Below are 57,671 nucleotides of genomic sequence, written 5' to 3'. Positions count from 1 at the left end.
TTAGTAAATGCCATGTCTTGATAAAAAACGTTGGAGATAACCCCTGCCACAATATCGGAGATACGATAAAGACCAATCAGTGCCAATAACAACAACGCCTTTTTACCGTAACGGCGGAAAAAGTCAGCAATAGGCTCAATCCATGTAGTCTTAGCAAACTCTTGCTCTACAAGGTTGGCTTTTACTAGACCGTAACCGATAATCAAAGCCGCTGCCAAGCTCGATAGCATACGCACTACTTCGATCAAGAAACCTGCGAACACACTTTCTGTCTCAGGTAAGACCAAGCCGGCATTAGCAAATACCACTACAAAACCTATGACTGATATGGCAAATACTAGCACCAGACGAGTATAGTCTGACGTTTTACGTTCAACGACCACTTGTTGTCTAATCGGCTCATGAATCACCAAGGTGGTAATAACCCCAATGCCCATCACTGCTGCCATAATCCAGTAAGTATTGCGCCACGCCTCATAGCTATAAAAGCTCTCGGTAGAACCAAAATAATCAGCTAAGTATAACGCCCCAGCACCAGCGACGATCATCCCGATACGGTAACCGGTCACATACATAGCAGACAAGACCGCCTGTAGGCTTGGTGGTGCCAGCTCAATACGATAGGCATCAATAACAATGTCTTGTGTCGCTGATGAAAAGCCAAGTAGTACTGCACCTACTGCCATCAGGACTAGACTGCCTTCATTCGCTGGATTGACACTCGCCATAATACAAATAGCTGCAATAATCATTATCTGCGAGACCAATATCCAGCTGCGCCTGCGACCTAAGAGCTTGGTTAATATCGGCAATGGCACCGCATCAATTAGCGGCGCCCAAATAAACTTAAAGGCATAACCAAGCGCCGCCCAGCTAAACATCGTTACTACGCTGCGATCAATCCCTGCTTCACGCAGCCATAATGATAAGCTAGAGAAAATTAGTAAGATAGGAATGCCAGCGACAAAGCCCAAGAACAGCATGATAAGCGAACGCCGATCAAGATAAGCCTGCAAAGATTCACCAAATGACTTCTTGGCAATAGGAGAATTGGGCGGAATAGGTTGGACAGCAGACATAACGACTCACCAAAAATTTAGACAAAAAATACGACAGTGCGCCATCTTTTATCCAAAAATCTTATCTACTGGCAGTATGACATTGAGACTATCAGGATAAAAAGGGACAAAAAATCGCCTAGCTCTGTACAAAGAAAATGACATTTGCTGCAAAATTGAATAATGGTACTTGAGAACGCTTAAATTGACTAGATGTTTTTGCATTAACTACTTGTTTTCCGGTAGGTACTGTATCCCATATTCCAACTTGGTAATCTCATGTGTCTTAACCTTTCTCAACTATAAACCATATTCTACTTTTTTTGCTTTATGCCTATTATATTTCTATTTGACGTATTATCTAAACGATTTATCTATATTCCATATATTTATAAACCGATACCTATTTATTATATACAAGAATAATAGCTTTGATTTACACTACAGCCTTGTTATGTTTTTTGAGCGTTTTAACTTTTATAAAGACGACTGACTCTTTATATGATGGGATTAACTTATGGCAATCGACGTAGTGGTCAATCAGCGGCATCTGCAAATTCAGCTTAAGCAGTTGGAGACAGTGTGGCATACAGTCATCAATGGCTATAATTTAAGTCAGGCGGCAACGGTACTGCACACCAGCCAATCAAGTCTATCAAAGCATATCGCGGCACTTGAGAATCAGCTTAAAACTGAAGTGTTTGTGCGCCAAGGCAAACGATTAACAGGGCTTACGACGATGGGCACCGCGCTCATGCCGCATATTGAGTCTATCTTTGCCGAAATTCGTACGATTGAAAACCTCAGCCTCGACTTTAACAATCCAAATGTGGGTACCTTGACGATTGCCACGACTCATACTCAGGCACGTTATGTCTTACCAGAAGTCGTGAAAGCCTTTAAAGAGCGTTTTCCCAAGGTCAATCTGATTTTGCAACAGGCAGATCCTGAAACCATCGCACAGATGGTGATACGTGGGCAGGCCGATATTGGCATTGCAACCGAGTCCTTACTACACAATAACTATCTGCGCTGCTACCGCTATTACGACTGGACGCATCGCGTCATCGTACCAAGTGATCACGAGCTTGCAGGATTAGAGTCTATCGACTTACCGACCCTTGCCAGTTATCCAATAGTGACTTACCATGGCGGCTTTACGGGGCGCGGCGCCATTGACAAAACCTTTAGCGACGCAGGTCTTGAGCCAGATATCGTACTGGCTGCCCTTGACGCCGATGTCATTAGTACTTATGTTGGCTTGGGTTTAGGTATTGGTATTATCGCAGAGATGGCATTCGAGCCAAGTCATTATCAAAATCTGACCGCCATTCCTGTTGACCATTTTGGACGTTTTACCAGTTGGATGGCAGTACGTGATGATGCAGAAATTCGTCAATACGGTCGGGCATTTATGGAGCTGTGTCAAAAGCAGTTTAGTCAATAACGACTTTTGTCTAATTAGCACATATAGTCAAATTTTTAATTACTGAGTCAATTTTATAAATCAAATATCAAAAGCACTCACAATTAAAAATACTCATTATTTAAAATACTAATAAAAGCATCGTTATCCATAGATAATGATGCTTTTTTCTTTTGGGCTATTCTGTCTTAGGCTGCGTAGGCACAGCAAGCAAGCAAAATTAACCCCTATCGTGATTGATAACATTTGTATTTCTTTTATTTAGGACTGACTATATTCTCTATACTTCATATGATTAAGATTTGTTATCAACATGAGTACTGACCTTTATATCTCGTTTAACCGCCCCATTATATAGAATGTAAAGCATTTAGGACTTGTATTATGATACTTATATCACTAGTTTAATAATGATTGGGCAAGCCAATGCTTTCATAAATTCATAATAAATAATACTGCCATTAATCGTATGGCATCTACAAACAGGTGATTTATGAGTAACCTTATTCCCTTATCTTTCTTAGATTTAGCCCCCGTCCCTGAGGGTAAGAGCATCGCTGAAGGTGTCGCCCAAACCGTTGAGACAGCGCAGCAAGCTGAAAAATCTGGCTTAAACCGTTACTGGATGGCAGAGCATCACAATATGCCCGGTATCGCTAGTGCAGCAACGTCGGTGCTACTGTCGCATATTGGTGCTCAGACCAAGCGTATACGCATTGGCGCAGGTGGCGTGATGTTGCCCAATCATGCGCCAATCGTTATTGCTGAGCAATTCGGTACCTTACAAGCATTATATGGCGACCGCGTAGATTTGGGATTGGGTCGAGCGCCCGGTACAGATGGTGCGACTTTTCAGGCATTACGTCGCCAAATGCAAGATGCCGATCGCTTTCCGCAAGATGTCCAAGAACTGATGTACTTTTTGGGCAATGGTACAGATGATAGCCCAGTACAGGCATTTCCGGGTGCAAAATCTAATGTCCCTATTTGGATATTAGGTTCTTCCCTTTTTGGTGCGACCTTAGCGGCGCATTTGGGATTACCGTATGTGTTTGCCTCGCACTTTGCCCCGCAAATGCTTGGACAAGCCATCACAGCTTATCGCGAACAATTTAGACCATCAGCTTATTTAGAGAAGCCTTATGTCATGCTAGCGGCAAATTTATTGCTTGCGGACGATGACGCGACGGCGCAGTATCACTTTACTTCAGCACAGCAGAGCTTTGTGCGCTTGCGCCGTGGTGAAACCGGTCAGATGCCAAAACCTACTCATGATATGGATAGTATCTGGAGTCCTGCTGAGAAAATGATGGTAGATAGTGCTTTGTCGGTGTCGTTTATCGGCTCTGTTGAAACGGTCAAGCCAAAGCTTACGGCGTTTCTTGCTACCTATCAGCCAGATGAGCTGATTGTCACTGCTAACGTCTATGATCAGGCAGCACGTTTGCGTTCGCTTGAACTTACAGCTCAGCTAAATTTGTTTACTTTACAATAAATCGTTACGCTCGCATAATTATAGATAAACTTTAATGAGATTACGGTCATGGAACCCTCTGCTGCTATTGGTTCATCAATATTTTTATATATCTTGGCTTTTATTGCAGTTATGATTGTTGCCGGCTATTTTACTTATAGTGTCAGTCCTCGCGGAAAAAAACGCCGTGAAGAGAAGCGTGATAATCGTCGTTAGTCAATATATTATCGTCCATTTAGTTTTTCATATAACCTTAAAAGCCTCCTATTCTTCAAGGATAGGAGGCTTTTTTAGTGCTGACTTTTGATAATTGTCCAACAAAAGCACCATTTATTACTAGGGGCTGTTAAACATTTAGGAGAGCCAAATCTTTAAGAGAGCATAACACCAAACCGACCGATTTAAATAAGGTAATTGCTTTATCAGACTTCATTACTTGTCCTTTACATTAGCCCCATGGCGCGTAATATCGCAGCACCTATCGCCATACCAAACATACCAACCACTGTGGTAAATGCCAAAATATTGGCCGCTAAAATATCATTACCGCCCATCGCTTTTGCCATCACATAGCTTGCGGCTGCCGTTGGTGAGGCAACCATCAAAAACAGTACACCCATATGTACGCCCGTTAAACCAAAAGCAAAACCAACCGCTATTGCTACTAGCGGTGCGATAACAATGCGCCCAATGCTTGCCTGCATAGAAAGCCCAGAAGGGTGCAGCATCGACTTTAAATCAATACTGGCACCCGCACAAATCAATGCAAGCGGTAAGGCAACGGCTGCCAATAATCCACCGGTAGTATGAATGACACCAGCAAGCGGCGGCAGTGGCAACGCTTTATAAGTAAATGCTGCCACAAGGGCAATAATCAAAGGATTGCTCAATAGCTTTTTGACAATCATAGTACTACGACTAAGCCAAGTATCATCCATACTTTTAGACACACGGCTAAGCGTAATCACCGCCAAGATATTAAACAATATCGTCACCACACCCATATAGACGGCACCAATACCCAAACCGCTGCTACCATAAGCATTGGCAACGGTTGCCAGTCCAATAATCGCCATATTACTGCGAAAAATGCCTTGTACAAAAACCCCTTGATTGGCAGGGTCACTGATAAAACGCTTGGCATACAGCTCAGAGCCGATAAACAATATAAAGGTCACCAAAATGCCTGCAACTATCAATACCATTTGCTTAGCATAATCCACATCACTATCGACCACGCTAAAAAACAACAAGCACGGCAAACAATAATTAAAAACGAAATTGGATGCCTGATCGATAAATACCTGATCCGCCTCGCCACGTCTTTTCATAAAAAACCCCAACCCCATTAAAGCAAGGTTGGGCAAGACGATGGTTATAGCAAAAATAATGGCATCAATCATAAACAGGCTCAATTTAGTGCCAAGCCCATCATAATATGGACAATAGCGAGGTGAATTAGTAAAAAATATGTAGAAAATAACAGATATAGGTAATAACAGGTGTAGGTAATAAAAACAGGGTTGATAATTCGTAGCGCTATAGTCAGAGAAAAGTAATATCGATACATTATGTACTGCGGGTATCAATTTTTCTTGCTTGCTGTGTCTGCGCAGACAGAGGCGGCAAAAAATTTATACCCGCAGCACCGTAGCGTTTTTAGAGTATTTTGACTATATGTGAAAAAGCCCATAACGACTTCTCGTTATGGACTTTTTGCTTTTGGCTTTTAAACCATGACTATATTGCTATGACGCGTTTAACGCTGCTTGTACTTTTTTCTGCTTTTTAACTGTCATTGCCAGTAGCTGAATAGCAGCCGGTGTGACACCGCTGATACGTCCAGCTTGTGCCAACGTTGACGGACGGACTTGCGTCAGTTTTTGTACAATCTCATTGGACAACCCAGATACCACACTATAATCAAAATCCATTGGTAGCGCTGTATTCTCCAAACGCTTCATTTGATCAATGTCTTCTTGCTGACGATCAATGTAACCTGCGTATTTGACAGAGATTTCAATCTGTTCGCCCACTTGACTATCCACCTCTGAGCCTGTGATTGCTGCAATATCCTTAAAATGTATTTGCGGACGCTTAAGCAGATCATAAGCCGTCGACTCTTTGGACAGTACCTCTCCTGTTTGCGCAGTGACTTGTGCGCCTAACGCATTGATAGGCGTTGCCCAAATATCTTTGAGGCGCGAAGTTTCTGAAGCAATGGCTTCCATTTTTTCTTCATACGCTTGCCAGCGTGCGTCTCCGATTAAGCCTAATTTTCGACCCGTTTCAGTCAAGCGTTGATCAGCATTATCTTCACGCAAGAGCAAGCGATACTCGGCGCGACTGGTAAACATTCGGTACGGTTCGGTGGTGCCATGCGTAATTAAATCATCGACAAGCACGCCAAGATAGGCTTCATCACGGCGCGGCGTCCAAACATCAAACTCACTGTTTTCACAAGTGACTAGAGCGGCGTTGGTGCCAGCAAGCAAACCTTGCACACCCGCTTCTTCATAACCGGTCGTACCATTTATTTGTCCGGCAAAGTACAAGCGATCAATCGATTTGGTTTCAAGCGTTGGTTTTAGGTTTTGCGGATCAAAATAATCATATTCAATCGCATAGCCTGGACGGGTGATATGCGCGTTCTCAAGACCCTTCATACTATGAATAAACTCTAACTGCACATCAAACGGCAAGCTGGTTGAAATACCATTCGGATACAGCTCATGGGTGGTCAAACCTTCAGGCTCGATAAAAATCTGATGACTGTCTTTATCCGCAAAGCGGTGAATTTTATCTTCAATAGACGGACAATAACGTGGACCTACGCCTTCGATTTTCCCTGAGAACATCGGTGAGCGGTCGAGATTTTCACGGATGATATCATGAGTGCGCGCATTGGTATGAGTGATATAGCAATTCACCTGTTCAGGATGCATGGACACATCACCCATATAACTCATGACCGGTAGCGGAGTGTCACCCGGCTGTACCGCCATCACACTAAAGTCAACACTACGCGCATCAATACGCGCGGGCGTACCCGTCTTTAGGCGACCGACAGGGAGTTTTAGCTCACGTAAACGATCAGCAAGCTTGATAGAAGGCTGATCTCCTGCGCGTCCACCTTTTGAGCTTTCAAGACCAATATGAATAACGCCGCCTAAAAACGTACCTGAGGTCAATACTACTGTTTGGGTCTTAAAAATAATACCAGTCGCAGTCACAACCGCCGTCGCACGACCGTTTTCAACTAAGATGTCATCGGCTGCCTGTTGGAAGATATCAAGATTCGGCTGATTCTCTAACGTATGACGAATAGCCGCTTTATAAAGAATGCGATCTGCTTGCGCACGCGTGGCTCGAACCGCAGCGCCTTTACGGCTGTTAAGTACTCGAAATTGAATACCAGATTTGTCAGTCGCCAAGGCCATCGCGCCGCCTAGTGCATCGATTTCACGCACCAAATGCGATTTACCAATACCACCAATCGCAGGGTTACAGCTCATCTGCCCCAGTGTTTCAATATTATGCGTCAACAGTAAGGTCTGTGCACCCATACGTGCGGCCGCCAAAGCAGCTTCTGTGCCAGCATGACCACCACCGATCACTACCACGTCGTAATTTTTTGGGTATTGCATGTAATGCCTCACTTGACTGATCACGCTATGCTTAGCGACAGGCTATTATTCAATAGCAGGAACTGGGTAGATAAGTGTCAGTCGAATTTAAAAAGAGATAGCGACTAGCATATATAGTCAGTTCAAAATAAAAGCGATACGATGGTAATAACGTGCTGTTGGCTATAATTTTTCTTGCTTGCTGTTCGCAGGCGTGACAGAGGCTGCAAAAAATCATAGCCAATAGCGCTGTATCGTTTTTAAAATGAATCAACTATAGAACGAGCCGCTATTAGCTGAATATTGTCAGTCCTAAATAAAAGAAATAAAAATATTATCAATCATTGCTGAAGTTAATTTTTCTTTCTTGCTGTGCCTACTGCCTACGCAGACAGAGGCTGCCAATAATCAGCCCCAGCAGTTCTGTACTTTTTTAAAAGTAGATTAACTATAGATAACCGCTAATTATAACAATTTTTTGTCATTTAAAAAACGTTATAAGAAAAACTATTAAAATTAACGATTAAGAAGTTTTGATTAACGTTGATGCCTTAACAAACGCAACCTCAATATAAATGGATTGCCAGCGCCTATTACCAACGTTTACTTATTAGGGCTAAGCGGCACAATACGATCCGCCTGCCCACTCGCCAGCATATGTTGGCTGCCATAGCCTTCTGGATTAATCTGTAAATACGCATTCATCTGCCCGATAGCATCACCATCGTCACTGGCCAATATATACGTTTTAATCGTCTCAACAGGCGGCAGCGGCAAGTTTTTTAGCAATGCCAAACGCTGAGCATTGTCGCCTTTATTAACGACCAGTTCAATAAGTTGACGCGCATCAATGGGTAAATCTGGCGTATTTTGAGCCAATAACGCCAAATGATAAGCACCGGCAGCATCTTGATCAGCGACAATACGCTGCTCAATCGCCACATATGTCGCTTCGGTGGCACCGCCCGCCACACTCAACTGATGAATACATTTCAGCGCTGAATAGGGCTCGCTGGCTGCAATATCGATAATACGTAGTGATTCGCTTTTTAGATACTCGCGACGTTTTTCAATCGCAGCTTGTTCGGCATCTTGTATTTGAATGGCTTGGCTATTTAATTCGTTAGTCATAGAACTCTCTTGTTATTGATTCAATGTTTCTCAATGTTTCGAGGTCTTGAACATCGATATTAAGAGTTATATGGGGATAAAGTTGGCAAAAACAATTGAACTTGTTGACCGTCAATATTAAAAAATAAAAAATCCGAGCAGCCTTTAATAAAGCCACTCGGATTCAGATACCAAGACTTGAACATTACTCGTATTTTCAAACATCAAAGAAGCAGAAATTCAGATATTAAAAAACCAATGTCAATATCAAGTGCAGTTGATATCAAGTACAGCCGATATTAAGCGGCAGGGCTATTTGCTTCAACCAAAGGCTTAAGCTCCCCTGATTGGTACATTTGCAAAATGATATCAGAACCACCCATCAATTCGCCATCAATCCACAATTGCGGGAAAGTTGGCCAATTGGCGATTTGCGGTAACGTTGCACGGATTTCTGGATTTTCTAGGATATTCACAAAGGCAAATGGACGACCGATTTGGGTAAGTACCTCAATCGATTTAGCAGAAAAACCACACTGTGGAAACTGCGGCGTGCCTTTCATATAAAGAATGACTTTATTGTCTTTAATTTGGTTACGAATCAATTGTTCAATATCGTTAGCAGCGGTATTTGGGGTTTGCTCAGTCATAAAAACTCCTATTTGTTAAAACTATTTATAAAAAAACATTTCACATTAAATTTGGCATGTTGCTCCTAGATGGAGCAATCTTAACCATATTACAAGTATTGTTGATAGCTGGCAGTAATCATAATATATACTGAGATGCTATTGAGAATTAAACGCCAAACGTATTCGCTACCAATAATACCACGGCATTGGCCATAATACCCTCTTGCCGACCGGTAAAACCGAGTTTTTCACTGGTGGTCGCCTTAACGCTGATACTGCTCACGTCTGTCTGCAAATCACTGGCAATATTGACGCGCATGGCTAAATTATGTGGTGCCAGTTTTGGACGCTCACACATGACGGTGATATCAGCATTTCCCAACGTATAACCTGCGGCCAACACTTTGCCATATACGTAACGAAGTAGTACGCGTGAATCTAAACCAGCATTTGCCGCATCCGTATCGGGAAAATGCTGCCCGATATCACCGAGCGCCAATGCGCCAAGCAAAGCGTCAGCAAGTGCATGCAGTACCACATCGCCATCAGAGTGCGCAAGTAAGCTATGGGTATGCTCAATAGGCACACCCGCTAGCACGACATATTGCTGCTGCTGACCATTATTATGAAACGCATGGACATCAACACCTTGACCAATTTTTATCATTAACATTCCAAGTAAATTAATGGTGATTAGAATAATTGAAAACCACTATCTAAATTTTTAAAGCGGTTTTGCTCATAGTAAGATGCCATAGCTCGCCACCAGTTTCAATTAACTGGTATAATATGACGCTTATTTTATCATAATACCCAATCCAAAAGACAAACCGACACTGTTAACTTGCTCAGCTTACTATTGTAACTATTGCATCAGTTATTAGTGCCATTATAATTCTTGGACAAAGTATAAATAGTTGAGCCGCTTTATGTCAGCCATGCCAAACACCCCAAGCATATCCGTTTCTGCTTCTTTTGACGCCCATCGCCCTCTCACGCTTACTGATGTCGACAGTCCTAGTACCAAGCATGTGATCGTCGGGATGTCAGGCGGTGTCGACTCCTCTGTCTCTGCTGTTTTGCTTCAGCAAGCAGGCTTTATGGTCGAGGGTCTGTTTATGAAGAATTGGGAAGAAGATGACGGCACGGAATACTGTACGGCAATGGACGATTTAGCCGATGCGCAAGCGGTTTGCGATAAAATTGGCATAAAATTGCATACCGCAAACTTTGCCATGGAATACTGGGATCGCGTGTTTGAGCATTTTCTAGCAGAATACAAAGCCGGACGCACGCCCAATCCAGACATCCTATGCAATAAAGAGATTAAGTTCAAAGCATTTTTGGATTACGCCTTAACGCTTGGCGCTGATTATATCGCGACTGGTCACTATACCCGCCGCAGTAACAATTACAAAAACGACGATGGCGTAGAAGTCGCTCAGCTATTGCGCGGACTGGATAATAATAAAGACCAAAGCTATTTCTTACATGCAGTCGGTGGCGACAAACTTGCCAAGACTCTGTTCCCTGTTGGTGAGCTTGCAAAACCTATCGTACGTCAAATCGCTGAAGAGCATGACCTGATTACCGCCAATAAAAAAGACTCAACCGGTATTTGCTTTATTGGCGAGCGACGTTTTAAAGACTTTCTACAACAGTACTTGCCTGCCCAAAAAGGCGATATCGTCACTGATGATGGCATCACTATTGGCACTCATGATGGCCTCATGTATTACACCTTAGGTCAGCGCGGCGGCATCGGTATCGGCGGTGTGAAAGACCGTGTTGAGGCGCCGTGGTTTGTGCTTGCAAAAGACTTAGATAACAATCGTCTAATCGTCGGTCAAGGTCACGAGCATCCGATGATGCTGAGTAATGAGCTGCAAGCTTATAAGCTCGATTGGGTCGATGGTCTGCCACCTGCGGATATTTTTAGCTCAGATGGCTTGCGCTGTATGGCAAAATCGCGCTATCGTCAGCCTGACCAAGCCTGTCGCGTGTTTGCTAGCAATGATGACGGCTCTGAGGTACAAGTGGTTTTTGATGAGCCACAACGTGCGGTGACTCCCGGTCAGTCAGCAGTATTTTATATTGATGAGGTTTGTCTAGGCGGCGGCGTGATTGCGTCTATTGATGCGCCTTGTGGGTTTTAGTACTATTTCTTATTTTTAAAAATTGTTTTATTTTTTTTCACTTCTGAATGTCTTTTCGTTTTTATTATTTAAGGTCTTACTATGAATCTACTTACCGCCCTATCCCCAATCGATGGTCGTTATGCGTCCAAAGCCGATAGTTTGCGCCCTTATTTATCTGAGTTTGGTCTGATTAAAGCGCGCGTGACCGTTGAGATTCGCTGGTTACAGTCATTGGCTGATAATGGGGCTATTAGTGAATTAACAGAATTTGATACTGGTACCAATGCTTTTTTGAATGCTATCGTTGACAACTTTAGCGAAGCCGACGCGCAAGCGATTAAAGATATCGAAGCGACGACCAACCACGATGTGAAAGCAGTTGAGTATTTTATCAAAGACAAGTTCCGTGGACAGGCGGCGCTTGAAGATTCATTAGAATTCATCCATTTTGCTTGTACCAGTGAAGATATTAACAATCTATCATATGCATTAATGCTAAAAGACAGCCGCGAGATTGTGGTTGCTAAAATGCAGCAAGTGACTGATAGCATTGTTGATTTAGCGATTACTCATGCTGACCAGCCTATGCTGTCACGCACGCATGGTCAAACGGCTAGCCCAACCACTCTTGGTAAAGAGATGGCAAACGTCGCTTACCGCCTAGCCCGTCAAATCAAGCAAGTCGGTCAAGTTGAGCTATTAGGTAAAATAAATGGCGCGGTTGGTAACTATAACGCTCACTATGCCTCATATCCTGATGTTGATTGGCAGGCTCATGCAGAGAAATTTATTGACCAGCGTTTAGAGCTAACTTTTAACCCTTACACTACGCAAATTGAGCCGCATGATTACATCGCTGAGTTGTTTGATGTGGTCAAACGTTTCAATACTATCTTAATCGATTTTAACCGTGATATTTGGCAATATATCAGCTTAGGCTATTTTAAACAGCGCCTAAAAGATGGTGAGGTTGGCTCTTCTACCATGCCGCATAAAGTCAACCCGATTGATTTTGAAAACTCTGAAGGTAACTTGGGCGTTGCTAATGCCATGCTCGCGCATTTGGGTGAAAAGCTACCAATTTCACGTATGCAGCGCGATTTGTCGGACTCTACCGTGTTGCGTAATATCGGTGTTGGTCTGGCGCAAAGTATGATTGCTTTTGATGCGTGTTTAAAAGGCGTGAGCAAACTTGAATTGAATGCTAAGCGTTTAAACGATGATTTAGACAACGCTCAAGAAGTATTAGCAGAACCGATTCAAACCGTGATGCGTCGCTACCGCGTTGAAAACCCATACGAGAAGCTTAAAGCCTTGACTCGTGGTAATGCCATGACGCGTGAAGCCATGCTGACGTTCGTTGAAAGTGATGAGTTATCCGCCGTTAGCGATGCTGATAAAGCGCGCCTGCGCGAGATGACGCCAGCAACTTATGTGGGTAATGCAGCTGAACAAGCACGCACCATTAAAGAATGGATTGCCAAGATTTAATCATTAGCTATTAATAACAGCTTACAAAAAATATAAGCGTGCAACATGCTGCGAAACGTTAAATCGGTAGTTGTCAGTACTATGGCGGTGTTAATCGTTATGGTGCTGGCAAGTATTGAGCTTCTAGAATGGTCAAGCTACCTGCTGCATCAATTGGGTACTCTGCTTTTTCTAGCATTAATGCTGGGCGCTTATCGCTACGGATATATTAGCTCGCGCTCTTATGTGCTTGCTGCAATATTCCTATTTATTCACATTATAGGCGCACGCTATTTATACTCGTATGTACCTTATGATGATTGGACACAGCAGCTATTTAGTATAAGCCTTAGCGAGTTATTTGGTTGGCAGCGTAATATGTATGACAGGCTCGTACATTTTAGCTATGGGCTTTTGCTATTTTTTGCGATGATTGAGAGTTCAAAGTCTATATTTAAGGTTCAATCATCGAAGTTATTAATAGCGATTGCACTTATGATTAATATGTCATCAAGCCTGCTTTACGAGCTATTAGAATGGGGAATTGCAGCGACTTTATCGCCAGAAGCGGCAGAGGCTTATAACGGTCAGCAAGGGGATGTTTGGGATGCCCACAAAGACATGGCTTTAGCACTACTCGGTGGGCTGATTGCAGCAGCTATTATTCTATTTCAAACTCGTAAACGACCTATAATCAAATTATAAATTAATCGTCTTCTTTGTCATCATCACTGTCGCCCGGTATGATGGCTTTGGTAACAGCGACAGTGCCTTTGACCACGCCTTTGGTAGTTTTATAGGCCACTTTGACCGGTACAGTAACCAACTTATGCACACAGGCTTGTAGCAAAAAAATGCTGGCAATAATGACGATAAAATGTAGTTTTTTCATAAATACCCTAAGAATCATTAAAGGTTCTGATGACAGTCATCAGACAGGTAATAATCATAAACTAATAAAACCCGCCTATAAAGCTATCCTTGTTATTAATCTTATACCCATTTAATCATACGGATTTATCTATGATCTCTATACCGCTTTGTTTACCAGATTCCATTACACCTGAGCAATTCTTAAGCGACTATTGGCAAAAAAAACCGCTACTTATTAAGCAAGGTTTACCGCAATTAATTGGTATGTTTGAGCCGGAAGATATGCTTGGTCTAGCCATAGAAGAAGATGCCTCAGCGCGACTGCTGACCCAAGCAGCTCTCAAGCAAGACGGTCAACCGCAGTGGCAACTTAAAAAAAGTCCATTGACGGAGGCAGATTTTGACAACTTGCCTGAACAATGGACAGTATTGGTACAGAATTTAGAGCAATGGTCACCTGAGCTTGGGCAATTGTGGCAAGCGTTTGACTTTATCCCGCAATGGCAGCGTGACGATATTATGGTTTCCTATGCGCCAAAAGGTGGTTCAGTCGGCAAACACTATGACGATTATGATGTATTTTTAGCGCAAGGGTTTGGCTCTAGACGTTGGCAGTTGGGTAAATTCTGTGATAAAGATACTGAGTTCGTCGCTGATGAGCCTATTCGATTGTTTGATGAGATGGGCGAGATTATCTTTGATGAGATATTGGAGGCCGGTGATGTACTGTATGTGCCACCGAAATTAGCGCATTTTGGTGTTGCCCAAGATGACTGCCTTACATTCTCCTTTGGCTGCCGTCGCCCAAACTTGATGCAAGTTATCGATAGCCTCGCAGATATCGCAACCAATGACAGTGATTTGTTCGTGCCAATGCTATTGCCACAAGCACTGCAAGCATCCGGTGAGTTGCAAACAAACAGCATTGAAGCGATCAAAGCTCAACTATTGCAAATGCTCCAGTCTGAGCGCGGTGATACGATTATTCGCCAAGCTGTGTCTGAAGTGGTCAGTAAGCGTCAATATGATGCACTCGTCCCTGAAGAGTCGCTAACGACCGATGAGATGATATCTGCATTGGCAAATGGCGCGACGCTACAAGCCGATTATAGCAATCGTTTGTTATATACCCAAACCTGTGATGGCATCGTTGTATATGTTAATGGGCAGCGCTTAGATGATTTGCATGCAACCTTGATAGCACTACTCGTACGCTTATCGAATGGCGAGTATCTAACGCTTGATGATATGGAAGGGATTGACCCTGATGAAGTCATGGAATGGTTAGAAAATGGCTGGGTATGGCTAAATTACTCAGAATGATACGATAGCCATTATTACTAACTTATTATTAACGAACTTGATAAAAAAAACGATCAGCATTTACATCATTACGACTTATAAATCTTAAATAAATGCTGATCGCTATTTGAAATCCTCTGTTCGTTTGATAAAGAATCAAACTATCGCTCAAAACCTCTTATGCAGTAGCCGTTTTTTTATAACGACTCACGCCAGCGATAATCGTTTCTTCAATCACTCTATCATCGCCCAGCATCATCAGCACAAATAACTGCTCATCAAGCGACTTGGTCTTTGTCATACGGCGCGCAAGCAGCTCAGTGCCGCCCATATCTATCACTACAAAATCCGCTTCTTTATTCGGCATAAAGTTACCGATTTTGTCGTCTAATAATAATGACTGCGCGTTGCCTAAGGTAATTTGATATAAGCCTTGATGCGCTGATAACGGATTGTTTTGTAATTGCTGAACTTTATACGCTTCTGATAACGTGGTTAGCATCGATAAACTGGTTCCTGCACCCACATCGGTTGCGATACTAACGCCGGTATAGCTTAATGTTTTGGACAAATCAAACAAACCACTACCTAAAAACAAATTTGACGTCGGGCAATGGGCTATTTGGGTGCCCGTATCACGCAGCACTTCATACTCTGGCGTCTTAAGGTAGATACCGTGTGCCAACGTCGTATGCCTGCCAAGTAAGCCCATATCATGATAAACGTCAAGATACCCTTTATGATTGGGATAAAGCTCACGTACAAAGGCGATTTCATCAATATTTTCAGCCAAATGCGTTTGTAGATAAACGCTGTCATAGCTACGATATAGCTCACCGGTCATTTGCAATTGCTTCGGTGTTGAGGTAATGGCAAATCTTGGCGTAATCGCCACGTGCTGACGTCCGCGCTCATGCCATTTATCGATGATGTTTTGGGTATCGCGAATGCCCTGCTCTGTTGGTACACATAGATGCTCAGGCGCGTTTTGATCCATTAATACATTACCCGTAATCATACGAGTATTTAAGCGATTGCTTTCGTTAAAGAACGATTCTACTGATTGTGGATGACTGGTCGAGAACACCAAAGCGCTTGTTGTACCATTAGCAAGTAGCTGATTTAAAAAGAATTTTGCCGTATCATCGGCAATCTTTGCATCGCCAAAATTGGCTTCGGTCACAAAGGTATAATTATTTAACCAATCAAGTAATTGCTCGCCAAACGCTGCAATCATATCTATCTGCGGATAATGCACATGGGTGTCAATAAAACCTGGCATGATGAGCTTATCTTGATAATCATGAATTTGTACTGGCGCGTTGCCTACTTCGGCACTGCTATTACCATAGGTAGATAGCATCGACGTACAATCACCGTAATCTACGACGCGACCAGTCGCATCATCGACTACTAAAGCACCATTAGCGATATATTCAGGATAAACCTTGACGCCTGCCACCACCGACAGCAAATTGACGTTTTTTTCTACCACTGTGATGCTAGGACGCTCAGCATTGGTTAAATTAGCATTGCTCAAATCAGCCGTATCTAAATGAGCACGCTTGGCTCTGTCAGCCAAATTCTCTTCCGTTAAATAGTGCAGCACTTGTGCTTGATAAATATGTATGGTCATAAAAAAATCTCACAATAATAGATAAGTATTTTGGTTAAAAATTCATCCATATTATGTGTCTACCCTAGTGCAATTACAGAAATACAAGCGCAAAGTTACTGAACGCAGCCTATATCGTATGATGGCTGACGCAGCTAAAAACCATGTCTTACTTTCTTAATATCTTGAGGGCAAACAGATAAATAGAGAATTAAAAAACGGTCAATTAGGGTTACTGTTGGTTATAAATTATTATAAAGCTGCAAAACTTGCGCCGCGATAGAGATAGCGACTGCCATTGGCTCTTTTCCGCCGGTCTTAAGACCGATTGGCATGGTCAATTTATCGACCATTTGCTCATTATAATCACGCTGCAGTAAACGATCCCTAAAACGCTTAGCTTTGGTCGCTGAGCTGATACAACCAAGATAAGGTAATGAAGTTAATGTGCTACTGTCATCAAAGCCAATTTTTACATAAGCATCAAGCGTGGCACGCACCAAATCAAAATCAAGGCTGTGATCATGAGTCATCACTAGGATAAAATACTGAGTGCCTTTTTTCATCGAAGGATTTACTGAAGCGCCTCTCATACTATTAGCGACAAAGGGTTGGATAAAATCAACCGGATCTTCCTCAATATGCGGGCGAATATGTGCTGGTAAGTTATAAGCGATTTTCTGATCAGTCGCGATAGACTCATCCGTTAGATAACGCTCAAACATTTCGGGACGGCTATCAACCCAATCGATCTGACAAGGCAACTCAGCAAGTACGGTCATTAATGCAGCTGCTACGTGCCCGCCACCAAAGACCAGCAATGACATAGGCGGTATCACGTTAAAACATTCAAACATAACCGTGACACTACCGCCGCAACATTGAGCCAATGTTGCGCCCAATGGATAATGTTTGGTGTAGACTGCATCACGGCGTACCGCTTGTGCCTTTTCAGACTTGCCTTCTTTTAATGGTTTAAAGCCTCTCGGCTCGTTTGCATCTATCTCACCACTTAGCAATTGCCTTGCGGTTATCGTCACGTCATGTTCTAAGCTACCGCCGCCCAAGGTATCACAGCATCCGTCAAGCGTCACAATCATTTTAGATTGTAGCTCTCTAGGTGCCGAGCCATTAACGGCAACGACGGTTGCCAAAACATGCGCAATACCTTGATGCTGATATTGCGCAAGTCCGTCATACCATTTGGTTGGTGGTATCGGTGTGATAAGTGACTTATTCACTATGTGCCGGTCCACGAGCCGTTGACACATTGGGGTTTTCTATGGCTTCAGGTTGCTCATCAAACAATTGACCTTCAGACTCTGGTGGATTGACATCCTTACCATGAGGCACTTGCTGCGGCTTGACTCGATCATCATCGATACCACAATCGTCATTATCTGGCGTTAAGCTCGCAATCGTTTCCGCTTCGGCTTTAGACGCAATTTCCCACGCTTGACCTTGCATGCGCATCACTGCTTTTAGCACTGCTTCTGGCGTCGCAGGCATGGTCAAATCTGGATTTTTCTTATAATCCCCTAAGCTCGCTACGGCATTATTAATCGCACACCAAACACTGGCTGCTAGCATAAATGGCGGCTCACCAACGGCTTTGGAATTATAAATGGTCTGCTCTTCGTTTTTGCGATCGAACAGTTTGACGCTCCACCGCTTAGGCAAATCATGAGCCGTTGGAATCTTATAATTAGCCGCGCTGTTAGAAGCTAAATTACCTTTTTTATCCCAAATAAGCTCTTCAGCCGTCAGCCAGCCCATCCCTTGTACAAAAGCACCTTCGATTTGACCAATATCGATAGCAGGATTAATCGACTGCCCAACATCGTGCAAGATATCACAGCGCAATACTTTATACTCACCGGTTAAAGTATCAATCTCAACCTCAGAACAGGCTGCACCCAAGGCAAAGTAAAAGAACGGTCGACCCCACGCTTTGGAGCGATCATAAAATATCTTTGGCGTCTTATAATAACCAGTAGAAGACAAGCTAATGCGGTGCTGATAAGCCAATAAAATAAAATCTGCAAAGGTGAGTACTTCTTTATCGCCTATATGCACATGATTACATTCAAATTTGATATCTTCTGCAGCGACTTCGAAATGCTCAGCAGCAAACTCAACCAAGCGATCTTTGATGGTGATACAAGCATTTTGCGCCGCTTTACCGTTCATGTCGGTACCCGATGATGCAGCAGTTGGCGAAGTGTTTGGCACTTTATCCGTGCGAGTGGCAGTCGCTTTTACGGTATCTAAATCGACATCAAATTCATTAGCGACGATTTGGGCAATTTTAATATATAGTCCTTGACCCATCTCGGTGCCACCATGATTGACCTGAATCGTACCATCAGTATAGATAAGTACTAAGGCTCCTGCCTGATTCAACGTCTGCACGGTAAATGAAATACCGAACTTCACAGGTGTTAGCGCAAGACCCAAACGCTTATCACCACCCTCAGCTTCCGCCTTTTTATTGGCTGCTGTAATTTGCTGACGGCGCTTATCATACTCATTGTCATCTGCTAGCGTCTGCATAATAGTAGCCAAATCAAAATGCTCAATCGGCTGACCATAATGGGTGCTTTGGCCGTTTTGGTATAAATTTGCCAGACGTACTTGTAGAGGATCTTTGCCTAACGTATAGGCGATATGATCCATCATATATTCAGCGGTCAGTAGACCTTGTGGACCACCAAAACCTCGATAAGCGGTATTAGATACGGTATGAGTCTTGCAGCGGTGACCGGCTATTTGTGCGGCTGGATAATAATAGGCATTATCACAGTGGAACATCGCCCGATCGACGATAGCATCAGACAAGTCTGGTGAATAACCACACAATCCTGACAGCTGCATATCGACACCGAGCACTTGACCTTCATCATTGACACCGACATCATATCGGTTAGAGAACTCATGGCGCTTACCAGTCACGACCATATCATCTTGACGATCTAAGCGCATACTTACTGGCACGTTTTGACGTTTGGCAACGATACCGCAAAGACACGCCCATGCAGCGGCTTGCGTTTCTTTACCACCAAAACCACCACCCATGCGGCGCACCACTGTCGTAACCGCATGAAAAGGTAAGTCAACCACTTCCGCGACCAACTGCTGTACTTCACTTGGATGCTGCGATGAAGTATAAACTTCAAGTCCACCGTCATCACAAGGTACAACATACGACACCTGCCCTTCCAAATAAAAATGCTCTTGCCCAAGCATATGAATATGCCCTGCAACACGTGTCGGTGCAGCCGCAAGCTCAGCTTGCGCATCGCCGCGCTCCATAAAATGGCTAGGACGCACAAAATGCTGTTGTTTTAATGCCTCTTCCACAGTGAGAATCGCTGGTAGTGGCTCATACTCTAAAATAGCGTTAAGCACAGCTTTTTTAGCTGCACGATGACTGGTCGCGACGACAGCGAATAACGTTTGACCGACATACTCTGTAATCTCATCAACCATCAACGGATCACCGTCAAACACCGCGCCGATATCGGTTTTGGCTGGCAGATCTTTAAAAGTAATGACATCGATTACCCCATCTGCTGCTCTTACCGCACTTAAATCCATACTCAATACGCGTGCATGAGCATGAGCGCTCTTACCAATCGCTAAATGCAGGGTGCTTTGTGGTTTTAGCATGTCATCTACATAGGTGGCTGTGCCCATCACATGACTAATAGCACTGTCATGCTTGGCTCCGGTACCGATTTTATTTTTGGGTGGGCGTTGTCTACGTGTACTGTAGCTGTCAAATAATGAAGAATGATGACTCATGATGGCTCTCTCTTATATTTTTAGCAAAACCTATCTCTTTAGCGATAGCGTTTTGACTGTCTTTTTTAGCGATGCGATGGCTAGGTTAGTTAGCATAATTAAGCAAGTTTAAACACTAAGTCTGTCTATTCAGACCTTGTCGAGATTAATTACTATATTTTTCCTTATGCATCTACCGCTTGTACATCAGCTACCAGTTGCTTGCCGCATTTAATAATGAGTCGCTGCATCACATGCATACGATATTCGCGACTGGCTCTAACGTCCGTCATTGGCGAAACATCACTAGATAGCATTTGTGCCGCCTGCTCAAAGTTGGCAACCTCAACGGACTGTCCAATGAGCGCTTGCTGACATTTTGCAGCCAATAACGGTATAGCCGCCATGCCACCAAGTCCAAATTTTGCATTTTGGATAGTTGTGCCATCTGCTGATAAATCAAGTCGCGCAGCAAGCAAGCAAGCTGAGATATCATCTTCGTAACGCTTACTAATTTTATGAATATAAAGATGCTGATGGTCTTGCATCAGCGGAATATGAAGGGACACCACGTAACTACCAGCACGTAGCTTGGTCTTTTTATAATCTAAAAAGAATTCAGATAGAGGAATGATTTCGTCAATACAAGATGCTTGATTTGAATGGACATCATTATTATTGGTATTGTCCGCATCATCAATATCTGAAATATCAACAGCAGTGCAATGACGGATATGAATATGAGCATCTAATGCCAATAAAATAGGAGGTAAGTCGCCAATGGGTGAAGCGTTAGCGACATTACCGCCGATGGTGCCCATATTACGGATTTGCGGAGAGGCAATACGTTCAAATAAATTGGCAAAGTTGGGAAAGTATTGCTCAAGAACAGGCAGCATTTGCTTATAGCTCATACCAGCGCCCAATACTAAAGATGGTACTGTAGAAGAATCTGCTTCCGATTCTACATCGTTAGTGCCTTTTGACTGCGCATCCGCATTTTGACTTAAATCCTGTAGTGACCAAGACTTTAGCTCGTCGATTGCTGACAGTTGAACAATGGTCTCATGATCGATTAAGTGTTGCGTCACACTCAAACCTAAGTCCGTACCACCTGCCCAAATGGTCGCTTTTGGATGGGCAGCGAGCACTTGATTGAGCTCAGCAATAGATTGTGGAATGAATAACTTACGTGACGCTTGAGTAAGCGCAGGCGTGATAGTGCTGATTTCGCTTGAAACGGCTTGTCTGCTATTTGCCATCGCATCTGTCGCTAAACTGATGGTCAAGTCTTTAGCTATGGTTTGATCAGCATCGCGTTGTCTACCAATTTCACTCATCGCTAGACCAGCATCGATAATAGGACGGTAGCCTGTACAGCGGCACAGATTGCCACCAATTGCAGCCACGATATCATCGTAGCTCAAATCGTCCGTGATGGTTCCTTTTGCGACTTGCTGACGATGATTTTCATAGGTACTTGCCAGCGTCATCACAAATCCAGGCGTGCAAAATCCACACTGCGAGCCATGGCAGTCGACCATTGCTTGCTGGGCTGGATGCAATAAGGCACGATCTGGATGATGTTCAGGATTGTCCGCGATAAAAGCGGCCGTCATCAGATGATGACCATCCATCAAGGACAGTAGCGTGATACAAGAATTTAATGTATAAAAAGGCGCATCAGAAACATCTGCATCAATAGTGGGTAAGCGCTGTGCCATCACCGTACAAGCGCCGCAGTCGCCACTGCCGCAGCCTTCTTTGGTATCGGTCTGGCGTTCGTGCAAGCGCAAATACTCAAGCACCGTGGTATTCGGATTGAGGTCAGTTAATTGCTTATATTGACCGTTCAAATAAAAATGAATCATAGCAATACTCAGCTGTCAGAATAAAAGGAAGATAAAAAATACTTTATCTTTAATCGAATTATAAAATTTTAACAATCAGTATCTTAAAGGATAAACGCACACAAATACGCTGCCCTTAAGTGAGTACTTAATTACCATGTTAATAAAATTTATACGATGATGATCATCATACCTACATCAATACTGAGAGTTATACGTGTATTGAATAAGCTGACTGCCTATCTGACTACTGACTTGCTCAGGCTTAATCTGTTTGCGGTTTGAGCTTCTTAATTTACCAGTGAGATACAATCACCTTTAGTAAATTAAAAGCATTAATAAGGGTTTGGGTATCGTCTTAACGACCCTATTGGAAAATCGAGGGATATAAGCACCGTTAAAATATCCTTTTAGGGCTTAGCTTACATCAATGTTCCGTATTGAAGAGATTTACCAGCCATTTAGTGAATAATTGCTGACTAAAGAGTTAACTTATATTATCACCATCTTTATTTAACTTACAACTCAAAAAATACCTCATTTCAGTTAGAAAGCCAAGAAACTTCATTACTAAAGTTATTATTTACTAAAATGCTTACCTTTGCTACGGCTAAATTTACCCATTAAATATAAGCATAAAAAAACGATCAGCAGTTACTCACCAAATATTTGGGAACACTGACTGACCGCCTTTCTTACTGTTTGAGCTTTTTACTTTTTGACAATACGTTACTCTTTTAATTACCTAGAAGTTCAACGTATTACCAAATCTACTATGTGCCAAGCTCTAACAGGCTTGCATTTCCGCCAATGGCTGTCGTATTGATCGTTTTTACGCGCTCAGTGACGAAGCGGTAAAGATAATCAGGCGTTAGCATTTCTGATAAGCCGTCCATATCGGTGACGCTAATGACTTGCGTCAACATCCCATCGGTCTTGGCAAGCTCTTGACTGACCGCTTGCACCTCTTGTCGATTACCAGAGACAGCCACTTGCGCGAGGCGATCGATGTATAAAAGCGTGACGGTTTGTGAGTCATTTGCCACACTCAGTACATCATCACTGATGCCAGCCTCATAGAGTATTTTTGCCGCTTCAATGCACATCTCATCTTGGCTTGGGCAATGCAATATCACCTCATTACCCGTCAATAATGCCGCTAGCAACTGCCCAAGTACTGCCATCGCACGAGCAGACTCGCCGCCGATAACCATCGTTTTACCGCGACCCGTCACATATAAGTCATTCGCCTCGCCCGTCGCACCAGTCATACGGTGCTCTTCGTCAAGCATGGGTGCAGCGCTCAATAAATGATTGAACAGACGCTTTGCCTTATTGGCATCACCGGTCAATAATGCCAGTCGTGGCGCCGCTTCTTGCAGATAAGTGGCACGATTCACTGCGCCAAGCAAACGCCAAGTTTCACAAACTTGGCCATGATTTTTTTTGAATTCAGTCGCCATAGTGCTACTCCTTATGCGATTATTGTTTGAGTGCTGGTGTTGGTCGTGTTGTTTTTAGCAGCTAACGGCTCAGTTGTTAATGTCATTAAACGGGCGACATAGTGTGGACCCCCTGCTTTGGGACCTGTGCCCGATAGACCACAGCCGCCGAACGGCTGTACGTTGACGACCGCGCCGATTTGGTTACGGTTGATATAAGTATTGCCGACAAAGGCACGGCGCTCGATATGCTCTACCGTGTTTTCAATACGGCTATGGATGCCCAAGGTCAAACCAAAACCCGTCGCATTGATCGCATCAATCAGCTTATTTAAATCACGTGCTTCATAACGCAGTACATGCAAAATAGGACCAAAATGCTCTCCACCAATCACATCGATACTTTTTACTTCTATCGCCGTTGGCAATACAAACGTTGCTTGATCTTGACTGATCTCTGAGCTATCACTCATCGGTGTCTGCGCTAAAATAGTAGCGGTGGGTTCAGCACGCATACGTTCGATATGCGCTTCAAGTCCGCGCTTGGCATCGATATCAATCACAGGACCCACATCTGTAGTCGCATATAGTGGATTACCAACGATCAATTCAGCCATATTGCCTTGCAATAGCTCAATCAAATCATCCGCCATCTCTTCTTGTACACATAAGATACGACATGCTGAACAGCGCTGACCTGCTGAACCAAAGGCAGATAATACCGCATCCCTAACCACTTGCTCAGGCAATGCCGTTGAGTCCATAATCATCGCATTCTGTCCACCAGTCTCTGCGATAAATACAGGCAGCTCACCGCTGGCTTGAGCATGGGCATTTAGGCTTTGGTTGATGCGCTGCGCCGTTTGGGTCGAGCCGGTAAATATCACACCTGCGATATTGTCCGCAGCAGTCAATGCAGCACCAACGTCGCCTGCGCCAATCACGAGTTGCAACGCTTCTACTGGCACGCCAGCTTGATACATAAGCTGCGCGGCAAAATGAGCGATTAAGCTCGTCTGTTCGGCAGGTTTTGCCACCACGGTATTACCTGCAGCTAGAGCTGCGACCACTTGACCGGTATAAATAGCCAATGGAAAATTCCATGGGCTGATACAAATAAAGCTGCCACGTGCTTTATAAACTTGACGTGATGGCTTGCCTGCCAAATCGGTAAACTCATAAATAACATCATCTAAACGCTCAGCTTCATCAGCATAAAAACGGCAGAAATCAACCGCTTCTTTGATTTCATCAATGCTGTCTTGTAAGGTTTTACCAGCTTCTACTTGGCATAATGCCATCAGCTCTGCATAGTTTTCTTCATACAAGTCCGCTATTTTACGCAATATAGCCGCACGTTTAGTAGCAGTAACCGCTTGCCATGTCTCTTGTCCAGCGACTACCGCCGCAATTGCTTGCTGTGCGATAGTAGCATTGGCATAAACGACTTCACCGGCAATGACTTCATGGTTCCAAGGCGCACGTACAGCTTGCTTGTCAAGCTGATGAGTGTCGCCATCTACCATATTGTCATTAATTGCTTTGCCATTAACAACAGAAGTTGCTGACCATGTTTTGTGTATATGCGTGTCGATAGCTGCTTTAAACGGTATCCACTGCGATTCGACAAAGATATTGGGACCAAAGCTGGCACGGCGTGCGCCATAGATAGCTAACGGCAATGGAATATCTGGATTGTGTAGCGTTGCATTGGCTAATAGCTTGTCATACGGATGCACAGTCAATTTATCAATTGGATAAGACTTGTCTAATAACTGATGGACAAATGAGCTATTGGCACCGTTTTCGAGCAATCGACGCACCAAATACGGCAGCAGATCTTTATGAGCGCCAACCGGTGCATAGATACGCACAGGGATTTGATAAGCTTGCAAGATGTGATCGTACAATGCATCGCCCATACCATGTAGACGCTGGAACTCAAAGTCTCTATGGGCACTCATGGTCATAATTGAGGCAAGCGTGTGGGCATTATGGGTGGCAAACTGTGGCCAGATTAGCCCGCGCAAATGCTCTGATAATAAGAAACGCGCGCAAGCAAGATAAGCGGTATCCGTGCCCTCTTTACGTGTCCAGACCGGATAGCCTGAGAGACCTTTTTGCTGAGCAAGCTTAATCTCTGTATCCCAATAAGCGCCTTTTACCAGACGTACTGGAATACGGTCACCTACTTCAGTTGCCAAGCGCGCAAGCCATACTAAAATAGCGATTGCTCGCTTTGAGTAACCCTGTACCACAATACCTAAACCATCCCAATCCGCTGTTAGATTATCGCGATATAAAGACTCAAATAGTTTTAGCGATATCTCAAGACGATCGGCTTCTTCGGCATCAATACTGATATCAACATTGACCTCACGCGCGGCTTCAATCAATAGCAAGCAGCGTTGACGCAACAGTCCCATGACTTGCGCTTCTTGGGTTGCTTCATAACGCGGATGTAATGCAGACAGTTTGATAGACACTGATGGCTTGGGCATACCCTCTTTAACTTTTACGCTTGCCGTGGCTTTAATGGCATGCAAGTAATCGTTAAAATACTTTTCAGCCTCTTTATGAGTAATGGCGGCTTCACCCAACATATCAAATGAGTAGGTATAGCCTTTATTGCGATACGGTTGGCTATTTTTATTGGCGCCTTCAATCGTTTCACCAAGTACAAACTGGTGTCCCATGATACGCATGGCTTTTTGCATGGCACTGCGAATAACAGGCTCGCCCATCTTTTTGGTCATGCGATCCAAAAATCCAGACGCTGTGGTATCACTATCGATGCTCACCACACGACCCGTCATCATCATGCCCCACGTTGAGGCATTGACCATAAAACCATTGTCATTTTTTAAATGTTTTTTCCAGTCAGCCACGCTCATCTTGTCATGAATCAGCGCATCAGCCGTATAATTGTCCGGCACACGAATCAAGGCTTCTGCCAAGCTCATGAGCAAAATACCTTCTTGGGTATCAAGGCTGTATTCCAGCAATAATGAATCGACCATTTTTACCGCTTTACCATCATTACGCACATGCTCAACCAGCTGACGCGTCTGCGTAGCCGCACTGTCACGCTCGGCATCTGTCGGTTTGGCAAGTGGCAATAACTGCGTCAACCAGCGCTCTTCATCTACGCTATACAAAGGCGATATACGCTTATGCAGCTCTGTTGATGACTGAGCAATATAGTCTGGTGACAACAAATCGATAGGATTAAATAAAATCGGCTCTTGCGGGGTAAATTGCTCTACTGGGTTCATAACAACTCCATAACTTGAAAATCCATCATAAGTGATGCGCTGGGGCGTTTTATTGCCTTTTATTATTAAAAACCATTATCAGATGCATCAAGCAAACGACTGTATTAAAAAAACAAGAAAATCCAGCATCGGCTGGAAAAAATCAAGTAAATCGTTTGTTGTATGAAACGGACTACGTTAACAATATAAAGGCAACAACGTAAAACTAAGCAGCATTAGTGCCTTCTTCTTGTTAGTAGTGAAAGGAGAGTGATTGCAATGTTAAATAATCACATGCGATGCTGCTTCACTGATAAGAAAAACCTCTACGGCGTTGATTGAGGTGATGCGCTTAATATCCGCATATTACCATGAAAAAAAACATCAAACTAATAATATTACGTATTTCAACCAATTATAATAGTGTTAAAAAACAAATAGTTATTAACATATTCATAAATGTGACGCTTTGGTTATAATTTCCGATTTACTATTTATCATTAATTGTTTTAGGAATCAAACAGTTGACGCTGCTATCTTGAAACAATAGCAATATTAAGCATAAAAAACCCTTCTTATCATTAAATGATAAAAAGGGTTTACACTATAGTCAGTGAAAAGTAATATCGACACATTATGTACTGCGGGTATCAATTTTTCTTGCTTGCTGTAGCTAGCCGACAGAGGCTGCAAAAAATTTATACCAGCAGCACCGTAGCGTTTTTAGAGTATTTTGACTATATCTTGCTACAGCCCCGCTACAGCAATATCAGCTTGGCTTAACTTTCAGCGGTCGTTGAGATAAAAAGCTAGATAAAAACGATTTTAGCGAGCAATACGACTGTCAATATCCAAACCGGAATACTGATATCAGAGAATTTACCAGCCACTACCTTGATGGCAGTAAAGGTGATAAAGCCAAGCGCAATACCGTCAGCCACAGAATAGGTCAAAGGCGTAAATAACAGGACGACCACAACGGGCGCCGCTTCTGTCAAGTCATGCCATTTAACATCTTTTAACGTCTCCATCATGAGTACAGCCACATAAAAGATAGCCCCTGCCGTCGCATATCCTGGAATCATTGCTGCAAGCGGTGAGAAGAATACACTGAGTAAAAACAACACACCAACAGTCACAGCCATCAAGCCAGTACGACCGCCTGATGCGATACCTGACACACTTTCAATATAACTGGTCGTTGATGACGTACCCAGTAACGTGCCTGCCACAGTCGCCGTCGAATCTGCTAATAGCGCTTTACCCATATTCGGGATTTTACCATCTTTACCGATCAAACCTGCCTGAGTGGTGGTTGCAATCAGCGTACCCGCCGTATCAAACAAATCGACGAATAAGAAGGCAAAAATAACACTGATCATCGCCACATCAAACGCGCCAGCAATATCAAGCTGCATCAGCGTCGGAGCAATAGACGGCGGCGCTGAGATAATACCTGAAAACTGCGTATTACCAGTGATAAGGCTGATTAGCGCGACTAATAAAATACCAATAGTGACCGCGCCTGGCACTCTTTTATGTGACAGACCAACGATGACGATAAAACCAAGCGCTGCCATCGCAGGGGAAAACGAGGTCATATCACCAAGTCCCACGAGCGTCGCATCATTATTGACGATAACGCCTGCGGTTTGTAGCGAGATAAATGCCAAAAACGCACCAATACCAGCGACAACACCTTGTTTAATACTGAGCGGAATAGAATTAATAATAATTTCGCGAATCTTAAACAAACTTAATAAGACAAAAATACAACCTGACAAAAACACCGCGCCAAGCGCCGTCTGCCACGTATAGCCCATACCCAAAACCACGCCATAGGTAAAGAAGGCGTTCAGTCCCATGCCAGGCGCCAGTGCGACTGGCAAGCGGGCATAAATCCCCATAATAAAACAACCAATCGCCGCGGCAAGACAGGTGGCTACAAATACCGCGCCTTTATCCATACCGGCATCAGCAAGTACGTTAGGGTTGACAAATATGATGTAAGCCATGGTTAAAAACGTGGTTACACCCGCTAAAATCTCTGTTTTGATCGTGGTGTTCTGACCATCGATCCCAAAATATTGTTCAATTGCATTCATAGGAGTCGCTTCCAAATTGCAGTAAGTAAATTATCATTATCAAATGGTACTGATAAATGTCGCTTTTAACTCAAACATAAAAAAAATACACCCAAATTGCGACGATAAATGACGCTTCCAAATTGCGACTGTAAATGACGCTTATAAACTACAGTTAGAGATGATGTTTTTAGTCCTTTAGCCACACATGATTTGCCAAAAATAGAACCACTGTGAAAAATTACAGCAACAAATCATGACATTTTATTGAAATGAATAGATAATTTCAATGAATGATATGATTTGTAAGTGAAAGAGCAAAAAATAGTTGACCATATGGACAATATTATAAAATGACAGTGTCGTCATCATAAATTTTAGGAAAAAACTGTTCGGTATGTAATAACACATTATTAATGATATTTACCAAGATTAGCAGTACAATAAGGGGCTGATACGAACGCCCCACTTCTAATGACTAAAATTAATTATCCATGAGTCCTTTACATGCCTGAATCCTTAAATATTATCGACCTTATTACTCAAGCGAGCCTGCTGGTTCAGATCGTGATGGCTCTATTATTATTAGCATCGTTACTCAGTTGGGTGATTATTTTTCGTATGAGTGAGCGACTTGGCACTGCTAGAAATTTTGACCAACAGTTCGAGGCGTGGTTTTGGTCGGGTGAAGATTTGGCAAAACTGTACCAAGGCATTCAGGGCTCACCTGAGCGCCAAGGGCTTGAGCAGATTTTTTATGTTGGCTTCTCTGAATATTTAAGAATGCACAAAAAACGCCAACCAAAAGATGACATCATCGATGGGGTTGAGCGTAAGCTTAGGGTAGGTCTTGGTCGTCAGCAGCTACTTTTGGAATCTGGACTCACGACGCTGGCTAGTATCGGCTCCGTTGCGCCTTACGTCGGTCTGTTCGGCACCGTTTGGGGTATCATGAATGCCTTTTTGGGCTTGTCACAAAACGAGCAAGCTACCCTAGCCGCTGTGGCACCGGGTATTGCAGAGGCATTGATTGCAACCGCCATGGGTTTGTTTGCCGCTATTCCTGCAGTATTGGCTTATAACCATTTCACCGCCAAATCTAGTCGCTTATACGACTCACGCGCCTTATTCTGTGATGAGATGACGGGTATGCTCCAGCGCGAAACCAGCAATGAAAACCTGCAGCCTAGCACTCAAGTAAGCCAAGCCAACCAAAGCAATCAGGTGGCTGGTCTATGAAACAAAGTCCCTATCGCCGTGAAAAAAAAGCACTGAATGCGGAGATGAACGTTGTTCCCTATATCGACGTGATGCTCGTGCTGCTCGTGATATTTATGGTGACTGCGCCGATGCTGATTACTGGCGTCGATGTTGATTTGCCAAAAGAGCAAACCAACACCATGAGTCAAAGCCAGCTGCCAGTGATTGTGTCTCTAACGGGTAACGGCGAGATTTTTATCAGTTATGAGAGCAATGTTGACTTACCTGTTAGTGAGCCTGAACTGATTGATACCCTATCGACTTTGCAAAGCCAAAGCAGTGATGCGGGTGCTCAGCCGGTACAAGTGATGATTAATGCCGACCAAAACAATCAATATGGCGCTATCATGACCTTAATGGCAACGTTGCAACAAGCCGGTATCCAAAAAGTAGGACTATTGACCGGCGCTCCACTGCCCACACCAGCGGTTTAATCGTTTTATACTGTTAAAAAACAGCCGATTTGGTCTAGCCGGTTATCATAAAGCAGATAATCTGATGTAGCTTATCTTTTAGTATCACGTTTTTGAGTATCACTACCATGCACAACGCTCCAACCGTTTATGTACCAACTGAACCCGAAGGCAATGGGCTAACCTTACCCACGCTGCTCAGTTTGCTGGCACATGGTCTTGTCATTGGTATACTTATCTATACCTACCAAAATATGGATGTTGAGACCGCGGGCAGTGTTGAAACGACCATGGTATCTCCTGAGCAGCTAGCAGAGATGCAAGGTCAAATTCTTGCCAATCGCGCCGCAGCAGCCAGTGCCATGCAAGCTGAAAGTGGTGCAAGTAGCTCAGCTACGCCAACCGAAGCCTTTGATAGTAGCGTTCCGCCAAATCCCAGTCAATCAAACAGGCAATCTGTCCCCGTCTTCACTCGCTCCAATGAGTCTGCCAGCGCTCCTATATTGATGAGTGAAGAGCAGCAGCAACGCCTACTTGATCAAAACCAAGAGTATGAGCGCAGTATGGCTGAGTGGGCATCGCGATTAGATGAATCCGTCCTAGAAGAGCATGACCAAATTGAAAAAGAAAAAAGACAGCAACTCATTGAAGAGCAAAAAAGGCTTGGGGATTTTCGCAATAAACAAAATAATTCCCCTAGGATTAAGCGCCCAACTGCCACTGACCGAAATGTAGAAATCAATACCGGTGGCTCTAGTAGTTCGGGTCAAACTCTTAGTCTATCAAACGATGGGCAATCGACTTTATCTGGTGATAGCACAACCTCAAGTCCCTCAAGAGGCAGTAGCCGCTCCGCATCAGGTGGCAGTCGCGGCGCTAGTAATAGTGAGATCATTAATCTTATTAGGCGCAACTACAATCCTCCAACTGCAGCAAGAGGCTCAACCCAGCGTGCGACGCTCACGATTACGGTCAATGCCAGCGGTAATATCACCAATGTTACCGCGTCAGGACCTGATGAAGCCGTCAATGAAGCCGCAAAACAAGCTGTATTGAACACAGGCAGCTTACCAATCGATGCTGACGATCCCAAATACCCGACCTTTACTCTACAGTTTAAGGGCAGCAACTAATCAGTTGCTTCAGTTGCTCATGCTTTATATTATTGATAACGTTACCTTAAATAGCTTGTACTGTAGAAGGGTCTGCCTTATCTTTATGGCGGACTGATGACCTATAAAAATGACAATCACACTGTTTTAGGAGCTTAACTTACTCATGCGCACTCATAAAAAACTACTCATATCCTTACTTGCTAGCGCCTCAAGCTTGATTATCGCGCCAAGTGTGTTGGCAGCCCCCATCGTTTTAGAGTTGGATTACGAGATTCCTGTCCAACAAAACCAAGTGGCTTTTGTACCTTTTGCTGGTGATAATGTGTTGTCGCCTATTATTTTAAATGATTTAAGCAAAACCGAGCTCAAAGTTACCAGCCAAAATCTACCGCAGCAACCACGCACTAGTAGCGAGCTGGCAGGGACATTACCGGTATGGCAAAGTATGGGCATTCCCTATCTTGTGGTGGGTAGCACGCGCAGTAGCCGCGGCAAAGTCGTCACTGACTATGAAGTGATTGATATCAAAACAGGACGCGTAATCGAAGGTAAGCAAACTTTGACCGCTGATAATAATAAAGACAGTATGCGCTATGCAGGTCACGTCATCGCGGATAAAGTTTATGAGCTCATTACTGGCATTCCAGGGGATTTCTCAGGGCGTATTGCCTATATTGAAGAAAGTGGCGTAGGAAAAGCAAAAGTCTCGCGCTTAAAAGTCATGGATGCCGACGGTGAAAACGCCAAAACCATTACTGAGGTTTCAGGCTCTATCTTCTCCCCAGCATGGTCGCCCGATGGCAATCGTATTGCCTATGCGGTACAGCGTGACAAATCTTATCCTGTCATTTACGTACAGAGCGTGAGCGGCGGCGGCGCAACGCCATTGACGCCTTTCCCTGGTAGTAATTTAAGTCCTTCGTTCTCACCAGATGGCAGCAAAATATTGTTTTCTAGTAGCTTTGAGGGCAGCGCTGATATTTATGAGATGAGTGCCAGCGGCGGTCAACCAAGAAGACTGACCAACTCGCCAAGCAGTGAAGTACAGCCAAGCTACGCCCCAGATGGCAGGTCATTTGTATTTGTATCTGACAAAGCAGGATTTAATAAACCACAGATTTATCGTTATGAATTTGGTTCAGGACGCACAACCAAGGTGTCGAATAGTGGTTATGCAACCAGCCCGCAATTTAGCAGCGATGGTACGCAAATCGCCTTTTTAAATGGTCGTTCAGCTGCCATCATGAATAGTGGCGGCGCGGTCACTGCCAATTTGGGTAATACTGGTATCGATGAAGCACCGAGCTTTTCACCAAATGGTAAGCGCGTGGTCTATGCCTCAAAGCAAGGTGGTAAAGGTGTATTAACGATCAAATCCCTCAATGGTGGCGAAGCCTTTGGTAAATCTGGGCAAGGTGTTATCCGCTCACCTGTCTGGTCAGCCAGTCCCAGATAACGTTAAAAACTTATAACCTCTTAACCATAAAAAAGGCGCTTAAGCAGATGATTGGGCGCTTTTTTGTATTAGGGCGTGTCCGCAATATATCTTACAATGAACGATATATAGTCAGGGAAAAGTAATATCGATACATCAAGTACTGCTGATATTAATTTTTCTTGCTTGCTGTGCCTACGCAGACAGAGGCTGCAAAAAATTTATACCAGCAGCACTGTATCGTTTTTGATATATTTTAACTATAGTCTGTTCTACATAAAAGAAATACAATATTATAAGGCGCGACTGGGATTCATTTTTCTTGCTTGCTGTAGCTAGCCGACAGAGGCTACGAACAATGAATTCCAGTCACGATGTATTCTTTTAAAAGTGAATCAACGATAGTACACGTTAGATAAAGCATTGACTTAACGTTGCGAGCCAATTTCTCATGAGATAATATCTTGCACAATCTTGTGCATTGGTTATGATGAGCGCTCTTTTACCATTGCCGATTGCCTTTTGAGATGTCACTATGAAGTCATTAACCTTAACCTATTTATTTATATCTGCTTTGTTTATGACAGGGTGTCAGTCGTTTCAATTTGTCGAAAGTCCGATTCCTGTTAAAAATGCCCCGAGCAAGAATTTGTTGGTCAAAACTGCCCCTGTTACGGACATTACCGTTGAAAATAACGAGCATGAAGATTGATATAAAAAGCTCACAATAAAAAAAGCTCACAATAAAAAAAGCAAATATCGATTTGATATCTGCTTTTTGGTATTTACTACTCAATAAATAGCTTTTGGACTTTTATGAGGTAGGTTGATGTTTGATGATGGTTTTTGCCAGATGATCACCAAACCAAATCGCCGTATCTATATCGCCGACGCCTGGCGTCTCTTCGGGTGGACCATCAAGCGACTGGCTCATTAAACCTAAATTACTCGATAAACGATTTAAGTCATGAGGCTCATGTCCGGTCGGTTTGAGTGGCAATCCTATCCAGTTCATCCCGTGCTGCATACTATAGAGACAAATCTGCTGTAATACAGCAAGCTTATCTCCGCTAAGCCCACCTGAGTTGGCAAAACCTGCCGCCCACTTACCTTGCCATTTGCCGTGATACCAACGCTTCGATGTCGCGTCCATAAAAGTCTTAAAGCCTGCTGTCACGCTGCCCATATATACCGCACTACCAAAAACCAACAGATCTGCTTGATCTAAAAAATCCCAATCGACATCATTGACATCGACAGCTTTGGCTTGGGTTTCGGGTAGTTGCTGACGAGCGCCCGTCACGATTGCTTCCGCGACACGTTGGGTATGACCATAGTTACTATGGTAAATCACGGCCATTGATATATTAGACACACTAGGAGCAGTATTATCAGCAGGTAATACAATGGACGGTGTAACGGATGTATTCATATAAACTCTAATAATGGCTATAAGTAATGAGATAAAAAATAAGGAAGTACATTAGGCTTTCGCTTCTGAATGATAAGAAGATGCCCTTATTATGCGACAATTGCTATTTTAAACAATTATGCTTTAATTACTGTGTTATGACTTAGTTACTATCTTATGACTTAGTTACTATGTCAGGACTTGATTACTATATAGAAGCACTGCGCGTAATAATCAAGACCATGCGTCCCGTTGCAGGTTGCTGCAAGTGAGTCTGACGCCGATAAGAATAATAATGCCCGTCAGCATAACTACAAGGGACAGGAGACTCATTGCACACGACAATCCCTGCTTCTTGCAATTGATCCGCCGCAATTTTTGGTAAATTTATTTTAATCTTATGGGCGTCAACTGGCGCATTATATAGCGTATCCGCTGTACTACGTTCATCTGAGTGATTAGTTGCAGACGCAATTACATAGCGCTTATCAAAACTACTCATAGCCTCTATCGTCAAAGCGTTATTCTCGATGCAACCTGCCAATAACTTATCTCGGACTTCGCTACCCACTTCATAATTTTCCTGACTGATACAAACGCCTATCCATGCCATAATCTCGCCGCTATCGTTAAAGCGTTCAGCGGTTGCTTTGATCACGCCACATGCCAGACCTTGCCAGCCAGCATGAATCGCTGCTATCTGCCCAGTTGCTGGCTGATAAAGAACAATCGGCACACAGTCAGCTGTCATTATCGCAAGCCCAACACCATTTTGCTTACTAACCATAGCATCAGCTGCCATAGGCTCTATACTGAGGACTGTTGTGTCAGTATCATGGATATGATTGCCATGGACTTGATTGACCCAGTGAAGCGCTCTAATAGGCAGACTATTGATAGGTAAATCTCGCTGCGTTAGCAACTGCTCATTGATAGCAGCAAGCACGCGCATGCGATTGTCTAATACTGCGCTGGCATCGTCATGGACATGCAGCCCCAAGTTCAGCTCGCCATAACTTGCTTGCTGTTGTTGATTTTCCGACTGATACATATGCTGATATATTTCAGACCCAGCCATATCAATACTGGAACACTCCATATCGGAGAAAGCAGCCGTTTGAAAAACAGCCACTCCATCAATCTGAGCCAACAATGTGATAGGAAGCGTCTTTTTCATGGCGGATTTACCGTTTTAATAAAGCGTTTTTGTAACGCTTATTCGTCATCGCTTATTCGTCATCGCTTATTCGTCATCATAGCCGTCACTTAATACCGCCATTAATTGCTGCATATCTTCAGGCATTGGCGTGGTGACTTCAATATCTTCACCAGTCTTTGGATGGACAAAACCCAATATATAAGCATGGAGTGCTTGACGCGGGAAATTATTAATCGCTTGACGCTGCGCCTCTGTTAGACCGGCTCGTAGCTGACGACGACCGCCATAGACTCTATCACCAACAATAGGATAAGTAATATGACTCAGATGCACGCGAATCTGATGCGTACGCCCTGTCTCAAGCCCGATATCAAGCAAACAATAGTTACCATTAAGCGCGGTCACCTTCAATAAGTGAGTCACAGCTTCGCGTCCTGCTGTCATCACCGTCATTTTGGTACGCTGATTACGATGGCGTCCGATTGGCGCATCAATACGGCGATGACGAGATAGACTTGCTGCATCCCCTGCGACCACACATTGATAATGACGATATACTGACTTGTCTTTTAGCTGCTCCATCAGCGCGAGCTGTGCAGGCTTGGTTTTACCAATTAGCAATAACCCTGAGGTATCTTTATCAATACGGTGTACCAAGCCTGCCCGCGGCAAATGGTGCTGCTGCGGATAGTGATACAGAAGCGCATTGACTAAAGTGCCTGTTTGATTGCCCGCACCTGGATGTACGACCATGCCGACTGGCTTATTGATGACCAATACGTCATCATCTTCATACACCACGTCGATTGCGATATCTTCTGGCTGATCTTCACTATGCTGCTCTAAAGTCGTCGACAGATGCAAGATATCACCGGCTTTGACGCGAATCTTTGGTTTTTGTACGCTACCGTTATAAAGCAAGCTGCCATCACTTACCCAGCCTTGTAACTGGACACGTGAAAAATCAGTAAATATTTTTGATGCCAGCTTATCAATACGCAAACCAGCCTCTTCTTCTAGCACTGTATGCGTCACATCGATAATAACAGGCATCGCTTGCCCCGCTACTGAGCTTGCATCATCGCTGTGCTCGTCTTCCTCATCAAGCAGCTCATCAGACACATTCTCGTCGTCCATATGCTCATCAAGCAGCTCATTAGTAGTTAATAATTCATTGGGTATCGTTGATTCTTGCACAGGTGAACCTTGCGTTGATAAGTCTTTAAGTAATGAATCTTGAGTGGATTGATTCTCAGGTAAATTGATAGTCATAGCATCATGTATTCGTAGCAGATTTATATATAGCAAAGTCTCTGACGATGTTTTGTAAGAGAACTTCATAAAAAAACAGGGCGGCGCTTTTGACCATAAGCATGGTCATCATTAAAAAATGGTCGTCATATCGATCTAGTGTAACATGTTCAGCCTTTAAGCCCTATAAAAGCTGTTAGGTTATCTGGCAATTTATAGCACTCATTAGCTCTCTAAAATATAACATGGCTGTAATTTACTGTATATTTGTCGCTGTCGGCACGTTTGGATGTCGCCTGCAATAATTGCTCATGCTAAACTAGCGAGCGCAAAGCATACTGAGTATGAGGATTTAACATTGTGCTAGATTTAAGGTATCACTGAATAAAAATTCATTATAGAATAAGCCAGCGATGTGCCTAACTACAAAATAGCTCATGAAAAAATAGACGCAGCAAATGTTATTCTATAAAGTAAGCCCTGTTTTGCTGTATGCTATGGCACTGTATCGTTATTGGCATACGGATTACAGTAAATCTTATGATGAGAGTATAGTCATTGCCACTATTTTATAAAAGCTTCCAATTTTATAAAAGCGTCTAATGTGATGCACGTATTGCATGACATTTTCATAGAGTAATTTTTTAATAACTTAATAACTTAACAATCATGTTCTTTTAATAATCATGTTCTTCTAATAACTATGTTTTTTAATGAGCATGTTTTTATAACGATAATACGCATGCTCAGTGATTGGCATGTAAAATAATAGACCATTATTGATGCGCTAAGCATCGTTTTTTATCATCAATCTACTAAATAGTATGATAGCGTCGCTGCTATTATACGTCTTGTGTCGGAGAAGAAGTATGCAAGCTGTTGGCAATACGTTTATCAAACTGTCCTCAATCACTTTACTTGCCCTGAGTGTCAATTTAGTGGGTTGTCAAACCTTTAAAAATCTAACCGGCGGTAAAGACGTCGATGCCGTAGTCACTGCTGAGAAGTCAGAGCAAGCATATTATAATGACGCTATTGCCCAGATTGATAAAGGTCGCTATACCCAAGCGATCGAAGACTTGACCAACCTGCGTACTTTTTACCCGACTGGACAATACGCAGAGCAAGCATTGCTCGATATGATGTATGCACAGTATGAGAGTGGTCAATACGAAACCGCTGCTGCCAGTGCTGAGCAGTTCATTCGTCTGTACCCGTCTAACCCGCAGGTGAGCTACGCTTACTATGTACGCGGCGTTGCCAATATGCAAGGCTCATCTGAAGGTCTAAAGCTGTTTAAGCTCAATCAAGCGGAGCGCGATACTGCTTATTACCGTATTGCTTTTGCCAATTTCCAAGAGCTGCTGAACAAATACCCAAATAGCCCTTATGCCCCTGATGCCGCTCAGCGTATGACCTTTATTTACAATCAGTTTGCCGAAAGCGAGATGAGCGCTGCTAATTGGTATATTGAACGTGAAGCTTATGTGGCTGCTGTCAATCGTGCCAAATGGGTCTTTCAGTACTATCCGCTGAGCGAATCTGTGCCAGATGCGATTGCCGTCCTTGCTTATAGCCATGAAAAATTGGGTCTAACTGATTTGGCAAAAGAGTACAAAACCCTATTGCAAATTAATTATCCAAATATGCTAAGCGCTGATGGACGCGTCAAGCTCAATACCAAACGTGAGCGTACTTTGGTCAATAAATTGACTTTTGGACAGCTGAGCCGTTTTAATAAAGACACCACAGTTGCAACTGGCAATTATAGCGGTGCGACTAAAACTCAAGTCATTCGTAACGCCGCTCAATTAAGCTTGCCAAGCGACAATGCGGTAAATACAGCCGCGCCAAGCAGCACTTCTGCGCTGCGTCTGACGAATGACAATAGCCGTGTGCGCTTAGGTGCGGTTGAAACAGATAGCATCGATATGACCGATGGTAATTAAGCCTATTTTGGCATAATAGATTGAGAGTGGTTATGCGCTTTTAATCAATAGCGCTGTCATGGCGACAGACGTCACTAAGAATAAGGTCAACGATACGGTTGGCCTTATTTTTTCTGTTTTGGTTTTTGCATCAATGTTTGTATTTTATATTGCCTGCATGCAATATTGGTTCTGCATTAAAATAACGCACACCTATGGTAAACTGTTTTTCACATGAGTATCCCAAATCACATTCTCGAACAATTAAATAGCCAAGCTGATTTAGTCAGTATCATTGGGCGTCATACCACGCTTAAACGTGCGGGTAGCGAGTTTAAAGGCTGCTGCCCTTTCCATGGCGAGAAGTCGCCGTCTTTTTATGTCAATCCACAAAAAAACATCTACCACTGCTTTGGCTGCAGTGTCGGTGGCAATGCCATCAGTTTTTTACGTGATTATGAAAACTTGACCTTTATCGAAGCGGTCAATGAGCTGTCCAAGCAGACGGGCATTGAAGTGCCAAAAGAAGAGCAGCAAAATGTCAGCTATCAGCGTAGCAAAAAAACGCCAACGGTAAAGCCAGCAGCAGCAGTAACTCAAGCACCAAACAAGCCTTTAAACCCTGAGCAAGTATCTGCTGATGTGCCATCAGGGCACATGGTACTAGATTATAACGATAGTAATTATAAAGACAGTAATTACAAAGATAGCAATAGCTATGAGAACCCCCCGCCGTTAGATGCCTATGGCTATGACTCTGTACCTTATATGACGGATGATGAGGGCTCAGAGTATCAAGCTGATAATAATTACCCGCCTGCGTGGTTGGCAAGTGGTATGGCAGGCTTGCATGACAGTGATATAAATCATAGTTTTGATAATGACAATAACAATAACGATGACAACAATGAAGACGGTAACCTATACGAGCTGTTAGAAAAAATACAGCAGTTTTATCAGCACAATCTCAGCACCCACCCTCATGCCAAGCATTATTTTTTATCGCGCGGTATCAGCGATGAAATATTTGACACGTTTGGTTTGGGCTATGCGCCCTTTGGTTGGCAGCATCTTGAGCATCAGTTTCCGCAAGATATTGAAGGTCTAAAGGCGCTTGGTTTAGTGCGGCGCTCAGAATCTGGACGCGATTATGACCTACTTCGTGATCGGGTTATTTTCCCGATTCGCGACAATCAAGGACGCACCATTGGTTTTGGTGGTCGTGCGCTTGATGATGAGGTAAAGCCCAAATACATCAACTCCTCCGACTCGCCCGTCTTTCATAAGCAGCACGTGCTGTACGGCTATTACGAATCACGCCAAAAACGCGCAAATGACTGGCTGGTGGTCGAAGGCTATATGGATGTCATTGCCCTGTATCAAGTCGGTATTTATGGTGCTATTGCGTCGATGGGCACGGCGATTAATGAGAGCCAAATCTCACGGCTTCTAACACTAAATCCCACGTTAACCTTGAGCTTTGATGGTGATAGCGCTGGACAAAAAGCCGCTTGGCGCACGCTTGAAGTGGCGCTACCGGTACTCAGTGATGACAAAGAGATGAGGTTTTTAACGCTGCCCAACAATCATGACCCTGATACCTTTATCAAAAGTCAGGGCGCGGATGCCATGCGTGAGCAAATCGTAAACGCCATGCCGTTATCACAGTATATCTTTGCCTATTTAAGTGAGCGTCATGATTTGAGTTTGGTGGAAGGCAAAGCCAAGCTCATGTCACAAGTACGCGCCTTGACTACCGCCTTACCAAAAGGCAGTAGCTTTCGCTACCTGCTCAATAATGACATTTATCAAAAGCTTGGCGGTAAGCGTAGCCAAAACATCGAAGCCAAAGATGCCCTGCTAGATTTTGATGGTGAGATGACCATCAGTCAGCAGCTGCAACTGTGCTTTGTATTCCAGCCGCGTGCCTTGATTGATGATCCTATTGAAGCCATTTGGCAACAAGCCGGTATTCATGAGTTGCACCTGCCCGCTCATCTTAAGCAAAAAGCCTCGGCAGATGTATTACGCCCGCTGGCTTGGGAAGATTTGCAGGACGAGGCGCTACTTGATGTGGTCAGCACTATTAAGCGCTGCCTGAATTATTTGCCAAAAGATGCCAATGCGGCCGCGCACTTTATTCTCTCTAACGTCAAACCCTTGACCCAAGAGACGCTTAGCCGGGATTGGGGCAGCTTTTATAAAGCCCTGACCAGCCGTAATATCTTGAGCCTCGATGGTTTGGTTGAAGAGTTGGTCAGCCAACTGATTGAACGCCATATGAAAAAGAAAACACAAGATTTAATTAAAAATCCTGACAACATAAAACTGGCGATTGTCCGAAAACAAGCACAGTTATTAAATAACTGGTTACGTGCGCAGCAAGCAGAGCAATCGGCACAAATGGCGACGGTTAAATCTTAATGCTAAACCTTAATATCTAGTTGATTCATTTTAAAAACGATACAGTGCTATTGGCTATAAATTTTTTGCAGCCTCTGTCATGTCTGCGAACAGCAAGCAAGAAAAAATTATAGCCAATAGCACGTTATTACAATCGTATCGCTTTTATTTTGAACGGACTATAGTCATTAGATTTTATTTATAAAACAGCTACCCTTTAAAAGGGTCGACATTGTCCCCACTATTAATGATTATGCCCTGTTGTCTAAGCCGACCTTAAAAGAGTGCCAAACACTTAACTGATGGTAAATAATCAGTAAAAAACAGTCGGTAGATATCACTACCTCGTGCTTGATTACACTGGTCTGTGTTAAACTGTGTCGCTAACTATTTATAGCATGGCTTAATGAATAACGACAAAATGACGATACGCACGTATGATTGAGCACAGTTTTAGGTATAAATTTTTGAATGTCATTGTTAAATCGCATTTTAAAACCTCTGTTTTTAGATATTATTTGATAAGTTTTTGAGCGTTACCAATTTTTAGCGGTTTTGTAGCATTGTAATTGTAGTATTTTGAGCCTTTATTCATATCCACTCATTTTTGATATTATTGACTACCTTTACGCCATATTTTGATCAATCGATTGATAAGATCAACGCACCCAGCGAGCGATAGCCAGTCACAATATAAAAATGTCCGATGCAAGTAAGCGAGTATTTATGAACGATAAGTCAGTTTCTAAGTCCACATCTCAACTGGCCACCTTAATCCAAATGGGTAAAGAGCAAGGGTATTTAACCTATGCTGAGGTGAATGACCAACTGCCCGACTCTATTACCGAAAGCGATCAGATCGAAGATATTGTGCAAATGCTGACCGACGTTGGCATCAAAATCTTTGAATCTGCGCCCGACGCCGATGACATCTTGATGAACGACGATTCAAGTGATGATGACATGGCAGCGGATGAGGCAGCGGCGGTACTAGCGTCTGTTGAGACCGAACCTGGTCGCACCACGGATCCTGTGCGTATGTATATGCGTGAGATGGGTACGGTTGATCTATTAACGCGCGAAGGCGAGATTGCCATTGCCAAGCGGATCGAAGAAGGTATCCGTGACGTACAGCACGCCATGTCGTACTGGCCAGGTACGGTACAGTTCGTCCTTGACGAGTACCAAAAAGTTCAAGATGGCGAGAAAAAACTGTCTGACGTCATCACAGGTTTCTTAGATCCTGAAACCGAAGCAGACAAAATCGCGGCTCAAGAAGCCAAAGAAGCGGCGAAAGAAGAGCGCGAGCGCATCAAAGAAGAAAAAGAAAACCCACCGGTTATCAAACCAAAAGCCAATGCAAAATCTGGGCTTGATGATGACGATGAGGACGACGACGACGTGGAAGAGGACGCTGAAGAAGAAACCAGCGGTATCGATCCAGAAGAAGTGCGCCTGCGTCTAGAAGAGATTGAGCATCTATTTATTAAAGCCAAGCAAGCATTGCTCGATTATGGTCGTGGTAGTGCTCAAGCCAATGAAGCCTATGAGCAGCTCGCTAGCCGCTTTATGATGCTCAAGCTTAACAATCGCTTGTCAGACCAAGTCATGGCCATCATGCATGATGTCTATGATGATGTGCGTAAGCAAGAGCGTCAAATCATGCGTTTGGTGATTCGCCGTGGTCGTATGCCGCGTGATGAGTTCCGTAAGACTTTCCCAAGTAATGAAACCAACGTTGATTGGTTGGTTGAGCGTATCAAAGGCAAGCCAGCTTTTGCTGCGACCTTAGAGAAAGTCACCGACGATGTGATAATTTTGCAACGTGCTATCCGTGATTACGAGCATAAGCTCGAGATGGAAATTCACGATATGAAAGACGTGGCGCGACGTATGGCTATTGGTGAAGCCAAAGCCCGCCGTGCCAAAAAAGAGATGGTCGAAGCGAACTTACGTCTCGTTATCTCTATTGCCAAAAAATACACCAACCGCGGTCTACAGTTCTTGGATTTGATTCAAGAAGGTAATATTGGTCTGATGAAAGCGGTCGATAAGTTTGAATATCGCCGTGGTTATAAGTTCTCAACTTATGCGACTTGGTGGATTCGTCAGGCAATCACTCGCTCTATCGCTGACCAAGCACGTACCATCCGTATCCCGGTGCATATGATTGAGACGATTAATAAAATCAACCGTGTCTCTCGTCAATTATTGCAAGAAATGGGACGCGAGCCAACGCCTGAAGAACTGGGCGAACGCTTAGAGATGGACGAAGCCAAAGTCCGTAAAGTGCTAAAAATCGCCAAAGAGCCTATCTCAATGGAGACGCCAATCGGTGATGATGAAGACTCGCACCTAGGGGATTTCATCGAAGATGGTACGATATCAAGCCCTGTTGATGATGCAACGGCTGCGGGTCTACGTGAAGCGACACGTGATGTACTAGGTAACTTGACTGAGCGTGAAGCACGCGTGCTTAAAATGCGTTTTGGTATCGATATGCCAACCGACCATACCTTGGAAGAAGTCGGTAAGCAGTTTGATGTGACGCGTGAGCGTATTCGTCAGATTGAGGCAAAGGCTTTGCGTAAACTGCGCCATCCGTCACGCTCTGAGCATCTGCGCTCTTTCCTTGAAAATGACTGATAAGCCCCTTATAAAGACAGTAGATTTTTAGCATACCGTCTTTAGCTATCGCAGAATATATAGCCCAAAAGCTGAGCGCGTCTCAGCTTTTTTGTGGTTAATTGACGGTCGTTTGTTAAAATATCAGCCAAGCTTAAGACCTAAGACCTAAGACCCATTATAAAATAGCATTAAGGACTCACCCATGAGCGATAATCAACAAGATCCTAAAAAAGATGTCAACGTCTCTCAAATATCGTTAGGCAATGATAAAATCAAAGGCAAAAAGACCGACATTCAAAATCCTGAGTTGTGGGATTTTCCGATGAATTACCCGATGAGTATCATCGGTAATGAAGGTGAGCATGAGACTTTGTTGAATGAAGTCAAACTCATTTTAGGCAGCCAGTTTCCTGATTTTGACTTAGCGTCTATGCAAGTCAAGCCGTCAAAGACAGGACGCTTTCATTCTATACGGGTGAACTTATACTTAACGACCGCTGAGCAAGTCAATACCCTATATGCGTCTCTTGATGCGGCTAAGACCGTACGCATTGTGATGTAACTTATGATAGGATTGGCAGTCTCTTACTGCCATCTATCAAACCCTACTATCATGAGCGTAAACTCACTTAAGATAATGACAATCGTCACTCACATGGGTGGCGATTTTTTATGGTTTGATGTACAATCTGCGCCCGCATTCTTATTGTCATGACTATCGTCAAAATACTCTAAAAACGCTATGGTACTGCGGGTACAAATTTTTTGCAGCCTCTGTCTGCATGGCCACAGCAAGTAAGAAAAATTGATACCAGCCGTACATAATGTGTCGATATTACTTTTCACTAATGATACTTTTATTAGTCAACAATTTACGAGAAAATAAAAAGCAAAGAGTGATTAGATTTTTACAAAAAATTTATTATTGAGCTCATTTGCGTCTAACCCTTATGCCATCGCCCTTTGCCAAAATTCAGACACCTCATAAGCCCTCAGCAACATAGTTTCACTCTAAAATCAATATAGTATTTTCAAAATTTTCCCGCTATATTGTGTCCATCTATTAATAAACACGCTATATGTAGTGCTCAGTGATTTTACCCATCACCATGAGCCGTGGCTAGCTTTTGCCTTAAAAAAACACTCTTTTATGAGAATATATATCGCGTTATAAAAAATGCTTGGCGTTTTTACACTGCGCAGCATCACTAATAAGTCATTAAATAAACAATTACCAAGCAATCAACTTACGAGGTCAGCATGACACATATCGATAAAATCCAAGTAACCAAACGTGATGGACGTTTAGAGCCAATTGATTTAGATAAAATCCACAAGGTTATCGAGTGGGCAGCTCACGGTTTAGATAATGTGTCGGTGTCACAAGTGGAGCTAAAATCACACATTCAGTTTTATGAAGGTATCAAAACCCGTGATATTCACGAGACCATCATCAAGTCAGCCGCTGATCTTATCTCTGAAGATACGCCCGACTATCAGTATTTAGCGGCGCGCTTGGCTATCTTCCATCTGCGTAAGATTGCTTACAATAAATTTACCCCGCCGCCCCTTTATGATCATGTCAAAAAACTGACAGACGCTGGTAAATACGATCAGCATATCCTAGCCGATTATAGCCGTGCTGAATTTGATGAATTAGAAGAGTATCTTGACCACTGGCGCGATATGAATTTGGCTTATGCGGCTGTCGAGCAAATGGCAGGTAAATACCTCGTACAAGATCGCGTCTCTAAGACCGTTTTTGAAAGCCCACAATTCTTGTATATGTTAGTTGGGATGTGCTTGTTTAGCCGTTACGAAAAGTCAGAGCGTATGAACTATGTTAAGCGTTTCTATGATGCGACTTCAGAGTTCAAAATCTCACTACCAACGCCAATTATGTCTGGTGTGCGCACTCCATCACGCCAGTTCAGCTCGTGTGTATTGATTGAATGTGGCGATAGCCTAGATTCAATCAACGCGACCACCAGCGCCATCGTACGCTATGTCTCTCAGCGTGCCGGTATCGGCATCAACGCGGGTCGTATCCGCGCCCTTGGTAGCCCTATCCGTGGCGGCGAAGCCCAGCATACTGGTTGTATCCCATTCTACAAACTATTCCAAACAGCAGTTAAATGTTGCTCACAAGGCGGCGTACGTGGCGGTGCAGCTACTCTATTCTACCCATTATGGCATTTAGAAGTTGAGTCGTTATTGGTACTCAAAAACAACCGCGGCGTCGAAGACAACCGTGTCCGTCATATGGACTATGGCGTACAGTTAAATAAAACCATGTATACCCGTTTGATTAAAGGTCAAGACATCTCGCTATTTTCACCGGGTGATACCCCTGGCTTGTATGATGCGTTCTTTGAAGATCAAGACAAATTCGAAGAGCTATATACCAAGTACGAGAATGACCCAAGCATTCGTAGTCGTCAAATCCCAGCGGCAGACTTGTTTAGCTTGATGATGCAAGAGCGCGCCAGCACTGGTCGTATCTATATCCAAAACGTCGACCATTGCAATACGCATAGCCCGTTTGACCCAACGGTTGCGCCGATTCGCCAGTCAAACCTATGTATGGAAATCGCCCTACCGACTAAGCCATTAGATAACATCAATGACGAAGAAGGCGAAATCGCCCTTTGTACACTATCAGCGGTTAACTTGGGTAAGGTTGAGCACGTCAGTGATATCGAAGAGCCAGCAGAACTTATCGTCCGTGCGCTTGACGCCCTACTCGACTATCAAGACTATCCGGTCAAAGCCGCGCAAAATGGCAGCATGCGCCGCCGTACGTTAGGCGTTGGTGTCATTAACTATGCGTATTACTTAGCGAAAAATGGCGTGCGTTATTCAGACGGTAGCGCGCATGGTCTGACCCATCAAACTTTTGAAGCGTTGCAATTCTATCTCTTGAAAGCCTCAAACAAATTGGCAAAAGAGCAAGGTGCATGTCCTGCCTTTAATGAAACGACCTACTCGCAAGGTATCTTGCCGATTGATACGTACAAAAAAGACTTGGATCAAATCTGCCAAGAGCCGCTACATCTCGATTGGGAAACGCTGCGTACTGAAATCACCACTCACGGTCTGCGCAACTCTACCCTAACCGCCTTGATGCCGTCTGAGACCTCTAGTCAGATCGCCAATGCGACCAACGGTATCGAGCCGCCACGTGGTCTGGTGTCTATCAAAGCGTCAAAAGATGGCATCCTCAAGCAAGTCGTGCCTGAGATTGCTACCCTAAAAGATCAGTACGAGCTACTATGGCAAATGCCGAACAATGATGGCTATATCAAGCTGGTCGCTATCATGCAGAAGTTCGTCGATCAAAGTATCTCTGCCAATACCAACTACGATCCGGTTCGTTATGAAGGTGGCCGTGTACCGATGAAAATATTGCTAAAAGATTTGCTAAACGCGTATAAGCTGGGCGTGAAGACGTTGTACTACCATAACACTCGCGATGGTGCGAACGATGCGCAAGCGGATATGGAAGATGATTGTGCTGGCGGTGCATGTAAGATTTAAGTTTGCAGGAGAGATTCTTCAAATAGAATTTCTGATAGATAGCGGGTTTGGCTTTCGGGTTAAGCTCGCTGTTTGTTAGTCTTGCTCTGATTTATTAAATTTCATAATTTTTTCTGATTTTCCTACAGATAATGTAATAAAAACACGTATAAGAATCAAATAAAAAATAATTTCAGTATTAAAAATTTACAATAATAAGTTATATAATAAATAGGGAAATTTTTGATGGCTAATTTAAATGACTTTAAAGTTATTAAAAGAAAAAGCGCGAAATCTTTCAAACTTCTTACCGAAGTAATGAATATAAACACTGATGCCCTAGACTTAACTCAAATCGAAAGACTAGGATTTTACCTTTTTATTATTGAACATATCACGGGTGTGAGTGATGTGTTTGATGTCACTGACATTGTTACAGATACTGAGTTCAACAAACTTATTTTTAACAATAACTTTGATGACTTTGGCCTAGATGCTATCTATATCAATGAAGATGAAAAACATATTCAACTATTTAATTTTAAATATAGAGAAAGCTTTAAAGTAGGAAAACAAAGTGTAAATAGCACTATACTCTCTTCTAAGTTCATCAACGCACTTACAACTGAGAATACTTCTAGTCTTAAAGGTAAGATAAAAATAGGAGCAGAGGATATTTTAAAAAAACTTACAAGTAATGATGAGTATAAGATTACTCTTTACGTTGTTAGTAATGAAGAAATTGAAATTAAAAATAAAGATGCTCATTTGACACTATTTGAACAATCTTATGGTCTAGAAATAGTTCCAATAGGTTTAGAGGAAATAAGTCAATTCGTTACCTTACGTCCTAAGCCAGTTCATGCAGAACTTATTGTTGACAATGACGCAATCATGTCTTTTTCAGAAAGCTCAATTTCTTCTTCAAAATCATATATTTTGAGATTACCTTTATCAGAGATTGTGAGAATTACCTGTGACGATCACAATCTTAGAGCAAGTTATTCAATTGAGGACTTAACTCCCCTTAGTAAAGTGAAAATAGATATTTCCGTATTATTCGACAATGTCAGAGGATTAGTTCTCAAGTCCAAATATAATCAAAATATTTACGACAGTCTGAAAGAAGATCCCTCTAAGTTTTTCATGTTTAATAACGGTCTTACCTTAACAGCAAACGACATTAAAGCAGAGTCTGTAAATGCTAATAAGAAAGTAAAAATTAGTTTAAACTCTATACAAGTTCTAAATGGTGGTCAATCCCTAAGAACCATACATTCTTTTAATGCCAGTGATCCAAACTATCTTGAGGATTACCTTTCTAATAGTGAAGTTCTGGTAAGAGTTTTCAATACATCAAAGAACTCTGAGCTGAACAATAAGATTGCTGAATATACTAATAGTCAAAATTCAATTGCAAATGTTGATTTGAAGTCTCTTAGAAGCGAACAGCTATCTATTGAACAGTTTCTAAATGAGCATGATATTGTATATGCTCGTAAAACTGGAGATACTGGTCTTGATGATAATAAAAATTACAAGCACAAGATAAGTATGGAAAAATTTGGACAAATACTTATTTCTGTTTATGGTATGCCAGATAAAGCTACTAATCAGAAAAAAGAAATCTTCAATAAATACTATGACACTTTGTTCGTAAGCGACTGGTTTAATATAGAAGACTCTCCAACATATATTGAAGAGTACTTTCAAACTAAAAAAGAGTATGAAAAAACTAATTTTATAGCGAGTGATCAAAAACTTTTTTATATGATGTACTTGAGTACCAAACTTGAAATGGACATCATCAAGCTAATTAACTTCTTAGAAAAATCTATACAAAGTTACCAGCCTCTTTCTAACAAAAACGTTACGGAAGCAAGAAAGTTGATACAGTCTCAGTTTAAGAAATACTTAGATGAACAAATAGCTTTAGTTTAGTCGTAGGGTGCGCCCAGCGCACCAATGATATGGAAACTATGTTTAAAGGTGCGCGAGGCGCACCCTACAAATTAAGCCCAAACGAAAGAGTCGTTAAGAAAAAACCAGCGATGCCCTAATAAGGTTGTTTAGCCCCGACTATAGCGGTATCCTGCTGACGACGATGGCGATGCAGGCTGTGGCTGAGCGCATTATCGAGATAACAGGAATGTGACCAGACACAATAGACTGCACGCCAGCGGCTAGGCAGATACAAGCGGTAGGCGGGATTGGCTACTTAATATAATGACTATTAAATAAAAAACCTTTGGCTTTACCGCTATAATTGACACACACAAAGAGTAAAAATGACGGAGGTCATAGAGTGCAATATACCGCAATCATCAAAGACGGTGGTTTGTTTATCCCAAACGTATTTTCAGACCTAAACGATGGTCAGTCCTACATCGTCCAAGTCACAGTAGATATCGAAGATGCGCGCCAGCAGCTAAATGGGCATGATGCAGTAAAAAAAGAAGCCATAAAGCCGGTCGTAAAAAAGACAGTAAAAAGACCGATAAAAAAAGAAGCACTGGACGTAGATTTCAGTACACTGCGCAAGAGTGCTATCGATGAGCTGGAAGGATTGGATGATGTCGAGCTTAGCGAGATATTCAAAGCTTATATGAATGATGGACAGACAGCAGAGCAAATATCTTTAGAGAACTTGTAATATATTTTGCTTAACCTGCTCTAATTTTGCACAAAGCGCGTCCTACATCTAGGATTTTGAGTTGATATAATAGAATCAAAAGTAGGAAGGAAGCTATCATGACTTGGGAAGTTGTTGAACAAACCAAAAATTTGAATTTAAAAAATACATACTCAGAGCAAGATGATTTAGAGCTAGTTGAAATAGCCAAACAACGAATGAATGATGGGCAAATACCCATACCAATATCCTTAGAAGACTTATAGACTATTCTTGCTAATACTTTTAAAGCCATATTTTCGAAAGAAGTATTTCAAACTTTAAATTAACAACCGTATCACTTATAAAGGCAGTCTCATGACTTACTCGATTTTTTCTCAAACGCCAAACAATGCGCTAACAGAGCCGATGTTTTTTGGTAATCCGGTCAATGTGGCACGTTACGATCAACAAAAGCACCCTATCTTTGAGCAATTGATTGAAAAGCAGCTGTCGTTCTTTTGGCGTCCTGAAGAAGTTGATGTGTCAAAAGACCGTATGGACTATGGCAATCTGTCCTCGCATGAGCAGCATATATTTATAAGTAACCTAAAATATCAGACCCTACTCGACTCTATCCAAGGTCGTAGCCCAAACGTCGTGCTATTACCACTGGTATCGATTCCTGAGCTTGAAACGTGGATTGAGACGTGGACGTTTTCTGAGACCATCCATTCGCGCAGCTATACCCATATCATTCGTAATATTATCAATGATCCTGCTATCGTCTTTGATGACATCATGCAGAACGAGCATATCTTAGGGCGCGCGGCGGACATCGCTAAGTATTATGATGATTTGTATTACAGCTCATCACTATACAATCTATACGGTGCAGGCACGCATACCATCAATGGCAAGCAAATTACCGTTGATTTAAAATCGCTGAAAAAGCAGCTGTACTTGTGCTTGATGGCAGTCAACGTCTTAGAAGCCATCCGCTTTTATGTGTCATTTGCTTGCTCGTTTGCCTTTGCTGAGCGCAAGCTGATGGAAGGTAATGCCAAGATTATTAAGCTAATTGCTCGTGATGAAGCGCTACATTTAACGGGCACGCAGCATATCCTTAACCTCATGCGCATCGGTCGTGATGATCCAGAGATGGTCGAGATTGCCAAAGAATGTTTCGAGGAAAGTATCGAGATATTCCGTAAAGCGGCTGAGCAAGAAAAAGAATGGGCAGGTTATCTGTTCAAAGATGGCTCGATGATTGGTCTCAATAAAGACATTCTTTGCCAATACATCGAATACATCACCAATTTACGTATGGAAGCGGTTGGCTTACCGGTCGCCTTCCCGAATTCTAAATCAAACCCGATTCCATGGATTAATACATGGTTGTCGTCTGATAATGTGCAAGTTGCCCCACAAGAAACAGAAATAAGCTCGTACTTGGTCGGTCAGATTGATTCAGACTTATCAGACAGCGATTTTGATGATTTTGAGTTATAGAAGACAGTTTTTCAAGATTAAGCTTTTAATATATAGTTAAAATATCTCAAAAACGCTACAGTGCTGCTGGTATAAATTTTTTGCAGCCTCTGTCTGCATAGGCACAGCAAGCAAGAAAAATTAATATCAGCAGTACTTGATGTATCGATATTACTTTTCTCTGACTATAGTCGATACATCATAGAATAAATGCAGTGCTGCTGGGATAAGTTTTGCGCAGCCTCTGTCTGCATCGGCACAGCAAGCAAATAAGACTTATCGCAGTAGCACGTTATAATAATTGTACTTATTTTATTTAGGATTGACCATATTATAAAAACATAGGATAAAACCATGACTTGGGTAATGACGAGTAAGAAGCAATTTTACTTGCATGACGATGAAAGTCTGCTTGATGGATTGCTACGCACCGGACATGATATCAATTACCAGTGTAAGGAAGGTTATTGTGGCAGCTGCCGCATCAAGCGTATCGCCAGCTCACATGTTATCGATTATCCTTTTGAGCCCTTAGCCATGATTGAAAAAGATGAAATCCTACCGTGCTGCTGTAGAGTGCAAGGCGTGATTTATGTCAATCATGAGCGGATAGACAAATAGCTGCTAAATTCATCAATCACAGTCAAGATACCCTAAACTCGCTACGGTACGGCTGGTATAAATTTTTTGCAGCCTCTGTCGGCTAGCTACAGCAAGCAAGAAAAATTAATATTAGCAGTACCTAAATTAAATAAAAAAGCGCGCTATCTAGAAGATAGTGTGCTTTTTGTTGTTGCTCTTAGAGATTAAATCCTCTACAAAATACTCTCTTTATAAAGGTGCACCATCTCTTTCGAACAATAATAGAAGCTCTTCACGCATACGGTCACGCTCCGCCTCTGACATCATAGGAGTGTCTTGTTCTGGAGCTTGCAGGCTTGGCGGCTGACTACCATCAAGCGCCTCATCTTGGAGTACAACGGGCATAGGGACGGGCTCTTCAACTGGACGTTCCTCTAATAATATCTTCACTTGCGCATTCTTACCTTGACGTAAGATTTGAGCATGCAGCGTGGTATTTGGTGCTTTACGAGCGACATACTGAATCAAAGTATTGGCATCGGTCATCTCGACCCCATCAATGGTCAACACAATATCACCAACTTTCAGACCGCTCTTGGCAGCTGGGCTCTTGGGAACCACGTTGAGTACTTCTACGCCTGTTGACGTTTCGAGCTGTGTGGGATCTCTCAGCTGTGACTGTATCTCAATACCGAGCCAACCACGACTGACCTTGCCATCTTTGATCAGAGCGTTCATCACTTGCTCAACGATAGCGGTAGGAATAGCAAAGCCAATACCCATAGAGCCGCCAGAGCGTGAGTAGATAGCCGTATTGATACCAATCAGCTCACCGCGCGCATCGACCAATGCACCGCCCGAGTTACCCGGATTGATAGCCGCATCAGTCTGAATAAAGTCTTCAAACTTATTGACGCCAAGCCCTGTACGTCCGGTCGCTGAAATAATACCTTGGGTGACGGTTTGACCGACGCCAAAAGGATTACCAATCGCTAATGCCACATCGCCTACAAGCGTTGGTTTTTCACGAAAGCCCAAAGGCGTAAGCCCAGTCATATCGACTTTAATCACCGCCAAATCACTGTCTGGATCTGTGCCAATTAACTTCGCACGGCTTTTACGACCGTCATTAAAAGCAACGGTAATTTCATCGGCTTTTTCGATTACATGCGCATTGGTCACGATGTATCCATCTTCTGAGACAATTACGCCTGAGCCCAGATTGGTATTACCCTGCTCTTCTGACGGTGCGCCATGGTATTCAAAAAACCGGCGCAACGCTGGATCATTCATATAAGGGTGTTCTGCCATCGTCTGCGTGGTATAGATATTGACCACAGACTGTGAGGCTCGAGCCACACCATTATGATATGAGGCGATAGGCGTTGGTGAATCCGATACCGGCTCGGAAGCTTGCTGCTCAGCAGGCGTGGTCTTTGGCGGCTCCCATTTTGCCTCCGATGCTGTCTTCATACTCGCAAATAGCCAAATAAAGGCGGCAGTGACCAATAACAGTAAAATCCAAGGTAACCATTTTAATAGACCAGCCTTGTTATTGGTATTCGGGGATGACGACATATAAAAACCTCTATAATTTCACATAGACAATCGGTATTAAGGCATATCAGGCGTACGCCTTGATATAAGGCACTTTCACATGTGTAAATTATAGCTGTCCTCATAATACAATGGTAGCGCATCGTGTACCGTTTCAGTTAGTGGGCTTGTCTATTCTTTTGCCGCATCATGTTAAAATGGTTATTATGAAAAATGGTTATTATGAAAAATGGTTATTATGAAAAATAATCCATTTGGTATAAATATTTGAGCGACTGCAACTATCAACTGAAATCGTTATAAGGGAATGCCATGAGCGCGCACGATATTTTAACCACATCATCAAATAAAACGATTACTGCACAATCCTTAACCGAATTTTGTGATGATTACTTATCAGCGACTGCCTTTAAAGATTATGCACCGAATGGTCTACAAATAGATGGCGGGCGACCTATTGAGCGTATTGTCACTGGTGTGACTGCTTGTGATGCATTGATTGATGCTGCTATTGCAGATAATGCTGATGCAATCATGGTACATCATGGCTATTTTTGGAAAGGTGAACCTGCACCATTGACTGGCATGAAAGGTCAGCGTATTCGCAAGCTTATGCAGCATGGTATCTCTTTGATTGGCTATCACCTACCGCTCGACGCCCACCCTGTCATTGGCAACAATGCCACATTGGCGGCGGCGTTAGACATGACCATCATCGGAGCACTGTATCCTGCTGAGACACATCCCGTTGGCAATATTGCCATTTGCACCGCGCAAAATGCTCAAAGCCTTATCGCTCAGATTACTCAAGCATTGGCGCGTATACCATTGCATATTGCCGCTGAGTATAATGTCGATACCAATACCAGTAATAGGTTAATTGAGCGAGTGGGCATCTGCACGGGAGGCGCACAAGATATGATTGAGCAAGCAGCATTGATGGGCTGTGATGCGTTTATTTCTGGTGAAATATCAGAGCGTACCACTCATATCGCCCGTGAGCTTGGCATTGACTATTTTGCCTGTGGTCATCATGCGACAGAACGCGGCGGCATTGAAGCATTAGGTAGGATCATTGCTCAGCAGTTTGACTTACCAGTGACCTTTATCGATATCGATAATCCTGCTTAAGCAGTAAAAAATCAGATTTTTCTCCTAAAAAAGGCATATATGGTTAGAATATCTCAAAAACGCTACAGTACTGCTGGTATAAATTTTTTGCAGCCTCTGTCTGCTTAGGCACAGCAAGCAAGAAAAATTAATATCAGCATTACTTGATGTATCGATATTACTTTTCCCTGACTATAAGCAGATTTTTGCTCACATGCCTTTTTATCACTTTTGTCATTAATAAAACAAACTTATATTCACTAAATCGAAATTATGCTACAGAAAACAGGCTAAATTATTACCGTCTATAGCGCTATTGTTAAGTTTTATCGCAATTCTCTTAACCCCACTTGAATAATCGGATGAATATCTGCATATTACTATCTGTAGAAAGAATGTCTTGTCATGAGACTCCCCATTATTACAGCTTCCGGTTATGGCACTAAAATGATGATTGAGGTCTAAAATCCTATTGTTTTTACTTTTTTAATAGGAATGCAGACAGTAATCAATACAATATCACTTCGGCTTATACATTCTTGAGTAAGGTGATATTTTCTATTTTAGTGTTGCAGTAGCGGCACAGCAAACTGCTTGATGGTTTTTTAACCATTGGCTTTTATTGATCAGTCTTATTTATTAGACAGATTAACTTGCTTGTCTTTATTGCTGGACAAACGGTATGAGTGACTATTTACTCTCAACATAGTCAGAGTATTTAATTATCCATACCAGCGTAACAATTCTGAGCATATCCTGCTCACGCCACGTTTTTCCAATAATTTATTCATGACCTTACCGATGTTTTAAAGTGTCTTTTAAATATTGTCGTTTAAATAGTTCCGTTTAAATAGTTTTAATCAACAGCCAAGTCTATCATTGATGAAGGAATCATCTGATTTAGTGCCTTCGTGGTGTTTTGCGGCCTGTTTTTAGCAATCAGGTCCTAGAGTGCTCTTTTATGCTCTTAAACCCTTTGCTACAAGGTTGCCAGCTGAGACTGTACGGCTATATTTAAACGAGATGTTATGAGATTTATATGCTCAACAAGTATGTAGATTTTATAGTATTTAAGATGCACCGCTATTTATGCTGCTGATATTGGCATAAATGAGCGCGTATTTTTATGGTAAGTAGGATGGCTAAAATTAGGAGACATCCATGCAGCGAATTACTTATCGTGCAAAAGCATCTGCGCGAGGGGCTAAACGCCGTATCTCATATATATTGCGTCCATCTAAACGCTTGCTAAACACCGAAAGTAACATCGTTCCAGCTATTGTATCTATCAAAGTGACTCGTTTCGCCAAAACCAAGAAATTGGCGCAAATCTCAAGCATCGCCCTACTCTCACTCCCTGCTGAGAGTCTGACGACCATGAATACCCAAGTACCAGCTTATGACCATGTGATGCTGGAGGAAACCTTGACCATCGCTGCTGTCCCAGGTGATAGCACTTATTTTGCAACCGATGGCTTCCAACATGGCTTTGGTTACGACTTAGCGCGTAACTATGCTGATGAGCTTGGGGTAAAAGTCACTCTTAAAGCTTATGCTGATGAGGAAGCTGCGCTAAGAGCGTTACAGTCAGGTGATGCGGATATGGCATTGACCACGGCCAGTACCCAATTAAAAAGCCAGCTGAACTTGTCTTCTATTAATGTCAGCTGTGGTTATGATGCTAGCTTGACCAAAAATGGCTTGCATCCCAAAGTAAGCTGGACGTTTAATTCTGCCAACGATCCCTTGTCACAAAAAGCCAGCTATTTTTTATGTGATAGCATCAAGCTTGATAATACTCAAAAGCTAGCGGCTTTTTATAATCAAGATCTGTTAAAAGATGCCTACAGTCAAGACCATTTCAAGGCTACATTGACAGAAAAGCTGCCTGATTATCAGTCTTCGTTTGAAGAACAAGCACGTAACTACAATCACGATTGGGAGCTTTTGGTTGCTATGGGCTATCAAGAGTCGCACTTGGATGCCAATGCGGTTTCTCCGACCGGGGTACGCGGTATTATGATGCTGACTAATAATACGGCAAAGGCAATGGGCGTCTCAGACCGTGTTGACCCTTACCAAAGTATCGGCGGCGGTGCTCGTTACTTGGAGCAGATGAAAACTGATTTCGCCGATGTGCCAAAAACGGATCGTATTTGGTTTGCGCTTGCCGCTTATAACATGGGACCAAATGCCGTTAAAGGTATTCAGCGAAAATTGAGCGCTAAGGGTATCGATGACAAAAGCTGGGCAAATATATATGCCTATCTGTCTGATAATAAAGCGTCAAACAGCCGATATGGTCAAGCCATGCATTACGTAAGTAATATTAGAAGCTATCTTGAAACGATAAAAACCGCGACGGTTTGATCAGCCCTCTACAGATATAGTCAGTGAAAAGTAATATCGACACATTATGTACTGCTGGTATCAATTTTTCTTGCTTGCTGTGCCCATGCAGACAGAGGCTGCAAAAAATTTGTACCAGCAGTAGCGTTTTTGGTCTAATGGACAAAATTCATGCTAAAAAGTAGAAGGTAGTCGCTAATGGACATAATTCATGCTATTTGAGTGACTTTGAGCCTAAAAAGTCTTTAATAAACCGTAACTTACGATGCTCATTTAGCCCGTGATGACTGTGTAATTGTCGCTTTAGCTCACTGA

42 protein-coding genes (1 of these 42 running past the window's edge) are annotated in these 57,671 nt (G+C 42.9%); 24 read left to right on the top strand and 18 right to left on the bottom strand.

From position 1 onward, the window contains the following. Window positions 1–1,079, bottom strand: partial view of an AmpG family muropeptide MFS transporter gene (locus JMW90_RS07050; RefSeq protein ID WP_201562613.1) — the 5' portion only. Its footprint begins 583 nt before the window's first position; the window shows 1,079 of its 1,662 coding nt (coding positions 1–1,079); its start codon is at window positions 1,077–1,079; its stop codon lies off the left edge, out of view. Window positions 1,080–1,575: 496 nt separating this feature from the next. Between JMW90_RS07050 and JMW90_RS07045 the strand changes: the two genes are divergently transcribed. The 3 genes from JMW90_RS07045 to JMW90_RS07035 all read left to right on the top strand — a co-directional run bounded on the left by JMW90_RS07045 (window position 1,576) and on the right by JMW90_RS07035 (window position 4,174). Continuing rightward, window positions 1,576–2,505, top strand: coding sequence for a LysR substrate-binding domain-containing protein (locus tag JMW90_RS07045; protein ID WP_201562611.1), 930 nt, complete (start codon window positions 1,576–1,578; stop codon window positions 2,503–2,505). Window positions 2,506–2,977: 472 nt separating this feature from the next. Then, complete coding sequence (locus JMW90_RS07040; RefSeq protein ID WP_201562609.1) at window positions 2,978–3,979, top strand: LLM class flavin-dependent oxidoreductase; 1,002 nt, start codon at window positions 2,978–2,980, stop codon at window positions 3,977–3,979. 48 nt (window positions 3,980–4,027) lie between these two features. Beyond that, entirely contained in the window at window positions 4,028–4,174 is a 147-nt protein-coding gene (locus tag JMW90_RS07035; protein ID WP_201562607.1) for a hypothetical protein, read from the top strand. 227 nt (window positions 4,175–4,401) lie between these two features. Here the strand turns inward: JMW90_RS07035 and JMW90_RS07030 are convergent, their stop codons facing one another. The 5 genes from JMW90_RS07030 to ispF form a co-directional block, all read right to left on the bottom strand. Next, entirely contained in the window at window positions 4,402–5,361 is a 960-nt protein-coding gene (locus JMW90_RS07030) for an AEC family transporter (protein WP_201562605.1), read from the bottom strand. Window positions 5,362–5,706: 345 nt separating this feature from the next. Next, window positions 5,707–7,605 carry a tRNA uridine-5-carboxymethylaminomethyl(34) synthesis enzyme MnmG gene (gene mnmG, locus JMW90_RS07025; protein ID WP_201562603.1) on the bottom strand — a complete coding sequence of 633 codons (1,899 nt, stop codon included), beginning with the start codon at window positions 7,603–7,605 and terminating at the stop codon, window positions 5,707–5,709. A 582-nt stretch (window positions 7,606–8,187) separates the two neighbouring features. Next, window positions 8,188–8,715: a hypothetical protein gene (locus JMW90_RS07020; protein WP_201562601.1), complete on the bottom strand. Its 528-nt coding sequence runs from the start codon at window positions 8,713–8,715 to the stop codon at window positions 8,188–8,190. A gap of 278 nt (window positions 8,716–8,993) precedes the next feature. Continuing rightward, window positions 8,994–9,344: a Grx4 family monothiol glutaredoxin gene (gene grxD / locus JMW90_RS07015; protein ID WP_201562599.1), complete on the bottom strand. Its 351-nt coding sequence runs from the start codon at window positions 9,342–9,344 to the stop codon at window positions 8,994–8,996. Between the two features lie 148 nt (window positions 9,345–9,492). After that, the gene (ispF, locus tag JMW90_RS07010; protein ID WP_276529653.1) at window positions 9,493–9,999 is read right to left on the bottom strand and encodes a 2-C-methyl-D-erythritol 2,4-cyclodiphosphate synthase; all 507 of its coding nucleotides are present in this window, start codon (window positions 9,997–9,999) and stop codon (window positions 9,493–9,495) included. Window positions 10,000–10,255: 256 nt separating this feature from the next. Here ispF and mnmA point away from each other — a divergent pair, with 256 nt between their 5' ends. The 3 genes from mnmA (at window position 10,256) to JMW90_RS06995 (ending at window position 13,639) form a co-directional block, all read left to right on the top strand. Continuing rightward, window positions 10,256–11,482 (top strand): tRNA 2-thiouridine(34) synthase MnmA, encoded by a 1,227-nt coding sequence (gene mnmA, locus JMW90_RS07005; protein ID WP_201562595.1) that lies wholly within the window; start codon window positions 10,256–10,258, stop codon window positions 11,480–11,482. A gap of 81 nt (window positions 11,483–11,563) precedes the next feature. Beyond that, complete coding sequence (gene purB, locus JMW90_RS07000; RefSeq protein WP_201562593.1) at window positions 11,564–12,955, top strand: adenylosuccinate lyase; 1,392 nt, start codon at window positions 11,564–11,566, stop codon at window positions 12,953–12,955. Window positions 12,956–13,000: 45 nt separating this feature from the next. After that, on the top strand, window positions 13,001–13,639 hold the full coding sequence (locus JMW90_RS06995) for a DUF2238 domain-containing protein (RefSeq protein WP_201562591.1): 639 nt from the start codon (window positions 13,001–13,003) through the stop codon (window positions 13,637–13,639). Window position 13,640: 1 nt separating this feature from the next. Here the strand turns inward: JMW90_RS06995 and JMW90_RS06990 are convergent, their stop codons facing one another. Continuing rightward, window positions 13,641–13,826, bottom strand: a complete 186-nt coding sequence (locus tag JMW90_RS06990; protein WP_201562589.1) for an NF038104 family lipoprotein — start codon at window positions 13,824–13,826, stop codon at window positions 13,641–13,643. A 131-nt stretch (window positions 13,827–13,957) separates the two neighbouring features. Between JMW90_RS06990 and JMW90_RS06985 the strand changes: the two genes are divergently transcribed. Continuing rightward, entirely contained in the window at window positions 13,958–15,130 is a 1,173-nt protein-coding gene (locus JMW90_RS06985; protein WP_201562587.1) for a cupin domain-containing protein, read from the top strand. A 157-nt stretch (window positions 15,131–15,287) separates the two neighbouring features. Here the strand turns inward: JMW90_RS06985 and guaD are convergent, their stop codons facing one another. From guaD to JMW90_RS06950, 7 genes are all read right to left on the bottom strand, one after another. Further along, window positions 15,288–16,745 (bottom strand): guanine deaminase, encoded by a 1,458-nt coding sequence (gene guaD / locus JMW90_RS06980; RefSeq protein WP_227691893.1) that lies wholly within the window; start codon window positions 16,743–16,745, stop codon window positions 15,288–15,290. A gap of 221 nt (window positions 16,746–16,966) precedes the next feature. Next, entirely contained in the window at window positions 16,967–17,965 is a 999-nt protein-coding gene (xdhC, locus tag JMW90_RS06975) for a xanthine dehydrogenase accessory protein XdhC (RefSeq protein ID WP_201562585.1), read from the bottom strand. Next, complete coding sequence (xdhB, locus tag JMW90_RS06970) at window positions 17,958–20,528, bottom strand: xanthine dehydrogenase molybdopterin binding subunit (protein ID WP_201562583.1); 2,571 nt, start codon at window positions 20,526–20,528, stop codon at window positions 17,958–17,960. Before xdhB ends, xdhC begins: the two co-directional genes overlap by 8 nt. A gap of 164 nt (window positions 20,529–20,692) precedes the next feature. Further along, a complete protein-coding gene (locus JMW90_RS06965; protein WP_201562581.1) occupies window positions 20,693–22,378 on the bottom strand; it encodes a xanthine dehydrogenase small subunit in 1,686 nt (561 codons plus the stop codon). Between the two features lie 752 nt (window positions 22,379–23,130). Further along, entirely contained in the window at window positions 23,131–23,820 is a 690-nt protein-coding gene (locus tag JMW90_RS06960) for an aldehyde dehydrogenase family protein (RefSeq protein WP_201562579.1), read from the bottom strand. An 11-nt stretch (window positions 23,821–23,831) separates the two neighbouring features. Then, on the bottom strand, window positions 23,832–27,074 hold the full coding sequence (gene putA, locus JMW90_RS06955) for a bifunctional proline dehydrogenase/L-glutamate gamma-semialdehyde dehydrogenase PutA (RefSeq protein ID WP_201562577.1): 3,243 nt from the start codon (window positions 27,072–27,074) through the stop codon (window positions 23,832–23,834). A 788-nt stretch (window positions 27,075–27,862) separates the two neighbouring features. Beyond that, window positions 27,863–29,158, bottom strand: a complete 1,296-nt coding sequence (locus JMW90_RS06950) for an NCS2 family permease (RefSeq protein ID WP_201562575.1) — start codon at window positions 29,156–29,158, stop codon at window positions 27,863–27,865. 486 nt (window positions 29,159–29,644) lie between these two features. On the opposite strand from JMW90_RS06950, the gene tolQ reads away from it, so the two are divergent. The 5 genes from tolQ (at window position 29,645) to JMW90_RS06925 (ending at window position 34,072) form a co-directional block, all read left to right on the top strand. Next, window positions 29,645–30,376 carry a protein TolQ gene (gene tolQ / locus JMW90_RS06945; RefSeq protein ID WP_201562573.1) on the top strand — a complete coding sequence of 244 codons (732 nt, stop codon included), beginning with the start codon at window positions 29,645–29,647 and terminating at the stop codon, window positions 30,374–30,376. Then, window positions 30,373–30,831, top strand: a complete 459-nt coding sequence (gene tolR, locus JMW90_RS06940) for a protein TolR (protein ID WP_133104210.1) — start codon at window positions 30,373–30,375, stop codon at window positions 30,829–30,831. The genes tolQ and tolR overlap by 4 nt, the downstream gene beginning before the upstream one ends. A 107-nt stretch (window positions 30,832–30,938) precedes the next feature. Continuing rightward, window positions 30,939–31,943 (top strand): cell envelope integrity TolA family protein, encoded by a 1,005-nt coding sequence (locus tag JMW90_RS06935; protein WP_201562571.1) that lies wholly within the window; start codon window positions 30,939–30,941, stop codon window positions 31,941–31,943. Window positions 31,944–32,088: 145 nt separating this feature from the next. Then, complete coding sequence (locus JMW90_RS06930; RefSeq protein WP_201562569.1) at window positions 32,089–33,381, top strand: PD40 domain-containing protein; 1,293 nt, start codon at window positions 32,089–32,091, stop codon at window positions 33,379–33,381. A gap of 514 nt (window positions 33,382–33,895) precedes the next feature. After that, complete coding sequence (locus tag JMW90_RS06925; protein ID WP_201562568.1) at window positions 33,896–34,072, top strand: hypothetical protein; 177 nt, start codon at window positions 33,896–33,898, stop codon at window positions 34,070–34,072. 102 nt (window positions 34,073–34,174) lie between these two features. On the opposite strand, the gene JMW90_RS06920 is transcribed toward JMW90_RS06925, so the two are convergent. From JMW90_RS06920 to JMW90_RS06910, 3 genes are all read right to left on the bottom strand, one after another. After that, entirely contained in the window at window positions 34,175–34,720 is a 546-nt protein-coding gene (locus tag JMW90_RS06920) for a flavodoxin family protein (RefSeq protein WP_201562713.1), read from the bottom strand. Window positions 34,721–34,979: 259 nt separating this feature from the next. Next, a complete protein-coding gene (locus JMW90_RS06915; RefSeq protein ID WP_201562565.1) occupies window positions 34,980–35,948 on the bottom strand; it encodes a purine nucleoside phosphorylase YfiH/LACC1 family protein in 969 nt (322 codons plus the stop codon). Window positions 35,949–36,014: 66 nt separating this feature from the next. Continuing rightward, the gene (locus tag JMW90_RS06910; RefSeq protein ID WP_201562563.1) at window positions 36,015–37,202 is read right to left on the bottom strand and encodes an RluA family pseudouridine synthase; all 1,188 of its coding nucleotides are present in this window, start codon (window positions 37,200–37,202) and stop codon (window positions 36,015–36,017) included. An 848-nt stretch (window positions 37,203–38,050) separates the two neighbouring features. Here JMW90_RS06910 and JMW90_RS06905 point away from each other — a divergent pair. The 10 genes from JMW90_RS06905 to yfaE all read left to right on the top strand — a co-directional run bounded on the left by JMW90_RS06905 (window position 38,051) and on the right by yfaE (window position 52,379). Further along, the gene (locus JMW90_RS06905) at window positions 38,051–39,130 is read left to right on the top strand and encodes an outer membrane protein assembly factor BamD (RefSeq protein WP_201562561.1); all 1,080 of its coding nucleotides are present in this window, start codon (window positions 38,051–38,053) and stop codon (window positions 39,128–39,130) included. Window positions 39,131–39,343: 213 nt separating this feature from the next. Further along, a complete protein-coding gene (locus JMW90_RS06900) occupies window positions 39,344–41,533 on the top strand; it encodes a DNA primase (RefSeq protein WP_201562559.1) in 2,190 nt (729 codons plus the stop codon). A 705-nt stretch (window positions 41,534–42,238) separates the two neighbouring features. Next, window positions 42,239–44,158 carry an RNA polymerase sigma factor RpoD gene (gene rpoD, locus JMW90_RS06895; protein WP_201562557.1) on the top strand — a complete coding sequence of 640 codons (1,920 nt, stop codon included), beginning with the start codon at window positions 42,239–42,241 and terminating at the stop codon, window positions 44,156–44,158. Between the two features lie 184 nt (window positions 44,159–44,342). Then, window positions 44,343–44,702, top strand: a complete 360-nt coding sequence (locus JMW90_RS06890) for a YbeD family protein (protein ID WP_227691892.1) — start codon at window positions 44,343–44,345, stop codon at window positions 44,700–44,702. A gap of 698 nt (window positions 44,703–45,400) precedes the next feature. Continuing rightward, entirely contained in the window at window positions 45,401–47,677 is a 2,277-nt protein-coding gene (gene nrdA, locus JMW90_RS06885) for a class 1a ribonucleoside-diphosphate reductase subunit alpha (RefSeq protein ID WP_201562555.1), read from the top strand. A gap of 225 nt (window positions 47,678–47,902) precedes the next feature. Continuing rightward, window positions 47,903–49,597 carry an AIPR family protein gene (locus tag JMW90_RS06880; RefSeq protein WP_201562553.1) on the top strand — a complete coding sequence of 565 codons (1,695 nt, stop codon included), beginning with the start codon at window positions 47,903–47,905 and terminating at the stop codon, window positions 49,595–49,597. Window positions 49,598–49,961: 364 nt separating this feature from the next. Continuing rightward, complete coding sequence (locus tag JMW90_RS06875; RefSeq protein ID WP_201562551.1) at window positions 49,962–50,309, top strand: hypothetical protein; 348 nt, start codon at window positions 49,962–49,964, stop codon at window positions 50,307–50,309. Between the two features lie 98 nt (window positions 50,310–50,407). Further along, window positions 50,408–50,554, top strand: a complete 147-nt coding sequence (locus tag JMW90_RS06870) for a hypothetical protein (protein WP_201562549.1) — start codon at window positions 50,408–50,410, stop codon at window positions 50,552–50,554. Between the two features lie 91 nt (window positions 50,555–50,645). After that, complete coding sequence (gene nrdB, locus JMW90_RS06865; RefSeq protein WP_201562546.1) at window positions 50,646–51,779, top strand: class Ia ribonucleoside-diphosphate reductase subunit beta; 1,134 nt, start codon at window positions 50,646–50,648, stop codon at window positions 51,777–51,779. 333 nt (window positions 51,780–52,112) lie between these two features. Further along, entirely contained in the window at window positions 52,113–52,379 is a 267-nt protein-coding gene (gene yfaE, locus JMW90_RS06860; protein WP_201562544.1) for a class I ribonucleotide reductase maintenance protein YfaE, read from the top strand. A 210-nt stretch (window positions 52,380–52,589) separates the two neighbouring features. Here yfaE and JMW90_RS06855 read toward each other — a convergent pair whose 3' ends face one another. After that, window positions 52,590–53,918: a S1C family serine protease gene (locus tag JMW90_RS06855; RefSeq protein ID WP_201562542.1), complete on the bottom strand. Its 1,329-nt coding sequence runs from the start codon at window positions 53,916–53,918 to the stop codon at window positions 52,590–52,592. Window positions 53,919–54,209: 291 nt separating this feature from the next. Here JMW90_RS06855 and JMW90_RS06850 point away from each other — a divergent pair, with 291 nt between their 5' ends. Both JMW90_RS06850 and JMW90_RS06845 read left to right on the top strand, forming a co-directional pair. Next, entirely contained in the window at window positions 54,210–55,028 is an 819-nt protein-coding gene (locus JMW90_RS06850) for a Nif3-like dinuclear metal center hexameric protein (RefSeq protein WP_201562540.1), read from the top strand. A 1,140-nt stretch (window positions 55,029–56,168) separates the two neighbouring features. Continuing rightward, window positions 56,169–57,377 carry an MltF family protein gene (locus JMW90_RS06845; protein WP_201562538.1) on the top strand — a complete coding sequence of 403 codons (1,209 nt, stop codon included), beginning with the start codon at window positions 56,169–56,171 and terminating at the stop codon, window positions 57,375–57,377. The last annotated feature ends 294 nt before the right edge of the window (window positions 57,378–57,671 follow it).

Origin of the sequence: Psychrobacter glacincola, from assembly GCF_904846215.1 — a bacterium.
GTDB lineage: Bacteria > Pseudomonadota > Gammaproteobacteria > Pseudomonadales > Moraxellaceae > Psychrobacter > Psychrobacter glacincola.
The sequence above is the reverse complement of the archived record's forward strand: the minus strand, read 5'-3'. Positions and strand labels throughout refer to the sequence as shown.

Excerpts from the sequence above, each read along its gene's own strand:
- JMW90_RS07045 (WP_201562611.1), top strand. The coding sequence starts at position 1,576 with ATGGCAATCGACGTAGTGGTCAATCAGCGGCATCTGCAAATTCAGCTT.
- JMW90_RS07040 (WP_201562609.1), top strand. The coding sequence starts at position 2,978 with ATGAGTAACCTTATTCCCTTATCTTTCTTAGATTTAGCCCCCGTCCCT.
- JMW90_RS07035 (WP_201562607.1), top strand. The coding sequence starts at position 4,028 with ATGGAACCCTCTGCTGCTATTGGTTCATCAATATTTTTATATATCTTG.
- JMW90_RS07030 (WP_201562605.1), bottom strand. The coding sequence starts at position 5,361 with ATGATTGATGCCATTATTTTTGCTATAACCATCGTCTTGCCCAACCTT.
- mnmG (WP_201562603.1), bottom strand. The coding sequence starts at position 7,605 with ATGCAATACCCAAAAAATTACGACGTGGTAGTGATCGGTGGTGGTCAT.
- JMW90_RS07020 (WP_201562601.1), bottom strand. The coding sequence starts at position 8,715 with ATGACTAACGAATTAAATAGCCAAGCCATTCAAATACAAGATGCCGAA.
- grxD (WP_201562599.1), bottom strand. The coding sequence starts at position 9,344 with ATGACTGAGCAAACCCCAAATACCGCTGCTAACGATATTGAACAATTG.
- ispF (WP_276529653.1), bottom strand. The coding sequence starts at position 9,999 with ATGTTAATGATAAAAATTGGTCAAGGTGTTGATGTCCATGCGTTTCAT.
- mnmA (WP_201562595.1), top strand. The coding sequence starts at position 10,256 with ATGTCAGCCATGCCAAACACCCCAAGCATATCCGTTTCTGCTTCTTTT.
- purB (WP_201562593.1), top strand. The coding sequence starts at position 11,564 with ATGAATCTACTTACCGCCCTATCCCCAATCGATGGTCGTTATGCGTCC.
- JMW90_RS06995 (WP_201562591.1), top strand. The coding sequence starts at position 13,001 with ATGCTGCGAAACGTTAAATCGGTAGTTGTCAGTACTATGGCGGTGTTA.
- JMW90_RS06990 (WP_201562589.1), bottom strand. The coding sequence starts at position 13,826 with ATGAAAAAACTACATTTTATCGTCATTATTGCCAGCATTTTTTTGCTA.
- JMW90_RS06985 (WP_201562587.1), top strand. The coding sequence starts at position 13,958 with ATGATCTCTATACCGCTTTGTTTACCAGATTCCATTACACCTGAGCAA.
- guaD (WP_227691893.1), bottom strand. The coding sequence starts at position 16,745 with ATGACCATACATATTTATCAAGCACAAGTGCTGCACTATTTAACGGAA.
- xdhB (WP_201562583.1), bottom strand. The coding sequence starts at position 20,528 with ATGAGTCATCATTCTTCATTATTTGACAGCTACAGTACACGTAGACAA.
- JMW90_RS06965 (WP_201562581.1), bottom strand. The coding sequence starts at position 22,378 with ATGATTCATTTTTATTTGAACGGTCAATATAAGCAATTAACTGACCTC.
- JMW90_RS06960 (WP_201562579.1), bottom strand. The coding sequence starts at position 23,820 with ATGGCGACTGAATTCAAAAAAAATCATGGCCAAGTTTGTGAAACTTGG.
- putA (WP_201562577.1), bottom strand. The coding sequence starts at position 27,074 with ATGAACCCAGTAGAGCAATTTACCCCGCAAGAGCCGATTTTATTTAAT.
- JMW90_RS06950 (WP_201562575.1), bottom strand. The coding sequence starts at position 29,158 with ATGAATGCAATTGAACAATATTTTGGGATCGATGGTCAGAACACCACG.
- tolQ (WP_201562573.1), top strand. The coding sequence starts at position 29,645 with ATGCCTGAATCCTTAAATATTATCGACCTTATTACTCAAGCGAGCCTG.
- tolR (WP_133104210.1), top strand. The coding sequence starts at position 30,373 with ATGAAACAAAGTCCCTATCGCCGTGAAAAAAAAGCACTGAATGCGGAG.
- JMW90_RS06935 (WP_201562571.1), top strand. The coding sequence starts at position 30,939 with ATGCACAACGCTCCAACCGTTTATGTACCAACTGAACCCGAAGGCAAT.
- JMW90_RS06930 (WP_201562569.1), top strand. The coding sequence starts at position 32,089 with ATGCGCACTCATAAAAAACTACTCATATCCTTACTTGCTAGCGCCTCA.
- JMW90_RS06925 (WP_201562568.1), top strand. The coding sequence starts at position 33,896 with ATGAAGTCATTAACCTTAACCTATTTATTTATATCTGCTTTGTTTATG.
- JMW90_RS06920 (WP_201562713.1), bottom strand. The coding sequence starts at position 34,720 with ATGGCCGTGATTTACCATAGTAACTATGGTCATACCCAACGTGTCGCG.
- JMW90_RS06915 (WP_201562565.1), bottom strand. The coding sequence starts at position 35,948 with ATGAAAAAGACGCTTCCTATCACATTGTTGGCTCAGATTGATGGAGTG.
- JMW90_RS06910 (WP_201562563.1), bottom strand. The coding sequence starts at position 37,202 with ATGACTATCAATTTACCTGAGAATCAATCCACTCAAGATTCATTACTT.
- JMW90_RS06905 (WP_201562561.1), top strand. The coding sequence starts at position 38,051 with ATGCAAGCTGTTGGCAATACGTTTATCAAACTGTCCTCAATCACTTTA.
- JMW90_RS06900 (WP_201562559.1), top strand. The coding sequence starts at position 39,344 with ATGAGTATCCCAAATCACATTCTCGAACAATTAAATAGCCAAGCTGAT.
- rpoD (WP_201562557.1), top strand. The coding sequence starts at position 42,239 with ATGAACGATAAGTCAGTTTCTAAGTCCACATCTCAACTGGCCACCTTA.
- JMW90_RS06890 (WP_227691892.1), top strand. The coding sequence starts at position 44,343 with ATGAGCGATAATCAACAAGATCCTAAAAAAGATGTCAACGTCTCTCAA.
- nrdA (WP_201562555.1), top strand. The coding sequence starts at position 45,401 with ATGACACATATCGATAAAATCCAAGTAACCAAACGTGATGGACGTTTA.
- JMW90_RS06880 (WP_201562553.1), top strand. The coding sequence starts at position 47,903 with ATGGCTAATTTAAATGACTTTAAAGTTATTAAAAGAAAAAGCGCGAAA.
- JMW90_RS06870 (WP_201562549.1), top strand. The coding sequence starts at position 50,408 with ATGACTTGGGAAGTTGTTGAACAAACCAAAAATTTGAATTTAAAAAAT.
- nrdB (WP_201562546.1), top strand. The coding sequence starts at position 50,646 with ATGACTTACTCGATTTTTTCTCAAACGCCAAACAATGCGCTAACAGAG.
- yfaE (WP_201562544.1), top strand. The coding sequence starts at position 52,113 with ATGACTTGGGTAATGACGAGTAAGAAGCAATTTTACTTGCATGACGAT.
- JMW90_RS06855 (WP_201562542.1), bottom strand. The coding sequence starts at position 53,918 with ATGTCGTCATCCCCGAATACCAATAACAAGGCTGGTCTATTAAAATGG.
- JMW90_RS06850 (WP_201562540.1), top strand. The coding sequence starts at position 54,210 with ATGAGCGCGCACGATATTTTAACCACATCATCAAATAAAACGATTACT.
- JMW90_RS06845 (WP_201562538.1), top strand. The coding sequence starts at position 56,169 with ATGCAGCGAATTACTTATCGTGCAAAAGCATCTGCGCGAGGGGCTAAA.